At 46.9% G+C, this 57,671-nt stretch carries 37 protein-coding genes; 15 read left to right on the plus strand and 22 right to left on the minus strand.

Annotated elements, in window-relative coordinates:
* Positions 1–181 precede the first annotated feature (181 nt).
* Both recR and QZ938_RS20110 read left to right on the plus strand, forming a co-directional pair.
* The gene (recR, locus tag QZ938_RS20105; RefSeq protein ID WP_293152123.1) at positions 182–775 is read left to right on the plus strand and encodes a recombination mediator RecR; all 594 of its coding nucleotides are present in this window, start codon (positions 182–184) and stop codon (positions 773–775) included.
* 174 nt (positions 776–949) lie between these two features.
* A complete protein-coding gene (locus QZ938_RS20110) occupies positions 950–3,046 on the plus strand; it encodes a prolyl oligopeptidase family serine peptidase (protein WP_293354041.1) in 2,097 nt (698 codons plus the stop codon).
* A gap of 413 nt (positions 3,047–3,459) precedes the next feature.
* Here QZ938_RS20110 and QZ938_RS20115 read toward each other — a convergent pair whose 3' ends face one another.
* Positions 3,460–3,621, minus strand: a complete 162-nt coding sequence (locus tag QZ938_RS20115) for a hypothetical protein (protein WP_293365631.1) — start codon at positions 3,619–3,621, stop codon at positions 3,460–3,462.
* 211 nt (positions 3,622–3,832) lie between these two features.
* Between QZ938_RS20115 and QZ938_RS20120 the strand changes: the two genes are divergently transcribed.
* Positions 3,833–11,230 carry a DUF4347 domain-containing protein gene (locus QZ938_RS20120; protein ID WP_293354039.1) on the plus strand — a complete coding sequence of 2,466 codons (7,398 nt, stop codon included), beginning with the start codon at positions 3,833–3,835 and terminating at the stop codon, positions 11,228–11,230.
* A 536-nt stretch (positions 11,231–11,766) separates the two neighbouring features.
* On the opposite strand, the gene QZ938_RS20125 is transcribed toward QZ938_RS20120, so the two are convergent.
* Positions 11,767–12,690, minus strand: coding sequence for an SH3 domain-containing protein (locus QZ938_RS20125; protein WP_293354037.1), 924 nt, complete (start codon positions 12,688–12,690; stop codon positions 11,767–11,769).
* Positions 12,691–13,555: 865 nt separating this feature from the next.
* The gene (gene pheS / locus QZ938_RS20130; RefSeq protein ID WP_293354035.1) at positions 13,556–14,560 is read right to left on the minus strand and encodes a phenylalanine--tRNA ligase subunit alpha; all 1,005 of its coding nucleotides are present in this window, start codon (positions 14,558–14,560) and stop codon (positions 13,556–13,558) included.
* 212 nt (positions 14,561–14,772) lie between these two features.
* Here pheS and surE point away from each other — a divergent pair, with 212 nt between their 5' ends.
* Together surE and QZ938_RS20140 are read left to right on the plus strand one after the other, a co-directional pair.
* Entirely contained in the window at positions 14,773–15,579 is an 807-nt protein-coding gene (surE, locus tag QZ938_RS20135; RefSeq protein ID WP_293354033.1) for a 5'/3'-nucleotidase SurE, read from the plus strand.
* Between the two features lie 126 nt (positions 15,580–15,705).
* Positions 15,706–16,104, plus strand: a complete 399-nt coding sequence (locus tag QZ938_RS20140) for a hypothetical protein (RefSeq protein WP_293354031.1) — start codon at positions 15,706–15,708, stop codon at positions 16,102–16,104.
* A 564-nt stretch (positions 16,105–16,668) separates the two neighbouring features.
* Here the strand turns inward: QZ938_RS20140 and QZ938_RS20145 are convergent.
* Both QZ938_RS20145 and QZ938_RS20150 read right to left on the minus strand, forming a co-directional pair.
* Entirely contained in the window at positions 16,669–17,877 is a 1,209-nt protein-coding gene (locus QZ938_RS20145; protein WP_293152107.1) for an LL-diaminopimelate aminotransferase, read from the minus strand.
* A gap of 308 nt (positions 17,878–18,185) precedes the next feature.
* Positions 18,186–18,509, minus strand: a complete 324-nt coding sequence (locus QZ938_RS20150; protein ID WP_293152104.1) for a co-chaperone YbbN — start codon at positions 18,507–18,509, stop codon at positions 18,186–18,188.
* Between the two features lie 145 nt (positions 18,510–18,654).
* Between QZ938_RS20150 and QZ938_RS20155 the strand changes: the two genes are divergently transcribed.
* Positions 18,655–19,407, plus strand: coding sequence for a biotin/lipoate A/B protein ligase family protein (locus tag QZ938_RS20155; RefSeq protein ID WP_293354029.1), 753 nt, complete (start codon positions 18,655–18,657; stop codon positions 19,405–19,407).
* 253 nt (positions 19,408–19,660) lie between these two features.
* Here the strand turns inward: QZ938_RS20155 and QZ938_RS20160 are convergent, their stop codons facing one another.
* From QZ938_RS20160 to psaK, 4 genes are all read right to left on the minus strand, one after another.
* A complete protein-coding gene (locus QZ938_RS20160) occupies positions 19,661–20,446 on the minus strand; it encodes a DUF928 domain-containing protein (RefSeq protein WP_293152098.1) in 786 nt (261 codons plus the stop codon).
* Between the two features lie 47 nt (positions 20,447–20,493).
* On the minus strand, positions 20,494–22,452 hold the full coding sequence (locus QZ938_RS20165; protein WP_293152095.1) for an adenylate/guanylate cyclase domain-containing protein: 1,959 nt from the start codon (positions 22,450–22,452) through the stop codon (positions 20,494–20,496).
* A 190-nt stretch (positions 22,453–22,642) separates the two neighbouring features.
* Positions 22,643–23,839 (minus strand): site-2 protease family protein, encoded by a 1,197-nt coding sequence (locus QZ938_RS20170; RefSeq protein WP_293152092.1) that lies wholly within the window; start codon positions 23,837–23,839, stop codon positions 22,643–22,645.
* 80 nt (positions 23,840–23,919) lie between these two features.
* On the minus strand, positions 23,920–24,204 hold the full coding sequence (gene psaK / locus QZ938_RS20175) for a photosystem I reaction center subunit PsaK (protein WP_293152089.1): 285 nt from the start codon (positions 24,202–24,204) through the stop codon (positions 23,920–23,922).
* Positions 24,205–24,338: 134 nt separating this feature from the next.
* On the opposite strand from psaK, the gene QZ938_RS20180 reads away from it, so the two are divergent.
* Positions 24,339–24,989 carry a phosphoribosylanthranilate isomerase gene (locus tag QZ938_RS20180; RefSeq protein ID WP_293152086.1) on the plus strand — a complete coding sequence of 217 codons (651 nt, stop codon included), beginning with the start codon at positions 24,339–24,341 and terminating at the stop codon, positions 24,987–24,989.
* A 106-nt stretch (positions 24,990–25,095) separates the two neighbouring features.
* Here QZ938_RS20180 and QZ938_RS20185 read toward each other — a convergent pair whose 3' ends face one another.
* Complete coding sequence (locus QZ938_RS20185; RefSeq protein ID WP_293152083.1) at positions 25,096–25,386, minus strand: acylphosphatase; 291 nt, start codon at positions 25,384–25,386, stop codon at positions 25,096–25,098.
* 281 nt (positions 25,387–25,667) lie between these two features.
* Here QZ938_RS20185 and QZ938_RS20190 point away from each other — a divergent pair, with 281 nt between their 5' ends.
* Positions 25,668–26,219 (plus strand): CPBP family glutamic-type intramembrane protease, encoded by a 552-nt coding sequence (locus tag QZ938_RS20190; protein WP_293152080.1) that lies wholly within the window; start codon positions 25,668–25,670, stop codon positions 26,217–26,219.
* 12 nt (positions 26,220–26,231) lie between these two features.
* On the opposite strand, the gene QZ938_RS20195 is transcribed toward QZ938_RS20190, so the two are convergent.
* Entirely contained in the window at positions 26,232–27,431 is a 1,200-nt protein-coding gene (locus tag QZ938_RS20195; protein ID WP_293363533.1) for an RNA-guided endonuclease TnpB family protein, read from the minus strand.
* A gap of 249 nt (positions 27,432–27,680) precedes the next feature.
* On the opposite strand from QZ938_RS20195, the gene QZ938_RS20200 reads away from it, so the two are divergent.
* Positions 27,681–29,012, plus strand: coding sequence for a HEAT repeat domain-containing protein (locus tag QZ938_RS20200; RefSeq protein WP_293155358.1), 1,332 nt, complete (start codon positions 27,681–27,683; stop codon positions 29,010–29,012).
* 192 nt (positions 29,013–29,204) lie between these two features.
* Here QZ938_RS20200 and QZ938_RS20205 read toward each other — a convergent pair whose 3' ends face one another.
* Together QZ938_RS20205 and QZ938_RS20210 are read right to left on the minus strand one after the other, a co-directional pair.
* A complete protein-coding gene (locus tag QZ938_RS20205) occupies positions 29,205–30,875 on the minus strand; it encodes a BamA/TamA family outer membrane protein (RefSeq protein ID WP_293363535.1) in 1,671 nt (556 codons plus the stop codon).
* A gap of 290 nt (positions 30,876–31,165) precedes the next feature.
* Positions 31,166–31,366, minus strand: a complete 201-nt coding sequence (locus QZ938_RS20210) for a hypothetical protein (protein WP_293155365.1) — start codon at positions 31,364–31,366, stop codon at positions 31,166–31,168.
* A gap of 314 nt (positions 31,367–31,680) precedes the next feature.
* Between QZ938_RS20210 and QZ938_RS20215 the strand changes: the two genes are divergently transcribed.
* Together QZ938_RS20215 and QZ938_RS20220 are read left to right on the plus strand one after the other, a co-directional pair.
* Positions 31,681–32,511: an alpha/beta hydrolase gene (locus tag QZ938_RS20215; protein ID WP_293155368.1), complete on the plus strand. Its 831-nt coding sequence runs from the start codon at positions 31,681–31,683 to the stop codon at positions 32,509–32,511.
* Positions 32,512–32,742: 231 nt separating this feature from the next.
* On the plus strand, positions 32,743–34,224 hold the full coding sequence (locus QZ938_RS20220; protein WP_293155371.1) for an ATP-binding protein: 1,482 nt from the start codon (positions 32,743–32,745) through the stop codon (positions 34,222–34,224).
* Here QZ938_RS20220 and QZ938_RS20225 read toward each other — a convergent pair.
* From QZ938_RS20225 to QZ938_RS20245, 5 genes are all read right to left on the minus strand, one after another.
* Positions 34,221–34,421, minus strand: coding sequence for a hypothetical protein (locus QZ938_RS20225; protein WP_293354023.1), 201 nt, complete (start codon positions 34,419–34,421; stop codon positions 34,221–34,223). The two genes, QZ938_RS20220 and QZ938_RS20225, sit on opposite strands and share 4 nt — an antisense overlap.
* 139 nt (positions 34,422–34,560) lie before the next feature.
* Entirely contained in the window at positions 34,561–34,914 is a 354-nt protein-coding gene (locus tag QZ938_RS20230; protein ID WP_293155378.1) for an STAS domain-containing protein, read from the minus strand.
* 189 nt (positions 34,915–35,103) lie between these two features.
* On the minus strand, positions 35,104–35,691 hold the full coding sequence (locus tag QZ938_RS20235) for a DUF6272 family protein (RefSeq protein ID WP_293155381.1): 588 nt from the start codon (positions 35,689–35,691) through the stop codon (positions 35,104–35,106).
* 55 nt (positions 35,692–35,746) lie between these two features.
* Positions 35,747–36,514 carry an adenylate/guanylate cyclase domain-containing protein gene (locus QZ938_RS20240; protein ID WP_293354021.1) on the minus strand — a complete coding sequence of 256 codons (768 nt, stop codon included), beginning with the start codon at positions 36,512–36,514 and terminating at the stop codon, positions 35,747–35,749.
* Positions 36,515–36,703: 189 nt separating this feature from the next.
* On the minus strand, positions 36,704–42,190 hold the full coding sequence (locus tag QZ938_RS20245; protein WP_293354019.1) for an AAA family ATPase: 5,487 nt from the start codon (positions 42,188–42,190) through the stop codon (positions 36,704–36,706).
* A 570-nt stretch (positions 42,191–42,760) separates the two neighbouring features.
* Here QZ938_RS20245 and QZ938_RS20250 point away from each other — a divergent pair.
* Together QZ938_RS20250 and QZ938_RS20255 are read left to right on the plus strand one after the other, a co-directional pair.
* Entirely contained in the window at positions 42,761–43,120 is a 360-nt protein-coding gene (locus QZ938_RS20250; RefSeq protein ID WP_293155390.1) for a VOC family protein, read from the plus strand.
* Positions 43,121–43,271: 151 nt separating this feature from the next.
* Positions 43,272–44,552, plus strand: a complete 1,281-nt coding sequence (locus tag QZ938_RS20255; RefSeq protein WP_293354017.1) for a recombinase family protein — start codon at positions 43,272–43,274, stop codon at positions 44,550–44,552.
* A gap of 234 nt (positions 44,553–44,786) precedes the next feature.
* On the opposite strand, the gene QZ938_RS20260 is transcribed toward QZ938_RS20255, so the two are convergent.
* The gene (locus tag QZ938_RS20260) at positions 44,787–48,089 is read right to left on the minus strand and encodes a DUF4347 domain-containing protein (protein WP_293354015.1); all 3,303 of its coding nucleotides are present in this window, start codon (positions 48,087–48,089) and stop codon (positions 44,787–44,789) included.
* Positions 48,090–48,217: 128 nt separating this feature from the next.
* Between QZ938_RS20260 and QZ938_RS20265 the strand changes: the two genes are divergently transcribed.
* The gene (locus QZ938_RS20265) at positions 48,218–48,379 is read left to right on the plus strand and encodes a hypothetical protein (protein WP_293354013.1); all 162 of its coding nucleotides are present in this window, start codon (positions 48,218–48,220) and stop codon (positions 48,377–48,379) included.
* A 755-nt stretch (positions 48,380–49,134) separates the two neighbouring features.
* Here the strand turns inward: QZ938_RS20265 and QZ938_RS20270 are convergent.
* The 3 genes from QZ938_RS20270 to QZ938_RS20280 form a co-directional block, all read right to left on the minus strand.
* Entirely contained in the window at positions 49,135–52,599 is a 3,465-nt protein-coding gene (locus tag QZ938_RS20270) for a DUF4347 domain-containing protein (RefSeq protein WP_293365632.1), read from the minus strand.
* Positions 52,600–53,412: 813 nt separating this feature from the next.
* Positions 53,413–53,871 carry a hypothetical protein gene (locus QZ938_RS20275; RefSeq protein WP_293339357.1) on the minus strand — a complete coding sequence of 153 codons (459 nt, stop codon included), beginning with the start codon at positions 53,869–53,871 and terminating at the stop codon, positions 53,413–53,415.
* 527 nt (positions 53,872–54,398) lie between these two features.
* Positions 54,399–55,895, minus strand: coding sequence for a hypothetical protein (locus QZ938_RS20280; RefSeq protein ID WP_293355465.1), 1,497 nt, complete (start codon positions 55,893–55,895; stop codon positions 54,399–54,401).
* A 74-nt stretch (positions 55,896–55,969) separates the two neighbouring features.
* On the opposite strand from QZ938_RS20280, the gene QZ938_RS20285 reads away from it, so the two are divergent.
* On the plus strand, positions 55,970–57,631 hold the full coding sequence (locus QZ938_RS20285; RefSeq protein WP_293355462.1) for a glycosyltransferase family 39 protein: 1,662 nt from the start codon (positions 55,970–55,972) through the stop codon (positions 57,629–57,631).
* The last annotated feature ends 40 nt before the right edge of the window (positions 57,632–57,671 follow it).

A 57,671-nucleotide genomic window follows, 5' to 3' on the forward strand; every position in this document is an offset into this window, starting at 1 on the left:
GCAAGACTCTTTGTTATTCTAAATGTGAGGAAATGCTCAAGCATTCTATTAAATTATTAATACATTACTTGAAGTTTGACGATATTCCCATTCCTGGAGCATTCATACCTTGATTCAGCAACGCCACAACTTCTTCCTTCTTTAAACTGTCAACTGTCAACTGTCAACTGTCAACTAATTTATGTATACTAGACCCTTAGCCCGTTTGATCGAACAATTGCAGCGCTTACCCGGAGTCGGGCCAAAAACGGCACAGCGGCTGGCTTTGCACATTTTAAAACGACCGGAAGAAGACGTGCAAGCCCTAGCTCAATCATTGATTGATGCCAAAAAACAAGTCGGTTTCTGCAAAGTATGCTTTCACTTATCCGCTGAACCTGTTTGCGAAATTTGCCGCAACACTAACCGGGACAGTTCTACTATTTGTGTTGTGTCAGAATCCCGCGATGTAATCGCCTTAGAAAAAACGCGGGAATACATCGGCAAATATCATGTTGTCGGCGGCGTGATCTCGCCGATGGATGGAATTGGCCCGGAACAATTGAACATTCAGCCATTAGTCCGCCGCGTCAGCCAGCAAAAGATTAGTGAAGTTATTATTGCGATTAGTCCTAGCGTGGAAGGCGAAACTACTACTCTTTATATCGGTCATTTATTGAAACCTTTTACTAAGGTTACGCGAATAGCTTTTGGTTTACCGATGGGGGGAGATTTGGAATATGCGGATGAGGTAACTTTGGCTCGCGCTTTGGAAGGAAGGAGGGAATTGGATTAGGTGAATTGAAATAGAAGAGAAATGAACCGCGAAGACGCTAAGAACACGTTCGGCGAAGCCGTTCCCGAAGGGTAGGAAGATGGGAGAGAAGAAAGTGCGATTGCTTTATTGAGGTTCGCAATGACAATTTTGTAAAAAAGGTTAAACTGAATAAAGTTACTGAGAGTGAAAAATATGACTCAATTCGATCGCCCTTTAAGCTACCCCACAACCCGCAAAGCCGAGCAAACAGACGATTACCACGGCGTCCAAGTATCCGACCCCTACAGGTGGCTGGAAGACCCGGATTCAGAGGAAACTCAAGCCTGGGTGGAAGCTCAAAACGCAGTCACTTTCGGCTACCTCAGCCAAATTCCGGCGCGGGAAAAAATCAAACAGCGCCTGACTAAACTGTGGGATTACGAGAAATACGGCATACCTTTTAAACAGGGCGATCGCTATTTTTACTACAAGAATGACGGTCTGCAAAATCAATCCGTACTCTACACTTTAACATCTCTCGACGGCGAACCAAAAGTATTAATTGACCCGAACACTCTCTCAGAAGACGGAACCGTTGCTCTCGGCGGCATAGCTCTCAGCGAAGACGGCCAACTTATGGCCTACGGTTTGTCAATTTCTGGCTCGGATTGGCAGGAATGGAAAGTTCGCGATGTGGAAACTGGGGAAGATTTATCAGACCATTTAAAGTGGCTGAAATTCTCAGGTGCAGCCTGGACTCACGACGGTAAAGGTTTTTTTTACAGCCGCTACGATGAACCCAACGAAAAAACCAAACTCGAAGATGTCAACTATTACCAAAAGCTATTCTATCACAAGCTCGGCACTCCGCAATCTGAAGATGTATTAATTTGCGATCGCCCTGACCAAAAAGAATGGGGATTTAGCGGTGGTGTTACGGAAGACGGCAAGTATTTGATTATATCAGTCTGGCTCGGCACTGACCCGCAAAACCTGATTTTTTACAAGGATTTAACCGCGCCGGAATCAAGCATTGTCGAACTCATTAACAAATTCGAGGCTGAGTACAGTTTCATTGATAATGAAGGCTCATTGTTCTGGTTTCAAACCGACTTGAATGCACCGCTGGGCCGCGTAATTGCGATCGACACTAACAACCCTCCTCCCTCATCCCTCGCTGCCGATGACAGTCAAGGGAAATTCACCGAAATCATCCCCGAAGCAGCCGAAACCCTCGGAGGCATTGGCCTTCTCAACAATCAATTTGTCGCTTCTTACCTGAAAGACGCCTACACTCAGATTAAAATCTTCAACTTAGATGGCTCTTTTGCGCGAGAAGTAGCCTTGCCGGGAATTGGTTCTGCAGGAGGTTTTGGCGGCAAGCGGCACGACACCGAAACCTTTTATGCTTACACCAGCTTCACGACTCCGAACACAATCTACCGTTACAATATGCTGACGGATGAAAGTAGCGTTTATCGGCAGCCAAAGGTTGATTTTAATCCAGAGGATTACGAGACAAAACAAATATTTTATCCCAGCAAAGACGGTACGCAAGTACCGATGTTTGTCACGCACAAAAAAGGCTTGCAGCTAGATGGCAATAACCCCACTTATCTGTATGGTTATGGTGGTTTTTCTATCTCGCTGACTCCAAGTTTTTCTCTTAGCAGGCTGGTTTGGTTGGAGATGGGCGGAGTTTATGTGACAGCTTGTTTGCGGGGTGGTGGCGAGTACGGCGAATCGTGGCACCAAGCTGGGACAAAGTTGAACAAACAAAATGTGTTTGATGACTTTATCAGCGCTGCGGAATGGTTGATCGAGAATAAGTATACCAAACCTGCTAAATTGGCGATCGCAGGTGGCAGCAACGGCGGCTTATTGGTGGGGGCTTGCATGACTCAGCGACCAGAATTGTTCGGTGCAGCATTGCCCGCCGTCGGCGTCCTAGATATGTTGCGCTTCCACAAATTTACCATTGGTCATGCTTGGGTTCCTGAATATGGTTCGTCGGAAAATTCCGCAGAATTTCGGGCGATTCACGCCTATTCTCCGCTGCACAATCTGAAAGCGGGAACTGCTTATCCGGCGACAATGATTACAACTGCGGATCATGACGATAGAGTGGTTCCAGCCCACAGTTTCAAGTTTGCTTCGGCTTTGCAAGCAACGCACGCAGGCGAAAAACCGGTGTTAATTCGCATCGAAACAAAAGCGGGACATGGGGGTGGCAAACCTACCGCTAAAGTCATTGAAGAATTGGCAGATGAATGGGCTTTTTTGGTGCGCGAACTAGATATTAACGTTTAACCAGCGCGGGATTGGGTGCGCCTATTCCCTAGGCGCGCACCCGCACTCCTCTCTTCAACTGCTGGTGAACACCACTTACCTGATGGTATGATCTGACACATCTTTTGCTGCTAACCTGGTGTTCAATGTGGAAATCGTGCGATCGTTTCATGGCCTGTGGCTGCGGAGATCGATCGCTACAGCATAAATTAGTGTAACTTGTCAACTCCCACTTGTCTTAATTTGCCTGACATTCTGTAACTTTTTGTATGGTTTAGCCTTGGTTCTGAGCTTTTTAGAGATGAAACCCTATTAAGTAAAGTTCGTGGCAATGTCAACTCCCACAAGTAGTAAATCCAAGCTACAATCAAAAAATTTTCTAATTCTCGGAAACGTTTTTTTCAGTGGATTTACGGTCAAGATTTCAGAAAAAATTACACTCCCAACTGTACTGAGAAGCATCCCGTTACCGGAATCACTGCCTTTTTGTCAGCAATACGTAAGTAAGTGCCGATCGCAATCTCAAGGTTCTGGGATAACTTATTTTCAAAAAAAAATACTTGACTGGCGCAATCAAAACCAGATAATGCTTGCATATCTAAGGGTGTAGTGATTTATTACCTAGGCCAATGCGCGAAGGTGATACAGCATTCTCTATCCAATCCTTCCCTCACATCTTAACTTCAACAAAACACGTAAGTGTTTAATTTATTTCGTAAATATAATTTACGGTAAATTTATATTTCCGTGTATATCGAATGTTCTCAAAGGGGGTAGCTTAAAACTAAGTAACTAAATCAGCGAACTATGAAAACGAGCCCCAATACGTCGAATGTGTCAGCCGTAAAAATACGCAAATCTACTAATATTACCACTACCAACAACTTATTTTTTAAGCCAGCAAACTCTACAGCGTATCTAGAATCGAAAACATATCTAGTCGTTGTTGACTCCCGAGTAGAAAACTACGAGGAATTGATCCGTGGAGTCAAACCCGGAAGCGAAGTATTGGTGCTCGATCCAACCAGAGATGCGATCGCACAAATCACCGAATTTTTGGGGCATTACCACAGCATCAACAGCCTGCACGTAGTTTCTCACGGCCGAGAAGCAGCAGTAGAAATCGGTCGGACAGAACTGAATATTGATAACCTAGAAACCTACAGCAGTCAATTGCAGCAGTGGGGAAAAGCCCTTAACAAACCCGGTAGCATTTTACTTTATGGATGTAACGTAGCTGTCGGCGAATCGGGCATTAAATTCATACAAAAACTCAGCGAATTAACTGGAGCAAATATTGCTGCTTCTAACAACTTAACTGGGAGTGCGGCACTAGGCGGCGACTGGGAATTAGAAATTACCACAGGACAAATCGATGCCGAACTAGCCTTTAAACCAGAAGTCTTAAAAACCTACAATCATGTCCTCGGAACATTAGTTACCGAAAGCTTTCAAAATCCCACAGCATTAGGGCCTTGGATCTACGGAACTAGCGGCGGTGCAATTCAACCGGGATTAACCGCAGGTAGCGGCCCCGGCATCATTCCCAGTTTAGGGCTGGGCGATCCTCCGGGCAGTGGCGCTTTAAGATTAACATCGAATGCGAACAACCAAGCAGCTTTTGTCATCTACAACAACCCAATTTCTTCGACTGACGGCATCAGAGTTGCCTTTGATTTATTTGCCTATGACGGCACCGGTGCCGACGGCATTAGTTTCTTCTTAATTGACGGGGCTGCTACACCAACTCAAGCAGGTGGATTCGGCGGTTCTCTCGGTTATGCTCCCAACAACAGTTCTGGTATACCGGGGATTGTCGGAGGTTATTTAGGTGTTGGATTTGACGAATATGGCAATTTTTCAGATCCGAGTGAAGGGCGTTTAGGTGGCCCGGGATCGATACCTGATGCGGTAGGAATTAGAGGCAGCCAAACCGGAGGATATCAGTTTTTAACTAACAATGTAATTCCCGGCGGCATAGATAATCCTACCGTTACCGATCGCACTCTTGCCAGAAAAAGAGTTCAAATTACTTTACAACCGTCTACTCCCGCAATACCCAGCCGTTTTTTCGTTAACATCGACTTAAACGGCGACAACTTATTTAACGGCCCGGGCGAAAGTGCGATCGACATCCCCGATTTGGCTGCTGTGAATGGCACAATTCCGCCCACTTTCAAATTTGGTTTTGCTAGTTCTACAGGATCGGCGACCAACATTCACGAAATTCGCAATCTCAGCGTTGAAACTGTCACAGCACCTACAATCTCCGCCGACATTGCCACGGTTAAAACTGGCCCCGCATTTGCCCTACCCAACAGCAGTATTACTTACACCATTACTTCCACCAATAACGGGCCGAGCAGCGCTACCAACGTCCTGATTCAAGATCCCCTGCCTCCGGGCTTAACTTTCAGCAGCGCCGATAATGGTGGGATTTTTAACCCGACAACGCGGAGTGTCAGTTGGCCAGTGATTTCGACTCTGGCTAACGGTGCCAGCGTTACCCGCAGTATTACCGTGACTGCACCTGCCACAATCGGATCGGTAACTAACCTGGCATTTAGCAGCAGCAGCACTTTCGATCCCAACCTGATTAACAACAGCGGTGAAGGGGCAGTATCTAAAGCTACAACTGCGATCGTAGCGGCTACAGCCGACATCATCACCTCAAAAACAGGCCCGACAACAGCCGTGGCTGGATCGACAGTCACCTATACAATTACCTCACAAAACAGCGGGCCGAGCAGCGCTACCAACGTCACGGTAACAGATGCTTTGCCGGCAGGTTTAACCGGAGTGACAGCCTCCGACGGAGGCAGTTACAATCCTGCCACAGGTGTTGTCACTTTTCCGGCGATCGCAACTTTGGGCATCGGTGCCGCTAACGCCGTCAGCCGCACAGTCAGCTTCAGTACCCCAAATACCGGCACTGTCATCGACATTGCCAGGAGTACAGCCGAAACTCCCGATCCCAATAGTGCCAACAACAACGGCACGGCTGCGATCGCTCAAGTCAGCACCACGATAACAAGCAGCGCCGACGTAGTTACCACCAAAACTGGCCCGGCATCTGTCACGCCCGGAGCCACTGCCACTTATACCATCACCGCCCAAAATGCCGGCCCTTCGTCTGCCGCCAACGTTTCCATCACCGATACCCTGCCTGTGGGCTTAACCGGAGTGACAGCCTCCAACGGTGGCACTTACAACCCTGCCACAGGTATTGTCACCTGGACGGCGATCGCAAGTTTGGCAAGCGGGGCAGCCAACGCCGTCACCCGCACTGTCAGCTTTCCAGCGCCCGCGGGCGGCACAGTCGCCAACACCGCCAGAAGCACCTCCGACACCCCCGATCCCAATACTGCCAACAACAACGGCACGGCTGCAAACGCGCAAGTCACCACCACCATCACTGCCAGCGCCGACGTAGTTACCACCAAAGCAGGCCCGGCATCGATCGCACCGGGAGCCACTGCCACTTATACCATCACCGCCCAAAACGCCGGCCCTTCCAGCGCCACCAACGTCGTCATCACCGATACTCTGCCTCTGGGGTTAACGGGAGTGACAGCTTCCAACGGTGGCAGTTACAACCCTGCCACAGGTGTTGTCACTTTCCCGGCGATCGCAAGTTTGGCAAGCGGGGCAGCCAACGCCATTACCCGCACTGTCAGCGTTGTTGCTCCTGCCAGCGGTAGCGTTGTCAACACTGCCAGAAGCACTGCCGCCACCGCCGACCCCAACAGTGACAACAACAACGGTACGGCTGCGAACGCTCAAGTGACAACTGCGATCGTTCCCGCGAACCAACCTCCGGTAGCCAATAACGCCAACAGCGCGATCGCACCCAGCAGCACCGTTTTACTGACCGGATTGGGAGGCACAGATCCCGACGGGACGATCGCCTCCTTCACCATCAACACCCTACCGCCAGCAGCCCAAGGAACCCTGTTTCTGGGCAATCCCGCGTCTGGGGGAATTGCCGTCACAGCGGGTCAAACTCTCACACCCACTCAAATCAATCAATTATTTTTCCAAGCGACCAACTCCTTTGCCGGAGCGAACTTCACCTACAGCGCTACCGACAATCTCGGCCTCACCAGTCCCGGCACCGCTACCGTCTCTGCGGTACTGCCGACACCCAACAAACCTCCTGTAGCCAACAACGCCAACATCAGCCTACCTCCGAACAGCACAGCCAACATTGTCGGACTCGGAGCAACCGACCCCGACGGAACGATCGCCTCCTACACAATCAACACCCTGCCGACAGTCGCTCAAGGGGTGCTATTTTTAGGCAATCCCGCCTCTGGGGGAATTGCCGTCACCGCAGGTCAAATTCTCACGCCCGCTCAAATCAATCAATTATTTTTCCAATCTACAGGCACTTTTACCGCAGCCAACTTCAGCTACAGCGCCACCGACAATCAAGGCGCTACCACCCCCGCCAGCGCTAGCGTTGCCGCCGCCATTCCAGTACCATCGCCAACACCCGCACCGGTCAACAAACCTCCGGTTGCCAATCCTGTCAACAGCAGCCAGCAGCCCAGCAGCACCGCTTTATTGACCGGATTGGGAGGCACGGACTCCGACGGGACGATCGCCTCTTTTACGATTAACACCGTGCCACCTGTCTCTCAAGGGCAGCTATTTTTAGGCAATCCCGCCAGCGGAGGCGTAGCGGTGACACCAGGTCAAATTTTAACTCCGGCACAGATTCAGCAACTATTTTTCCAAGCCACAGGTAGTTTTACGGGAATCAACTTCAGCTATACCGCCACCGACAACGGCGGCGCCACCAATGCCGCTACACTTGCGGTAGCGGCTATCCCCCTGCCGGTGCCAACACCAACTCCTGCACCAGTGCCAACACCGACTCCTGCACCAGTGCCAACACCGACTCCTGCACCAGTGCCAACACCAACTCCTGCACCAGTGCCGACACCGACTCCTGCACCAGTGCCAACACCGACTCCTGCACCAGTGCCACCTCCCAACCAGCCGCCAGTTGCCACAAATGTCAACTTCACTGTTCCCCCCAACACCAGCCCGCGAGTTCCGGGATTGGGAGGAACAGATTCCGACGGGACGATCGTCTCTTTCACTATCAACAGCCTGCCACCAGCAGACCAAGGACAGGTATTTTTAGGAGATCCGGCCAACGGAGGCGTTCGACTCACACCCGGTCAAGTTCTGACTCCGGCACAGATTCAACAAATATTTTTCCAAACGACGGGCAGCTTTACGGGAGCCAATTTTACCTACAGCGCCACCGACAATCAAGGCGCCACCAGTCCCGCCAATGCTACAGTTACCGCTTTGGTTCCGGTGCCGAACCAACCGCCAGTTGCCACAAATGTCAACTTCAGCACTCCGCCCAACAGTAGCAGGTTAGTCACGGGATTGGGAGGAACCGACCCCGACGGGACGATCGCCTCTTACACGATCGACACTTTGCCACCGGCCAACCAAGCAGTTCTATTTTTAGGAGATCCGGCAAACGGTGGCATTCGCGTCACACCAGGCCAAGTTCTGACTCCCGCACAGCTTCAGCAAATATTTTTGCAAACGACTGCCAACTTTACAGGAGCGAATTTCAACTACAGCGCTACGGACGATCGCGGTGCTACCAGTCCCGCTAATGCTACAGTTGCTGCCATAGCTCCAGCTCCGGCACCGACTCCAACTCCAACTCCGACTCCGGCGCCAATTGTTCTCAACCAACCTCCAGTTGGCATAAATGTCAACTTCAACATTCCGCCCAACAACAGCGTGCGGGTTCCAGGATTGGGAGGAATTGACCCCGACGGGACGATCGCCTCTTTCACAATCAACACTTTGCCACCGGCCAACCAAGGAACACTGTTTTTAGGAGATCCTGCTAACGGTGGCATAGCGATCGCACCCGGTGAAATTCTCACTCCCGAACAGATTCAGCAACTATTTTTCCAAACGACGGGCGACTTTACGGGAGCCAATTTCACCTACAGCGCCACCGACAACCGCGGCCTGATTAGTCCCGGCACCGCTACTGTTGCTGCGATTCGCCCGACGACCAACTTACCGCCATTGGTGAACAATGCTAACTTCAGCATTGCTCCGGGCCGCAGCGCCCAGGTTCCGGGATTGGGAGGCAGCGACCCCGACGGGTCGATCGCCTCTTACACCATTAACACCCTGCCCCCAGCCAACCAAGGAGTTCTATTTTTAGGAGATCCAGCCAACGGCGGCGTTCGCGTCACACCCGGCCAAGTTCTAACTCCGGCACAAATTGAGCAATTATTTTTCCAAACCACAGGAAGTTTTACGGGAGCCACTTTCAGCTACAGCGCTACAGACGATCGCGGCGGTATCAGTCCCGCTACCGCTACTGTGGCCGCGATCTTGGGGCAAGTGGTGCCAACACCAACCCCAATATCAAATCCGATCGCCGAACCAGATACCGACTGTCTGTGCGAACCCATCGCAGACAAACCAGGAATTAACTTTGCACCGCCACCACCAGCGCCCGGAGTTCGATTTGTCCGACCAACTTCGCAACTGGGAGAGGGACAAACCACCAAAGGTACAGACGGCAATGACTCGATCGCAGACAACAAAGGCAACCAAAAAATCATCGGCTTGCGAGGCAACGATACGATTTTGGGCAAAGACGGCGCCGACGAAATTTACGGCAATGAAGGCAATGACAGGATTTTTGCAGACACTGACACGGATATTGCTTACGGCGGCGAGGGCAACGATATCATCCGTGCGGGCAAGCAGAACGACTGGATTGCAGGCGACTTAGGCTCTGACACCCTGTTTGGAGATGAAGGCGGCGATACGATTTTGGGAGATAACGGCCGCGATAACTCTAGCAGCGCTGCGGACAATGGCGATTCGATCTTCGGAGGTAACGGCGCAGACATCATTAACGGCAACGAAGGCGACGATACCATCTATGCCGGTAAAGGTAACGATCTTGCCCTTGGAGGCAAAGAAAATGACCTGATGGGGGGTCAAATCGGCAATGACACCTTGATTGGCGGCACCGGCAATGACACCTTGTTTGGCGGTTTCATCGGCAACACAGACTTCGATTCCCAGGGACGCGACTTGCTCTATGGAGGCGACGGCGACGACTTCCTCAGCGGCCAAGAAGCCAGCGATACCCTGGTTGCAGGCAAAGGTAACGATCGCGCTTACGGAGGTAAAGGCAATGACCTGATCTACGGTCAATTAGGCTCTGATACCCTCTACGGCGGTGCAGGCAACGATACTCTGCTAGGTGACAAAGGCGGTTCCAACTCAGTTAACGGTGATAGCGAAGGAGATTTAATCTTTGGCGACAGCGGCAACGACATCATCGGAGGCGGTAACGGCAATGACACCGTGCAAGCAGGCAAAGGCAATGATTGCGTTTGGGGCGGCAAAGAGAATGACTTGATTTGGGGCGAATTAGGCTCCGATACCCTTGTCGGCGACAGCGGCGATGACACGATATACGGTGGCGCTCGCAGTCGAGCTCGAGATGTCAACGGCCGGGACTTGCTTTTTGGCAACATCGGTGCTGACGTACTCTTCGGCGATGAAGCTGACGATACTATCAGTGGCGGTGAAGGCGATGACAGCATTTACGGCGGTAAAGATAACGATCTCATTCACGGAGATCTTGGCAACGACAAGATTTACGGCGGTGACGGGGGCGATGAGCTCTGCGGTGGCGAGGGCAACGATACCATTTATGGCGATCGCTCGGATAACCGGGCTGTCTCGGTGGGCGCAAACGACCAGCAAGACTGCATCAATGGCGGCGCTGGCGACGATTTGCTCTACGGCAATGAAGGGGAAGATACCCTGAATGGAGATGCTGGCAGCGATACCCTAATTGGCGGTAAGGATAACGATTTGCTCAATGGAGGTGATGGCGATGACTGGCTGTTTGGTGGCTTGGGCGACGATACTTTAATCGGAGGCATTGGGAGCGATCGATTTGTCTTGGGTGCTGACAGTGGTACTGATACTGCGATCGGTTTTGAGGCCGGTGTCGATAAGTTTATTTTGATTGGCCTGAGTTTTCAGGAGTTGCAATTGAGCACCACTCCCGAAGGTACGTTGCTGCGAGTCGCAGGAAGCGATCGGGTTTTAGCGAATCTGGTAGGGATTAATGGGGCGATCGGCTCCTCGGATTTCCTATCATCAATTATCTTGCCTTCTTAGGGTTATAATTCAATACGGTTTACTAAAAATCTGACTTGCCCAAAATGGCTATATTGCCAGAAAATCGTCAGATGAAATTCATCAAAAGCATTAAGTAAACCGTATTGAAATACAATCCACTCCATCAACAGAAGAGTTTTGAACCACAGAGGGCGCAGAGGGCGCAGAGGGCGCAGAGGCAAGAGTATTGCGAGGGTTTTGGAAAAAAACCTTTTATCCCTCCCCTCTCTGTGTTCTCTGTGTTCTCTGCGGTAAAATCTTCTTAATATCTACTTCACCTCTTTATAATCCAAAAATCGTCAGATGAAATTCATCAAAAGCGTTAAGTAAACCGTATTGGGTTATAATTGGTCGCGAAATTACCCTATTCTCATAAGAAAACGCCACAGCAACTTACAATTTCTGTGGCGTTTCGATAATTTTTAATAATCTAAAACTCGACTGTAGCAAGGTTTGTAGTAAGGACTTTAGTCCTTCTTGAATGTGGGCTAAAGTCCTCACTACAAACCAAATTCGATCTGATAGAACTCAGAAGTTTACTTGCACATGATCAAGTTTCCAGCCGAGATGAATCCGGGAACTGGGGCTGAAATCTCAACCCAATTGCGGTTTTCTCCATTCTTATCTTTGACTAACTGGAAATTCGGCACAAGCGTTACTTGACCGTTAGCAGGTACGCCGCCTTTAACTGTCGCAGTCTTTGAAGGCTCCGCACGAATAGCTAAACCTTTCGGTGCTACCCGAGGTTCTACTTGGCGGCAGAGGCTGACGGGGCCCGTTGCAGGTGCTGGTGTTGCTGCTGGCGCTGGTGTTGCTGCAGGTGCTGGTGTTGGCGCTGGTGCAGGTGTTGGCGCTGGTGCAGGTGCTGGCGCTGGTGCTGGTGCAGGTGCCGGTGCCGGTGCTGGCGCTGGCGCAGGTGCTGGTGCAGGTGCAGGTGCAGGTGCTGGTGCAGGTGCTGGTGCAGGTGCTGGTGCTGGTGCCGGTGCCGGTGCCGGTGCCGGTGCTGGTGCTGGTGCTGGTGCTGGACTTGGTGCCGGTGCTTGACTAACTGTGCACGAAGCTAAATTAGCCTCATTGTTCGGGTATCCGGTAGCTATATACCCTTTTACGGGAGCGGTAATTTGAATCCAGAGGCGGCCGTCGGAGGCTTTAACAGAAGTAGCACCTTGGAACAGCGTTACCTGAGTATTCATGGCTACACCGCCAACTCTCGCGGATTTGGGATCTGGGTTCTGGCGAACTGTCAAACCTTCTTTGGGAGTTACTTTGCGGCAAAGCGTGTCAGCTTGGGCGATTTGAAAGGTGGCGCTGTCTTCAAAGGAAATTTTTTCAGCATCCTGACTGGTAGTGGATGCTGGTGAGGTGGCAACACCGATCGCCTGAGCCTGCACACTTCCGGCTACAATGGCGATCGCGCCCAGCAATGCAGCGGGTTTGTTCCAGCAATTCAAGTTTTTCATCCGTTCAACTCCTCAATCTAATCAAAACCATTATCTTTATTGCTGGTCAATATAGCAAAAAAAGCGATTTGTCTTCCATGAAAATGCTGTACATAACAGAATACTGCCTGCAAGTCAATTTTTATTTGTATAAATTAATGCAGCCTAAGATTTAAGCGAGGAAAAATTAAGCTGCTTTCAACAGTTGACAGTAGACAAGTAACAGTAGACAGTTTGAGAGCGAACTCTACCCTTCCCATCCTCCCGATGAAGCAAAAAGCAAGTGTCTAGACTTGTCTAGTATTTGCATCGCAGAAGGTGAAGGAAGCGAAGGAAACAGCCAAGAGAAATACTGCTAAAGTCGATCGAGCAGGTTTGTAGTGAGGACTTTAGTCCTTCTTTTCCCAGGTTTGTAGTGAGGACTTTAGTCCTTCTTTTCCCAGGTTTGTAGTGAGAACTTTAGTCCTTCTTTTCCCAGGTTTGTAGTGAGGACTTTAGTCCTTCTTTTCCCAGGTTTGTAGTGAGGACTTTAGTCCTTCTTTTCCCAGGTTTGTAGTGAGGACTTTAGTCCTTCTTTTCCCAGGTTTGTAGTGAGGACTTTAGTCCTTCTTTTCCCGAGGACTTTAGTCATCATTACAAACCAAGCTTACGACGCTCGATCTATTCGGACAGGATATTAGGTTTTTTCGCCTTGTCTGCTCGATCGAAACTCAAAACATATCTACATTAACCAAAAGCCCTACAGTCAGAGTAAAATCTAGGGCGGTTTTATTGTTGTCAAACAAATTAGGTACGTAGTTGCGCTTGGGCGCTCTTTGCTAATCTTATAAAGAGCGCTGAAGCGCAACAACGTACCTTCAGAGTAAAACCGACCTCAAGCCACTACTTAAAACTGCCGCAAAAATCGTAAATCGCTAGCATAAACCCGGCGAATGTCGTCAATTTCATAAAGTACCATAGCAAACCGCTCTACCCCAAAACCGGCTGCAAACCCAGTATACTTTTCTGGATCTAAACCGACTCCTTTAAGAACATTAGGATCTACTGTACCGCAGCCCAAAACTTCCAGCCATTTGCCGTTCCACTGCAAATCAACTTCAGCAGAAGGTTCTGTAAACGGAAAGTAACTCGTGCGGAAACGAATCGGCAAATCTTGCCCGAACATTTGGCGCAAAAACTCTTTAATTGTGCCTTTCAAGTCAGTAAATGTCAGATTTTCACCAATAGCTAAAAGTTCAATTTGGTGGAAAACTGCCGCGTGAGTAGCATCAACAGTATCGCGGCGGTAAACGCGGCCGGGAGAGACAATCCGAATCGGCGGTTTGTGCTGTTCCATGTAGCGAATTTGCACCGATGATGTCTGAGTCCGCAGCAAGTCCCCACCCGGCAGGTAAAATGTATCTTGCATATCCCGCGCCGGGTGGTCGGGTGGAGTGTTGAGCGCCTCGAAGTTGTAATAATCTGTTTCCATTTCCGGGCCGTTGGCGACGGTGTAGCCGAGGCCGACAAAAATATCGAGAGCGCGGTCTATGACGGCGTTTAAGGGGTGAATTCGACCTTGAGGGCGAAAAATCCCCGGCATGGTAACATCAAGGGTTTCTGAGGCTAATTTGGCCTGGATTTGGGCGGCTTGGAGAGCGGCGCGCTTGTCTTCTAAGTCGGCTTGTAGGGCTTCTTTTACAGTATTGGCGATCGCGCCTACTTTTGGCCGCTGGTCTGCCGAAAGTTTGCCCATCATGCCTAAAATTTGAGAGAGTTGACCTTTTTTGCCTAGGTAGCCAAGGCGCAACTGTTCGAGTTGTTCGAGGGTATTCGCAGTTGCGATCGCACTTTTGGACTCTTGGCCCAGGGTTTCTAGTTGAGTTTCAATGTCGCTGAGCTGGACAGTCATTTTGATTTTAGATTTTAGATTTTAGATTTTAGATTGATGGCAGTTTTGGGCCAAGCTGAGTGTAGCGCAATTTTGGATCGACTGACTTGTAGATTTTAGATTTTAGATTGATGGCTGCTTAATATGTAATTAGGTAATAGATAATTGCAGGTGAAACCGATCGCCATACTTGAATCTAGTTTAAGATTATTATCAGGCCTCTAACAATTTCAATGAAACTTTTAATTAGCAACGACGACGGCATCTTTGCACAAGGCATCCGCAGCCTCGCCAACGCTCTCGCCGCCGCCGGCCACTCTGTGAGCGTTGTTTGTCCCGACAGAGAGCGCTCCGCTACCGGACACGGCCTCACATTGCACCAACCCATTCGCGCCGAAATTATCGAATCTGTTTTCGATCCCGCCGTCAAAGCTTGGGCTTGCTCGGGTACTCCCGCCGACTGCGTCAAACTAGCTTTGTGGGCTTTAGTTGACAAACCGCCCGATTTTGTCCTTTCCGGCGTCAACCACGGGCCGAATTTAGGCACGGACATTATCTGTTCGGGGACGGTTTCGGCTGCAATGGAAGGAATTATGGAAGGCATTCCCAGCATTGCTTTCAGTCTCGCCAGCTATACTTCGCAGGAATTTGGGCCGGCGGTGGATTTTGCTGTCACCTTGCTACGACAGTTGGAAAAACAGCCAATGCCCAAACCGACACTGTTGAATGTCAACATACCAGCAGTCTCACAAGCAGAAATTACCGGAGTTGCGATCGCCCGTCAAGGCATTCGCCGCTATTTCGACATATTTCAAAAGCGCACTGATCCGCGCGGCAAAACTTATTATTGGCTGGCTGGGGAATTGTTAGAAGATGTGGAAGAAACCTCCGAATCGGCAGTGTGGCATGATATTCCTACAGACGTACAAGCTATTCGCGACAATAAAATTACCGTTACTCCCCTGCAATACAATCTCACCTGTGTTCCCGATTTGCACTCGTTGCGAGATTGGCAATTTGAAAGTTTTCCCAAGCAGTGAGCTCCGATCGACCCGATCGCCGCTGTAAACTAGGAATTAAGGATAAAGTGCCTATGAAGGTATATGCCCTAGGCGTTAACGCAGGCTCTCAATTGGTTGTTGGTTTTTTACTCAAGAAAAGCAGTTATGAACGCTCCCACCTATAACACTCATTCTGTCACTTGCCCGATTTGCAACCGTTCCAGCGTCGTGGGCCCAGTCGGAATGGTCAGCGGACTATTCACCTGTCCCCACTGCCATTCTCATATGGTAATTAGCTGGAGCGGCCATTTTGTCCGCGATCCTTTTAGTCTCAAACAACTGACGGTGGGAAAGATGCTCAGGCGCGAGAGCAGGCCGTTAGCTCGCCTTCAGCGCGACTTTGGGCTGGGCAAGCATTTTCCGCTACTGGCAATTTTGGGAAGCGTGGTATTTTTGGGATGTGCGATCGCAGCTACAGAACAATCGCTACCCCGACAGAATTCATTTCAAGGATTTTTAGAGTGGGTGAGCGGAACTGGCAATTCCCAAGATGTCTCACCTTAACATTTCAACATAAATTGTGACAGATATTGCTTGTAAATATCTATTCCTTTAGGTAGAGATAGCGATAGAAGACTTACTGATTCCGACTTCTGGAAACTGGGTTTTTACTGTTTTCATGGGCTTTCATTCAGTTGACAGTTGACAGTTGACAGTTGACAGTTGACAGCAACCTCTACCTGGAAGGAAGAGGATTTGAGTAATGAACCGTCTGATTTTAATTTATCCCTAAAACCCAGAGGCTTTCAACCAATTATTTCTGGTAACGAAGTTTTTTTGTGAAAAACCCGGTTTCTGATTAGGTGTGCCTAAGTTATAGCAGTTTGAACTTATACCGATTCCCAGAAGTATGCCTACTTTTAAGAATTGGTAATTTTTCGTTTTTTTAATCTACTTATACTCAGGCTGCGGACTGAAGTCCGCACTACGAACGAATCTTACTGCGGTTAATTGAGTGAGCCGGCACGATATGATTCCATAAATCTTGGATTGATAAATCAACCGCAGATAAACGCAGATAATCTCAAGAGAGGAGAGTGCTTGAATGCAATCTTTTTAATTGAGCAATTAACTGAGAAATTCCGCAATTTTTCTAACTGCTGCTTCCAAAATTTCAGGTGACTCAACTAAGGCAAATCGCACGTAGCCTTCTCCTGATTTCCCGAAACCGGCGCCGGGGGAAGCTGCGACTCCTGTACTCTGTACTAGCTGAGTGCAAAATTTCACCGAATCCGAGGCCCAAGGTGCTGGTAGTTTCGCCCAAACGTACATCGTGGCGGGGGGTACGGGTACTTCCCAGCCGATCGCCCTTAGCGCACTTACAAAGACATCCCGGCGCTTTCTGAAGGTTTCGACGCTGGTGGTGACGGTATCTTGAGGCCCCGTTAATGCCGCGCTGGCTCCGTTCAAAATCCCTAGATATTGGTTGAAGTCTACTGCGGCTTTTACTTGTCGCAGGGCTGTAATTAGTTCGGGATTGCCGATCGCATATCCAACTCGAAAGCCTCCCATACTGTAGGATTTTGATAGGGTGAAAAACTCGATCGCCACACTCTTATCTCTATCCGCCTGAAAAATCGACGGCGCCATCAATTTACGAGAGGGCGGGCACGCACCATCCACCGCCCCTAGGGAATCGTCAAACACCAAATCCACATAGGGGAAATCGTGCACTAAAACGAGATCGTGTTGGCGACAAAAATTCACTGCTTTCTCAAAAAATGCCAGCGGGGCGATCGCAGTTGTAGGATTGTGAGGATAGCTCAAAACCATCATCTTCGACTGAGCCAAGACGGGCATCGGAATATCTTCAAAGACTGGCAAAAACTGATTTTCTGCTAATATAGGCATCGGGTAAATTTGACCGCCCGCCAAATAGACACCGCCTGCGTGGGAAGGATAGCCCGGATCGAGCAGCAAAGCAAAATCTCCGGGGTTGAGTACAGCTAAAGGCATATGCGCCGTGCCTTCTTGGGAACCAATTAACGGCAGCACTTCTGTTTCGGGATTGACTGAAATCCCAAATTTTTGTTCGTACCAAGAAGCTGCTGCTTCCCGGAAAGAGCGGGTGCCGTTAAACAGTAAATAGCCGTGGGTGCTAGGATCTGATAGGGAATTGGCGATCGCATCTGTAATGTGAGCAGCCGCAGGCAAATCGGAAGAACCCAGAGATAAGTCGATCGTATTCTGTCCGGCTGCTCTTGCTAGAGCTTTCGCCCGATCCATATCGGCAAATACATTAAATTTTAGGGGTGCTAAACGTTGGGCAAATTTCATATGGGCTACCAGTATTTTTGTGAATTGTAAATTATATTATTTTTGCGATCGGTAAAATAACGATTATCAGGTTCGTAGTGAGGACTTCAGTCCTCTGACGGATGCGGACTGAAGTCCTCACTACGAACCTATTTTTTGATTTTTGTTTTGTCTAGGATTAAATATTATCAATTATTACCAATTTAGCGGGGACAATTTGTAGAGTGAGATTGAAGGATTCAGAGTTATAATTTATTAGTTATAAATTAATAAATTAACTTATAACTAAAATTATATAACTCAAATTTATACATTCAAAACTCAAAACTTTATAAATGACCGTCTAGTAAGCCGATCAATGTTTGTTTGGTAATTGCTCCTTCGTGGGAAAGGACTACTTCGGCATTTTTAAACAGTCTGAGTGCTGGAACTCCTTCTACTTTATACTGTTTGACAGTAACAGGATTGGGGTCAATTTCCATTTTAACCACTTTTAGGTCGCTGTAGTTGGCAGCCAGCCAGTCGATCGAGGGCGCGATGAGTTTGCAAGGCCCGCACCAAGATGCCCAAAAATAGGCAAGCACTGGTTGCTCTGCTTTCAGCACTTCTGTTTCAAATTTTTCGTCGTTAATGACAATTACACTGTTGCTCATGGTTGTACGATGATTTTTCCTGATTATTTATAAAGCACGGGCGGGCGTTAAACTTGCACCAAATTAAAAGACAGGCACAAAAAACTGTTTCTAATTTTAAAACATCCTGCGAACTTATTGAGTATAAACTCAGGAATGGGGGCTAATGGCTAATTCTGTATGGCGTTTAATTCCGCTGCTGTCGGCGTCTGGTAGGGTGCAGATGGCGATCGACAAATGGCTGCTAGAAAAGCATCTAGCGGGGAAAAATCCGCCAACTCTGCGATTTTACACCTGGGCACCGGCGGCGATTTCCTTGGGCTACCACCAGCAGCGGTGGCCGGAATTTTGGCAGCAGCTATCTTGGGAGGGACAGCCTCTGGAGTTGGTGAGACGCCCCAGCGGTGGGCGCGCTGTACTCCACCAAGGAGATTTGACTTATGCAGTTGTGGCGTCGGGATTTGAGAGCAGCCGCCTGAAAGCTTATCACACTATATGCGAGTTTTTGATTGAAGGTTGGCGGGCGATCGGTGTGGATTTGCACTACGGGGAAGCTGGGCGCGGTTACATTCACAATCCCAATTGTTTTGGTACTGCGACGGGTGCAGATTTGGTGACTGTTGATGGCTGCAAGTTAATTGGTAGCGCACAATTGCGCCGTGGTGATGCTATTTTGCAGCATGGTTCGATGCGTTTGCAGCCGGATATTGGTTTGTTTACTCAGGTTTTTGGGGAGGAATTAATTCCTGTGAAATCACCTCTATCTGAAGGGGGAGATGATTTGATTGCAACTGTAATTGATGCTTTGAGTGCGGCGGCTTGTCGCTGTTTTGATATTGATTTGGAGGTGCGGCCGCTTTCGGAGGAGGAATGGGAGGATATTTGGGAATTGACTCAAGAAAAATCTATTTGTAGATAGCTGAAAGAATTCTCTAGAATTTAATCTGTAATCTCCTACAGGTCGATGCCGTGAAATTGTCGATTTTTTTGAGGGATTGTTGGTGGCGACGCACCCTACGAATACTGTTACTAAGAGGGCTGAAGCCCAACAACGTCCGCGAATCTTTTGGGAACAGCCAAGATGGCCGTTCCACAAAAGATTTTTGGTATCATGCTTGTGGGGTGGGAGATCTTGGCAACACCCAAAAAGTTAAATTTAAATGCTGTAGAGCTTATGGTTTTGGCTCAGTTTGCACTTGGACGATCGGCTGTTTGGCAATTTTGGTCAATTTCACTGCATCTAGCAAGCTTTCCCAATCAGCATCCAGCATTGTATCCGAAGGGCGATCGCGACGAGCAGCAGCTAAATTGCTCAGAGCATCTTGCCAAATCCCATTTTCAGCATAAATAGCTGTTTTCCGGCGCGGATCTGCCTTTTCTAATTCACTGCGGATATCTGCACTGAGTTCAACTCGCAGCAAACGACCGGTTTCGAGCAGATCGGCAGATCTGTCTTCAGCCTCGCAAATCACTGTAAAATTCCAAGTGTATTTTTTGCCTACTTCCAACGGAGGCACATTGTTGTTAGCAGGGATACTAACGCCGATTACTCCTGATAAATTAGCAACTTTGAGAGTCTGTTTATAAATCTGGTTGCCGCTTGGATCTAGTAGGATAAATTCTGCTGATTCTGCCTTTGTTGGAGGCAAGTAGAAAAAGAATGTTGGATATTCGGAAACAGTCCGTGCGATTTTATTTTCAGGGACTAAGCCTGTGAGATTTATGGGATTAAGCCCGCTGTTGCGACAGTTACCGCGCGTCTGTCTGCCCGCTCGGGGGGGCGATTGCTCCATATCTTCACGGGGCTGAGCGAAGCGCGGCCCTCCCGGTACAGTATTGCGCGGCTGGCCCACATTATCTGGCGTTGGCTGTCCCAGACTTGCAAATTGGCAAGCATTAAATGCTCCTATCAACAATATGGAACTAAAGGCGAGGGATTTTAGTGTAAATTTAGTCATTTTTTTTCTAGGATTTGCATGATGTTTGCAAGATATCTTGTCTATTTTTACTTGGACGATCTTTCTCCTCCCAAGACGCGATAGACATTAACTTTTTGCTCCCTGCCTTTTAAAGGTAAAGCTCCCCAAGATTCTACCTCAAATTTTCCTTGAATGTGCACTAAGGTTTCTTCGGCAATTAAAATGCGGCAGGTGTCCTCTTGCCGATGTTTTTCACAGCTTTCCAGGCGAGAAGCGATATTGACACTATCACCGATTACTCCATATTCTAAACGGGTTTTGCCTCCCAAACTGCCCACCATTATCGGCCCTGTAAAAATTCCGACTCGCATTTTTGCCGACGGCAAACCGCGATCGATCCAACTTTGATTCAGGGCTGGTAACCACGCACTTATAGCTAGGGCGCAAGATACCGCAAGGCGAGCATCTTCGGCAATTTCTTCGAGAGTTGTGCGGGGGATAGGAACACCAAATACAGCCAGCATTCCATCTCCGGTAAATTTATTAATCACCCCTTGATGTTTTTGCACTTCCTCGGCCATTGCTGATAAATATTCATTTAACCAAGGCATTACTACTTCTGGGGATAATTTTTCGGAAATAGTGCTAAAACCCTGCAAGTCAGTCACGATCATTGTAGCAGTTAGTCTTTGCCCCGGCAATAGGCCCGACTGGAGGAGATGGACGCGCTCTTTCCACAGGGCATTGGCGATCGCCGGTGAGGTTTGCTGTCCTAATAATTTCATCACAATTTCTTGCTGCTGCTTTGACTGCTGGTACTTGTAGGTGATGATAACTCCTGGGGCGATCGCAAATGCTAGTGTTGGTGAGGCCAGTGATATCCACCCCTGTTGAGTAAATAGAAAAAATGTGAATCCCCACAATATGCCGCCAAGGGCGATCGCGCTGAGTATGGAATTGAGCGTATTTTCTAGCCGCCAAGCTAAACAGCCGCCAACTGCTCCCCAAACAGCTATCCACAGCATTTCTTGCCATTCATCCCAAAACCAAAATAGATTTTTGCCATCTAAAACTGCGTTAACAATTTGGCTAGTTGCCGCTGCATGAATAAAGACTCCCGGCATCATGCGGTTGTCGCTAGCAGTGGCGCTGTAAGGGGTAGAAAAGACATCTTTTGTAGTTGGGGCTGTAACCCCGATTATCACTATTTTATCCTTCACCAATTCGGGGTCTAGTTTTCCCTCCAAAACTTGAGTGAGTGTCACGGTTTTTGCGGTATTTTCAGGAGAGCGGTAATTGAGCAAGATTTGATAGCCTCCAGTGTCAATTGTCTGATAACCTCCTGAGTCCGATCGCAGTCGCGAAAAAACTGTGTTTCCTGCTTTTATTTCTTGATCTTTTGTGAGTGTTGCAGGAATTTTTTTACTGTCAATATATTTGAAAGCCAGCCGGAGCGCAAATGAGCTGAGAGTCGATTGTCCGTTGGAACGATAGATCAAGCTCCGGCGAATTATGCCGTCTGGATCGATTACTAAATCGTTAAATCCTATCCGTGCTTTGGGTATGTTGGGAGGTGGTAGAGCGCGATCGTACTCTGATTTGCCGATGAAAGTAATCGGGATGACTTTGGGGTTTGTGAATTGAGCTGCCAATTCTGCGTTTCCTGGTTCGTAGGGGATATCGCGGATTATATCCAGACCAATAGCGACGGGTTCGAGACTCGCTATGGAGGCGATCGCACGAGCTAAAACTCCATCAGAGATTGGCCATTTCTTAAAATGATGAATGTCCTTTTCTGTGACTGTCACTACCAGCAACCTCGGATCGGGGCCTGCATCGGGGCGCAACTGTACCATCAAGTCAAAAGCCTTCAATTCCAAGGGCTGCAACCAACCTAAATGTCGCACTCCTAAGAGAGTTCCTGTCACGACAATGCAGGTGACGGCAAGAGGTTGTAAATCAGCGAAGGGTAAGGAAAAACTTAACTTTTTCCAACTCCAACGTTTCTCTCCCAATTGATGAAATATCTTAAAAAAATTGGGCATAAGAATTTTTGTTTTAACCATCTTGGACAAAAAAGTGTGCTATATTAGGTGGTCATAATTAACAGAACAATACCGTGGGTCATAAGTTCCTGACAGCAAGGAAATTAGCTTTTTAGGTTGAGTTTATTTATGCACGCCTATTTACACCTGAAATTGTGACTAATCTGGATTATTGATGCCCCATTTTAAATTAATTTTCTTGTACGGTTTTAGCGATCGCACTTAACTGCAATCCCTGGGGATAACTGTTTTCTTCTTTGCTGCGCTTGATATCAGCTTCGGAAATCTTGGGTTTGAGGTATTTTGCCATAACTTTCATCACGTCGCCCCGATCGATCGTCCCTACGACTGCACCAATGGACGAAAGGACGAGGATTCGCGGGAGTTGGCGGGCTTCCATGCTGTTAATTACTTCTGCAATGGATGCTTTTTCGGAGACTGTGGGGGTTTTTTCCAGGGGTTGCAAAATGTTGTGCAAAGTCTGAATTTGCCACTGACTGCGCTCTGTGCAGCGGATATCGTCGATCGACACTAAGCCCAAATCCCGCCCGTTGGTTGCAGCGATGTAAAATGGAAACGGATTGACTTCTAGCAAATAGCGATCGGCAAATTCTCGCAAAGTCAAATTTGCATCGACAACTCGAAACTCGCGGCTCATTGCATCGGCAGCCTTAGTTTTGAGCAGCGCTTCTTGCAACGAAGTAAAGCGACTGTAGTCACTGGCATTCCGAATCGCAAACCCGCCGATCAGCGCAATCCACAAACCGCCGTACTGGCGCGCTAACAAACATAAACTGACACCGAAAGCAACAGCCAACCAACCCAAAACTTGTCCTGTTTTTGCAGCCCAACGCACGCCGACAAATCGAGAACCAGTGATTTTCCAAATTGCTGCTTTTAAAACTTGTCCTCCGTCCAAAGGCAGCCCGGGAATTAAGTTAAATAATCCCAAAACTAGATTGATTACTGCTACCTTTTCTGTAATAATGAATAGCAAACTTGTCCGGGGAAAAACTTGAGAACCCAAACCGAGGATTAAAAACAGCGCAAAGCTGACGAGGGGGCCAGCAATAGCTACTTGAAAAGCTTGACCCGGAGTTTTTGATTCAGAGTCGATCGAAGCTACTCCGCCAAATAAGAATAGAGTAATAGAATTAACTTTAATGCCTTGGGACATCGACGCCAAGCTGTGCCCTAATTCGTGCAACAGCACGGAAGCAAATAGTAGCAAAGCTATTGCGAACCCGGCACTCCAGGAGAGCGCGGATCCCCACAATCGGTAACTGCTGGCGTATTCGCGGGTTGCTAGGGCTAAAATTATAAACCACGAATAATCTATGAGTAGCGGGATGCCAAATAAAGAGCCGATTCGCCAACCTGTCTGCATGAAAGTTTCCTGGGAAAGGAGAGCAAGAATAAATGTCTATTATATCTTTTATGACTCTTGCCTTTCCCGAACCGTGATTTTTAAAGCACTCCGGCGTTACCCAAGCCCAAGATTACTCCTGCCCCGAGCAAGTGGCCCAAGCTGGTTGTGGCCAGCAATTCTGGGATGCCGAAGCCTTTGAACATTCCAGGGACTGCAACGGGTAAAGCTGGGCCCTTGCCTCGGTTTTGTTTGTTGATGCCGTAGTAGCCGATCGCGATCGCCAGCAAGTTGCATATAATCATTGTCAGTCCTACCATTGGTGTCCATTCCGGCGTTGAGGGAGTGGTAGCTTGTACGGCTAACAGCAAAGATGAGTTAATCATGTTTATATGCTCCTGATTTCACAGATTATTTGATTTAGAAAATTATAAAAATTATTTTGCATTAAACTAAGATTTGTTTTAATAGTTAACAATTCGTTTATATTTTGATACAAATTCAGCACAGAGGAAAAAAAGTGCGGGTAAAAATTTGCGGAATCACTAAATTAGACCAGGGAATGGCGATCGCCCGTTTGGGAGCCCAAGCTTTGGGGTTTATCTGCGTGCCGGCTTCCCCGCGCTATGTCAGCCCCCAAACGATTCGCCTGATTGTCGAACAGTTGCCGGAAAATGTCGATCGCATCGGCGTGTTTGCAAATACCACAATCGAAAATATCTGTCAAGTAACCGCAGATTCAAATTTAAGCGGGGTGCAACTGCACGGAGATGAAACAGCGGAATATTGCGATCGGCTGCGCGAGTTTTTGCCGGGAATTGAAATTATCAAAGCTTTGAGAGTGAAGAGTCATGAAACGTTAGCCACTGCTGCAATTTACGCCCTGCGTGTCGATACTTTACTGTTGGATGCTTACCATCCAGCTCAACTTGGCGGTACTGGCAAAACTATAGATTGGATGATGTTAGCAGAGTTTAAACCAGCTTGTCCTTGGCTGCTGGCTGGCGGCTTAACACCGGATAATATTTTAAATGCGATCGATCGCGCGATCGGCAACAAATTCAGCGGTGTTGACCTTTCGAGCGGCGTAGAAATAGCGCCGGGAGATAAAGATTTAACCAAAGTTGCTCAGTTATTTGCTAATTTAAATCAACTTGCCGGTCGTGAATAATTGGCAATATAAAATCCGGGCTTATCAATTCATACTTTTGTCAGCGCCCGCCGAGGAAATGCCAGTGTAGTGGCGGTTAAAACCGCCGTTTGTGCTATTTATTTTTTTATCGGCGGAGTTCAAAAGTGCGATCGCCCTCCGGTTCTTCATCTGCCAAAACTAACTGACTAACCGCAGCACCAGTCGGGCCCCGGCGACACCAGTCAATAATCGCTTCAACAGCTTGTTTGTTACCTTCAAAGACAGCCTCGACACGGCCGTCGGGGAGATTTCTCACCCAGCCACCGAGGCGCAGATACTTGGCCTGATTCATCGTCGAATATCGGTAGCCGACTCCTTGAACTAACCCGGAAACAAAAACGCGGACTCTGACAGGCGGCGGTGATTGATTTTGCATAAAGGCGTCAACTTACTGCTAATATCATGTCCAGTCGATGACAATCAGAAAAAAGGTTCGTAGTGTGGACTTCAGTCCGCAACCAGAAAGCCGACTTTCCGGCACACAAAAAAGGTTCGTAGTGTGGACTTCAGTCCGCAGCCAAAAAGGTTCGTAGTGTGGACTTCAGTCCGCAACCAGAAAGCGGACTTTCCGGCGCACGCCCGATCCTTTACTTATTTCTGTCAATCGAACCGACATGATATAACATTTGTTTAAAAATTTTAATTATAAATTTGATTATGTTAAATTTTAGTGCGATCGCACTCTTCGATTTGCTAGCACGCCGCCTCACCCACGCTTTTTCAACTATTCCCGATTTCACCGATTGGCTGGTTGTAGCTCTGCTGGTGCTAGTCTACAGCGCGATCGCACTTCCCATCGGTTTTTCGTCCGGATTTCTGAAAGTAGACGTGCAAACCTCCCAGCCAATAATTGCCGGAGTGCTCGCAGGCTGTTTGTTAAGCCCGGGGCTGACTGAAGAAGTTTTTTTCCGCGTGTTAATGCTGCCGCACCCTTTCGAGAATGCTTCTGGGCTGATGCTGTGGTTTTGGGGATGCTCCAGTTTGCTGCTGTTTGTAGTTTACCACCCGCTCAACGCGCTGACTTTTTATCCGATCGGTCGATCGACCTTTATGAATCCCGTGTTTTTGCTACTGGCGGCTGTTTTGGGCGCAGCGTGCTCCATCGCATACCTGCAAAGCGGTTCCATCTGGACTGCGGTGGTGATTCACTGGCTGGGAGTGACAGTCTGGCTGCTGCTCTTGGGCGGTTACAGGAAGCTGTATGGGTGAATTACCCAACTCTCACCTTGCGGTAGAGAGTGGGCTTCCAGCTTCGACCGCAACAGCATCCGAGAGAACCGAGATTCTTCCGGGTTGACTTACATTGCGTCCACTGGCAGTAGCGCTGATTCCCAACGCCAAAAACCGCAAGCCTTCGTCTCTAATGTTTAGCGCTGCGTTGATATCTCTATCATTCACAGCATCACACTTAGGACATTTCCATTGGCGTATTTTCAAATTCATTTCAGAAACTTTGAACAAGCAATGGTTACAAGTTTTGGAGCTAGGAAAGAATCGGTCAATCTCTAAATAGACCTTGCCTTCTGCCTCGGCTTTATACTTAAGCATTGTTCCAAACATGGACCAGCCAGCATCATAGATAGCTTTGGCTAGGCAATGGTTTCTTACCATTCCTTTGATATTTAGATCTTCTACTACAATTACTTGGTTTTCGTTTACTATCTTGCGGGATAGCTTGTGCAGAAAATCCTCACGCACTCTTTTGATTTTAGAATTCACCTTGGCTACTAACTTCCGGGCTTTATTCCGTCGGTTACTGCCTTTGACTTTTCGGTTTAGCTTCTGTTGCTTGCGCTTCAGATTTTTACGATGTTTAGCAGTTGCTCTAGGATGCTTGTACTTAGAGCCGTCAGACGTGACCAAGAAATCAGTTAGCCCAACATCTAAGCCAATTGCTTTTCCTTCGATATTAGCATCTGGAGTGCCAATTTTATCATCAACAAGTACCGATGCAAAATACGCACCATCTCGGTTTTGGGATACCGTTACAGTTTTGATCGTGCCATCATACTGGCGATGAATCTTGGCTTTGACTTCACCAATAATCGGAAATTTTATAGTGTCCTCCAGAATTTTCACATTCTGGGGATAGGTGACAGATTGCCTGTTGTGCTTGGATTTGAAGCTAGGAAACCCACCACGTTTCTCAAAGAAGTTTTTGTAAGCAGTTGATAGATTCAGTGCTACTACTTGCAAGCTTTGTGAGTATGCCCCATCTTTCAACCAAGGGTATTCCTTCTTGAGCGCTGGTAGCATACCTTGGATAGCCAATCTGCTCAATCCCTTACCAGTTTCCTTGTAGGTTACTTGGCTCTTATTCAAACTATAGTTCCAAAACCATCGACAACAACCAAAAGCACCAGCAAAATACTGTTGCTGGTGGGCGCTTGGATAGATTCGGAACTTGTAAGCTTTCAGCATTTATCGGCTATCGGTGTTTCTGATAAAAGATTAACACAAGGATTTTGCGGTTGTCAATAAGTTGGCTTGTTTTCTCATCCAGCCTCAAACCTCAAACGCTGCGCGTTATGCGACTCGGCTGTAATCGTCAACTCGCTCGCCTTCGATCCCGACGCTCACGGATTGTACAGGTAGAGCGCGGGACTTCCCGGGTGTATGGTTAAATTGTAAAAAGTCCAGCATCACTATTTTGTCCGGAGGAGCTCAGTTGTGGAAATCATAGGAGCAATCGTAGGTTTTTTGGCGGGGATAGCAGTTGCTTACTGGTTAGTGGAAAAGCGGTTGCACAAGCAAAAGCAAGAACACTTGCTGCAAACTCGCAGAATAGCTCAGGATATAGAACTAGCTCAGATATCTCGAATGCAACAAACTACCGAATCTCCACACCAAGAAGGAGAAGATCGGTTGAGAAAGGCTACTGTTGAACACGAAAATTTACTCAGACAAGTTACAGCTCAATACGAAAATCAGATTCAACAAGTTGCGACTCAATACGAAAATCGACTCCAACAAGTTTTAGCAGAACGCGATCGGCTCCAACAAGTTGGAGGCTCCCACGAGCAGCAGATCCGACAAGTCACCCAGGAATTAGAAGCCGCTTACAATGCTAAGCTTCAGGAAAACATACAATCTTTGCAAGCCGAACACGAACGTCATATACTCACACTTTCTGACGAATTGCATGACAGTTATCAAGCTCAGATGGATGAACATTTTCAAAACCTGCAAAAACAACACGAAATTCAATTGAGACAAGCTGCCTCGCAATATGGGAACAGCGAATTTGACATACAATCAACGACGGGGGCTTTGCAACAGCAATACGAGAGTCAGTTGCAAGCCGCTCAGGAGCAGTTTCAAGCTCGCGAAGCTCAGATGCTAGCTACTATCAGGTCTTTGCAAGAGCAATACGAGAGTAATGTACAACAACAAGAAATCCCGGAGCAACAGTTCAGTCAGTTAAATCCAACAGAATTTACATCGGATTTACCACAACAGGAAGTTTGGCAAGAAGACCCATATAATCAATTCAATCAACCAGAGTTCAATCAACCAGAGTTCAATCAACCAGAAGTTGAACAAGAGTTAAATTACACAGGATTTTCCGAACCACAATCAATTGATTTAGAACAACTCGAAATCAGACAAACGCTTGAATCTCCCAGACAAACACCAAACTACTCATCGGTGGCGCAGTTGATGGGATGCGTTCAAAGTCAGGACACAGAAACTCGCAAATTTGCAGCGTCTGCTTTAGGTAAAATGGGTGCGGCTAATGCTTTGAGAACCGACGGTCAGCGAGCCATAGAAACCTTGGGTAAATTAGCTCAAGATTTCAACCCGGAAGTGCGCGAAGCTGCTGTAGAAGCACTAGCAATGATTAAGTCTGAAAAAGTGATTCCGCTCTTGCAAAGAGCTTTGCGAGATACAGATAGCGGTGTGGCAAAATCGGCAAGTGCGGCGCTCAATAAGTTTAAGTTTTACCCGCGCACTCCGGCGGTGAAACCGAAACTGATGGATATCAAGAAACCAAAGCGTTAAGCAGTTACGAGCCTAAATATAGCAATTTTCAATTGCCTAAAACAAATTAGGTACGTAGTTGCGCTTCAGCGCTCTTCATAAATATCAGGAAAGAGCGCTGAAGCGCAACTACGTACCTTTGTACCTTTATCGTCAACTGTCAACGAAGAGGGCGGGCCCGCACCATCCACCGCCCCTACAACTATCAACTATTTAAAATCGCTGTTTTGTACCGAGTACAAATTTGATGTCCCCGTCATCGCTGACACCCATATCCAAGCGAATTAATCCCAAGGACGATCGCACTCTGACACCCAAACCAACACCAGCCCCAGTCCCCGGTTTATCCCTGACTACCGCCGGTTTTCCCAACACGCTGTCACCCGTTCCCAAATCCGACGCAAAATCAACAAATATCACGCCACCCACATCCCTACCAACCGGAAACCGATACTCGCCGGAAGCCAAAAAATAACTCCGCCCGCTGCCAATTTCCCCGCCGTCGTAACCCCGCACAGAATTGCGTCCACCCAGGCGAAACGCTTCCGTCGGTGGCAAATCTCCAATTACCGTCCCCCCTTGCACGTTAAAAGCCAACATTTCTGGCAAAGCTTCCGACTCGCTGATGCCCAGCAAAGTTACTGGTACATATTGTATATAATTGGCTAGCAGTCGGTTGCTCGCAATGTTGCCGCGTCCCAGAGGTATCGACTGTTCTGTACTGAGGCTGAGAATTGAGCCGCTGGTTGGGTTGAATGGATTGTTTCGCCGATCGAGCGTAGCGCCAAAAGAAACAGTATACAATTCGTCAACACCCGCACCGCTGAATGTGAGAGGATTGCCGAGTACGTCCCGGCGAGCAAGATTTAAATTGCGATCGCGCGTGCTGATATTGGTATAATTCAGTCCCAAAGTTCCCCGCCAATCGCCCAAAGGTCGCGTAACAGCGAGATTTCCGCCCATCCGAATTTCTCGAACTCGATCGCCGTTGGGCAAATTAATATCTTTGTTGAAAATTTCCGAAATTCTGCGATTGCCAAAAGCTCTCACACTGTATCCCAAACGGTCATCGGCGGCAACGTAAGGACTGACAAACTGCACGTCGTACTCGATACCTCGGAGACTGGGCTGAATTTCCACCGACAACCGCTGCCCGTTTGTCCCGAAAGTGCGATCGACATAGGAAAGAGGAACAGCCACACCAACATCATCACTCAAAGTGACACTCGCCCCAACAGAACGAGCCGATCGCTCTTGGACATTGTAAATTACATTAATATCCGTCCCAACTTCTTCAGTAGAAACCGTCACCTTGTCAAACAATCCCAACTGCTGCAACTGCTGCAAATCCGATCGTACAACTTGCTGGCTGTAATTATCCCCCGCCTTGAGTTTGAGCTCGCCTCGGATAAAATCTTCCGAAGTTCTCCCCTTAATCGGATTTCCTTTTTTATCAACAGCTTCGCCTCGGGAATTAACAAAGCGAATTTTCACCTCTGCAACGTAAATGCCCTCAACATTTCTCCCTTGACTGATTGGTAGAGTACCGCCTAGCTGTTGCGCGTTGCCGTTGACTGCTTCCGGGATTTCGACTTTGGTGGCGATCGTCCCCGCAGTTGCTAACAGAGATGTAAAATCTTTATGGCGATCGGACTTGAGTGAGGGCGATCGAACTTCTGGAGCAACAGCAATCTCATCAGATGTTGGCAAATCCGGTACAGTTGCACTCACCTCATCCTCCTCCCTCTGCGCCCTCTGCGCCTCTGCGGTTCCTTCTCTCAACTCTACGTCAGTCGGTACGACAGTCAGATCGATCGCCCGCGCCGCCAATTCCCCACCAGCCACCGCCGCCAAACTCAAAAATGCAATAATCCGAATTCGCATAAACATAAAACTAAAGAATACTCAACGCATATTACTCAAATTCGGTCGTGATGCCTAATACCCCATCTGGAAATAATACCCCTCTATTCTTCAGTCGGCGGAGGCCGACTTCGCTTGTGCAGTCGCGGTTTCAACCGCCGACTCCTCTCGACGAGAAGTTTCAACCCAGATTTAGTACCATTAGCCAACAAGAAACCCGGTATTTTTGAAGATACCGGGTTTCTGAGATGATTAAACTTGGGGAAAGATCGATCGCGGGCGATCGTACAATTGGGAAACCAAAAAATTCTTTAAAGAGATTGCCGAGAAACACGCTTCTCAAAATGAGCCTGAGTCTGCTGCAACAGTTGTTCGCGACTGTCCTTAGCAGTGGTAATGGTAGGGAGCAAGTTTCGAGCTTGTAAAGTCATGTGAAGTTGTAAGTGTGCTACGTACTCACTGACATCTTCGCGCAGGGAGCAAGCCGGGTAACGTTTTAAAGTAGAGTTCAAAGTGTTCTCCTGCTTTGAGTTTGCAGTATTTTTCAAATAATAATAGAGACTATCACGCTCTATTTCTAATTGTGTACTCTGTAATGAAGTTTAACCTATGGACTGCTGTTTTGTTACAATTGTTTACGAGTATTGCTTTAAAGAAGTAAATCCACCTCATTAAAAGTAAAATGTCGATCGCCAAAAAGCTTACTGTGTATATATTCTTCCTTCTCCGTCAATAACAAAAGCCCTCTTCCCTCTTCCCTCTCCCCTCTTCCCTCTTCCCTCTTCCCTCTTCCCTCTTCCATCAAATTGTCAGGAGTCGATCGCCCATGCAGTCTCAAGCAGCAGTAGCACACAAGCACACATTAACTACATTTGTCAATAACCACAGCCAAACAGCCACCTACCTCGACATTGGCACTGGCCCATGCTTATTGCTGCTGCACGGTTTTTTCGGAGAAAAAACTTGCTGGCTACCCTTAATTGAATTATTGCAATCTCAATTTCGGTGCATCAGTTTAGATATGTTAGGTTTTGGAGAATCCAGCAAACCACAAATCCAATACGACGTAGCTGTAGAAGTTGCTTTTGTGCGGCAAGTTTTACAACAACTAAACATCGAACCATGCGGCATCATCGGGCATTCTTTTGGCGGCTGGGTAGCATCTGCATACGCCCTAAAATATCCCAAATCTGTCAGCAGTTTAGTGTTAGCAGCACCTGCGGGAATCCGGGACGACAGTTTTTGCGGTCAGTACGATGCTTTGCGACCCTTGCTGTGGCAAACGCCCGCCGTTGATTGGGCCTTGCAGCTAGCAAAACCTTTTGCTAGATTAGCGGGGAAAAGTGAGAAATTGCAAGAAATTTCCGGGTGGCGCAGGGAGCTAATGTATCAACCAGTAGCAAGGTCATTTTTAATGAGCCGGATGCGGCCAGAAGACGCCGTTGACACAGTAGAAAAAGAAATTCACAAATTGCAAATTCCTACCTTAGTCATAGCAGCAGATAGAGACGAAACAATTCCTCTATGGCACTGTCAAACCTACGCCAACGAGATACCGAGAGCTGAGTTAGCAATTATCCCTAATGCGACTCACGGGTTGCCGCAAACTCAAGCTCAAATCATGGCAAAGTTGATCGGTAAATTTTTGGATAATTAAGAAAACCTTTACAATAAGCAAAATGCTAAAAGATATGATAGGGCACCTTCGAGGGTTAGGACGCTCTGAATAGCTTTTTCCCAATGCAGTTGATTGCTTATTCTTGTTATTTTTCCTTATTTTTCCTTCTTTATTTTGCTACAAGCAACCAATAAAAAATAATTGTATTAAAGTATACTACTTTAATAGTAAAAAGAGCATATATTGCTTAGTGTATTGTACATTTTTTTTATGGTTATACAATCTTGTGTCAGCACGAACTACAAACATTTAGTTGATTCTGGAGTATTACGAATGGCGGCACTGAGAAACTACTTTAATCTGGAAGAAATTACGACAGCCAGAAAAGTTAGTGCAGCGGTAATTAACATCAGCGGCCGCCAGCGAATGCTTTCCCAGCGATCGGCATTTTTTTGCATGAGGTTAGTTAGCTCTGGGAATGCGGCAGAAAGAGCCAAACTGCGCGGGAATTTGTTAGAGGCGATCGAGCTTATGGAAAAATCTCACCACGATTTAATTCATACTGACAGCAGCATCAACTTGGCGAGTCCCCCTTCACCCACCGTCAAAGCGATGTATTTTGAGGCGCCGCTGTATCTAGACAAGCAACTGCGCGAATATATCGATCGCATAAAAGCATTAGTGCAAGTTCCCGACACCGAACTCAGGCAGGAGAATCCCCATCTACAGTACATTATCGAAGCTGCCGGTGGCGAATTGTTAACAGCTTTCGATGCCGTCGTGAGTCAGTACCAGCAAGAAAGCGAAATCGAACAATTTGAAATCGACCTCAAACAGGTTGAACTCTATCAAGAAAGCTGTGCAGCCACCTCCAAAGCCGAAGCTCAAGCAGCCCAAATCGATCGCGCACTTCGCGAACTCAAGCAAACTCAAGCTCAACTCCTCCACAGCGAAAAAATGTCTTCCCTGGGAGCCCTAATGGCAAGTATCGTCCACGAAATTAATAACCCAGTTAGTTTTATTTACGGCAACTTGAGCCATGCCGAAATTTATACCCAAGATTTACTGAACCTGCTGCGTCTATATCAAGAACACTATCCCAACCCCTGTTCCGAAATAAAAAATCAAATCCAAGACATCGATCTCGAATTTCTAGTTGAAGACTTACCTAAAGTTATGTCTTCCATGCACATGGGTTCCGATCGCATTCGCGAAATAGTCAAATCCATGGGCAGCTTTTCGCGAACAGATAACACTAACATGAACCTGTGCGATTTGCACGACAGTATTGACAGCACCATCCTAATTTTGCGTAACCGTCTCAATGCTAAAAAAGACCGTCGCGAGATTCAAATAGTTAAAAATTATGAAAAATTGCCTGGTGTAGAGTGTTATGCCGGACAACTAAATCAAGTATTTATGAATCTAATTAGTAACGCGATCGATGCTTTGGACGAGGCAGCAAAAAATCGGCCCGATCCAGCCCTAAAAATTTCGATACGCACAGAACTCGCTGGGCTAGATCGCGTCAGAGTCAGGATTTCTGACACGGGATCGGGAATGACAGCAGAGGTAAAAAAACGAATGTTCGAGCAGTTTTTTACCACCAAGGCGATCGGTAAAGGTACTGGTTTAGGATTATCTATTGTCTACAAAATCCTAGTAGAAAATCACCGAGGAACGCTCAGGTGCGAGTCCGAACCGGGGAAGGGAACCGAGTTTATCATTGAACTGCCAGTACAACAAACTTAAACAGTTGATAAGCATCCAAATTTATGATAAATTGTGGCACGGGCGTCCCGCTTGTATAAATAATTGTGCTTAAAAATTACCAGAAAGAATTGGTTGAAAGCCTGCACCCCGGGAGAAATTAAAATCAGACTATTCATTACCCGAAATAATTGGTTGAAAGCCCCAATCCCGGGAGAAATTAAAATCAGACTATTCATTACTCCAATCCTCTTCCTTCTTTTGTCAACTGTCAACTGTCAACCGTCAACTGTTAACTGTTAACTGTTAACTGTTAACTGTTAACTGTTAACTGTCAACTGTCAACTGTCAACTGTCAACTGTCAACTGAAACATCACCTACTCCAATTGTAACTTCAAAGTTGGCAATAGCTTTTCTAGATTCTTGAGAGATTTCTGTTGCCAAGGAACATCTTGTGAACCCACTACCAAAAGTTGAATCGTTTTCTTTTTCCGTACACTAATCACAAACTTAGACAGCATATTAATACCAGAACTATTAACAAAATCCAATTTTGTTAGGTTCAAGGTAATAGTAGGCGGTTCAGGATTAGCTACCTCATCTAATAGATCGACGATTGGCTTATAATCTGGCGCTCCATCTAAGCTGAGTTCGCCTTGGAAACAGACTGTCACCGATTTTGGATCGTATTGAATACAGTAGTCTTGACCTTTGATTTCGTGAATATCCATTGTTTTGTCGTTTCCTGAGTGAATTATTGTCGGACAAAAGAGCCAGTCGATTTCCATTTTTCGATTTGAGATTGACTCCACAGATCAATTGAGGAGGTTCAACTTCGGTCTAAAATTTGGGGTTAACCACTGAGCAGTGTCGGGGGCTTGTATCCATTTGTGAATTCGTCAATCTTGAAAAAAATGAAACTAAACGCTAATTTGAACGATTGTCGTAATAGCTAGCATATTGGAACCATCAGACATCCTCTCAAATTTCCAACCAATCTTAGCTGAATAGTCATTAATCATCGTCAGCAATCCCAGTCCCGATGTTTCACTTTCAGATTCAGCATTCTTTTCAAGCTGCTGTAAATATAGTTCATCAGAGTCGGAATTAAACAGTTCTGCAATGAATTCCTGCAATTTATTCGCCGCTGGTTGCTGCACGTAGTTAGTGGCAAAAATTACGGCAGTCACATCAGATTCTCCTATAAAGTGTATCCCAAACCTTACCTTATGATTGCAATTATCATCAGTAAACTTGATGGCATTTTCTAATAGTTCATTGGCAATGTAGCTCACAGCTCCCTTACTTTGTTTAATCCGTTTCTCGCTGCTAGCATCCTGCTCGTCCACCGGGAGAAAGCTGGACAAATAATCGGCAACAAAATGAGCCGATACCCTATTGTTGCGCCAGCGCTGCTTGATCGGGCGAGAACTTGGCGTAAATGTAAGTTCTAGGGAGTCGTGTTCCGGTGGAAACTGGTCGATGAATTCTCCAAAGACTTGAATCATAGTTTGTAAACTTCCAAATGTCATTATTTTTCTGCCTCCTGTTAATATGTCAATGTCACTTCTGGGTAAATTTCCAGACGCCATTCCAGTTAGCGGGAAGACTATTTTTTAACAATTCTTGGATGCGTCTTAGGTAAATTTGCCTGGGTTTGTCAGCAGGATTTAGCTCTACTATATGTTCAAAACAATCTTGGGCATTAGCAAAATTTACCTGACAATATTGTTCTAGACCTTCGTCAAAAATAGGCAAAGTTTGAATCTTGAGCGATCGCACAGGTTCTACTTCAACATCTAACACCTCACAAACAGTAATGGCTTCTTGTCTACCTTTGACAATTGCCCGATCCAAAAATCGAATATGATATTTTTCGGGTTGACTCAAACGTTTTACCACAGCTTCTGAAATTAATAAAGATACCCCATAATACTTAGTTAAACTTTCCAGGCGAGCCGTGAGATTGACACGATCGAACAGCGCATCAGCTTGCATCCGATTGGCATCTCCAATAATTGCAACCATCGTATCACCGACATGGATACCAATGCCAATATTCAGCGGTATCTCCCCATTTATTTTACGGCTTTGATTTAATTTTTTCAACTGTTCAACCTTCATAATTCCCGCCTGAATAGCATCATCAACGCCGTCGGGAAAAACTGCCATCAGTCCATCTCCCATATACTTGACAATAAAACCGTTGTGCTTGCGAATTTCGGGACTAATTTGCTGTAAGTATGTATTGATGAAATTGAAGTTTTCTTGAGGAGTCATTTGCTCCGCCATCCTTGTAAACGAACGCAAATCCGAAAACATGATTGCCATTTCTTTGCTGACGCGATCTCCAAGCTGGAAATCTACAATGCTTTTCTTTCCAAGAAAACGGATTTTTTTTCGCTCGATCGCTGTTTATGACTATAACTTACAGTGGAAAATCTCTAAATCCGGATTTTGCTTCGATGCTTCAATACTAAATGAAACAGCGATATGATAAACCTGGCCGATGACCGTCAATCATAAATTATGCACAATATTTCCCTGTTGCTTCAATACTAGCAAAGTAATGTCATCAAATACCTTTTGCGCTCCAATGAATTTTCGCAAATCATCGATCGCAGATTGCTTGATTTGTTCGGCGCTCAAATGCCAGTTTTGAGAAACCACAGCACAGAGTCTTTCCATGCCGTAGAATTGTTTGTGGATATTTCTAGCTTCGGGGATGCCATCAGTGTAAAGCACGACACCATCCCCCGGCTCTAAATCTACTAAAAGATGACCGATCCAATCTGAAATATCCTCATGTAAGCCTATCGGAAATCCTAAATCCATCATGTCAATGCGTTCAATCTTACCACCTTTTCGGACTACGAGAGTTTCCTCATGTTGACCGCTAATACTAATTCTGCTGTCTGCGTAATTGAGGAGGGCTAGCGTCAGGTTTTTGTCCGAGTTCATCCGCTGAATATTCTTATAAATAGTGCGGTTCAGGGTATCTAAAAAGCGCACGGGGTCAAGTTCTTTAACTTCCTTGAGAGTCCGAACAGCCGTTTGAGTCATCACCATCAAAATGCCACTTTCTAGTCCGTGTCCGGTGACATCACCAATGCAGAGCGTTACCACCCCGTCATTAAAAAGTACGTCGTAGTAATCGCCACCAACTTCATCGGCTGCTTCCATAAATCCTGCAATATCTAACTCTGCAATTGCTGCTAATTCCGCTGGCTTTGGTAGAATTAACTGCTGCATTTGTTTGAGGAGATCGAGTTCTGCACTCATCCGAACATTTTCGTTTTTGAGGCGCTGGTTGAGGGCAGAAATTGCTTGATTAGCTTGAGCAAGTTCGGCAGTACGTTCTTCTACTTTATCTTCTAGAGTTTGATAGAGCAGAGCATTTTCAATGGAGATAGCAGCTTGGGAAGATAGGATTTTTAATACTTCTAATCTGTCAGCAGTAAATGCACCTGTGGCGAGACTGTTTTCTAAGTACAGAATGCCGATCGCTTGACCTTTGTTAACAATGGGAGTACACAATACAGATTTAGGTTGGTGCTGAATAATGTAGGGATCTGCTGCAAAGATATTTTCTACAGCAATATCGTTAATTACCAAGGTTTCTCTGGTACGCCAGACGTAGTTAATGGCTGTGATGGGAAGATCTTGGCTTTGAGAAACTGGAATATTTGGCAAATAGCAGTGTTTGTCTACACATTTAGCAACAATCAATAATTTACTATCCCTTTCTAAGATCAGAGAGCCTTTGGATGCGCCTGCATTTTCGATCAGTATTCGGATTAAGGTTGATAGCAGTTCCTCGACGTTGATTTCTCCCGATATGGCTTGAGAAGCTTTAATTACTGTTTCTAGGTCGAGTAAATTGGAAACATTTTGGCTGCTGGAAGTAATCGCTACCACAATTGTTTCAGAAATTGTCTCTCCTGTATAAAAAGTGTTTTCTTGTTGGAGAATGGGGCCGAGTAATTGGGAATATTTTTGTTGTAAATCATGGACTTTGGCCTGGGAACCCCAGCGAGCATAAGCGTAGTAAGCGTCAGTTAGATAGACGCGGGCAATTTTATCTTTGCCTAATTCCAGGTAGAATTTAGCTGTAAGTTCGCTGAAGAGTGCTTCTTCTTGAAGGTATTGGTTTTGTTTGGCGGTAGCAATGGCGCGATCGTACAAATCGAGGGCTTCGAGCCTGTCTCCCAATACTCGTGCTATTTCTGCTGCTACTAAGTCGTACTTGTGTTGGTAATTCATGGGTGCGTGGAATGCCCAGGTTTGCATTTTTTCCTGATTGGCTCTCACTTGGCTCAAATATTGCGATCGCGCGATCGGCTCAGCATCGGCATACATCGCCAGCAGGGCTAGGGAATGGTAAAAGTTGTGCTGCGGTACCATCATCAGCGAACCGACACCAACGACATATTGCTCTGCTAGCTGGGCATTTTCCACGGCACTTTCGAGTTCGCCAAACAAATAATTGAGAACCAATTTAGCAAAATAAACGCCAAACAGGGAAGATACATTATTTGCTGCTAGCAAAACAGGCAGCAGTTCATCTTCATTAAAACTCTCGCCAACTAACCGACATTTGTCCTCAGCTAATCCTTGTAAATTTAATGTTAGCTGTCGCCATATTTTGGTATAATAAATCTGATATTCTTGCTTGGACTTGACCATTGATTCAAGATACTGGTCGTATTTTAGATCTACAGATGTTAAGTCTTCACCGCTAAAGAAGCTGTAGATGCAAAGATACATAGCAGAATAGCAAGCATACTCCATATCGCCGCTTTCTAAGCCGCTTTGGACGGCCCAGAGCAAAGACGGTATTGTCGCTCGACTAGGTTCTTTCCAATGTCTCACGCAAGCATTGTAGACCATTATAACTTTAGATTCAAATTCTGTGGAGGTAAATTTATCTAATACTTGCAAAGATAGTTGACCGTATTGATAGCCTAATTCAATGTCTCCGATTGTTTCACAGATTAAGCTGCAACAAGCATAGGCATAACTAGCCGGGGCAGAGTTTCCATATTTACTGCAAATATGTGCCATTGTAAAGACAACGGCTGGGTAAATTTCTGGACTAGCTAGATAAGCGGCAGAGGCGATCGCACATAAAACCCTCAAAGCAGCAATTTTATAAGGATCGTGGATTTCTGGGAGATTGGCTAAAGCGGGTATCTCCACCACCGCCGGGAGTTGTGTTTCTAAAGCAACACCCAGCATTCCCAAAACTTGCAATCCAGTATCCACTGCCGATTTCATCTGATTTTGGGCAATATAAGACTGAATTTGGGCTTCGTAAACTCGGAATTGATCGAGGAGATTGTGCGATCGCGATATAACTATTTGGGCCAGTTGGTGCGACAAATCGAAATTGGTATTCAAATATTCGGCTGCAACCGCTTCTACATAAAGATCGATCGTCAAGTCGTATAAATTTGTCCAGCTATCCTCTGGTAGCAGATTTCTGCCGATAGTTAAGTAATCAACAGCAGCAGCATAAGCTGTGGAAGTTTTAGCTTTGCGCCCAGCAATTAAATTCAAGGAAGCTAGTTGATATCTTTCGGTGCGATCGACAATTAATTCCACTCCCATGTTCAAGTGGTTGACAATATCAAATATCCGATCTTCCGTAGGGGCGGTGGATGGTGCGTGCCCGCCCTGATGCAGCAGCAATCTGCCAATTTTCAGGTGAGTTGACTGCTTTGCGTCGTCTGGAATCAAAGAATAGGCGGCTTGTTGAACGCGATCGTGCAAAAATTTATAACTTGGCAATTGACAATCGGCAACCGCTAATGGCGCAGAGTCTCCACCATCTCCAAAAAATTTATAAACTTCACTTTGCGGTAAAATTAGACCTTCTTGCAATGGTTTCCACAAGTAGGCTGCGGTGTCTCTTTGAGATTTTTCACAGACAAGGGCTAAGGTTTCTAGATCAAATTGGCTACCAATACAAGCAGCTAATTTTAAAACATCTTGAGTAGCAAGTGGCAATTTCTGCAATTTATTCGCCACAAACTCGACTACATCATCGCTGACTGCCAATTCTCTGATTTTAGTAAGATCGCACTGCCAACCACCCCTATCTCTCCCTGGCAATGGGGAGGCAAAATCGAAATAGATTAACTTATCTTCGTGGAGTTGCTTGAGGAATTGATTGCTAAAAAAAGGATTTCCATTAGTTTTGTTGAAAATGATTTCTGTCAAGGAAAAAGCTCGGTGGGTCGCACAACTTAAAGCATCAGCAACCAGACGATTCAAGTCCACTATTGAAAGTGGCGCGAGATTAATTTGATTAATTATAGTGGCCGAGCGATCGCTGCCCTGTTTTTGTAGAGAAGATGAACCCGCACCGAGCTTGCGAATCTCTGATAAAGTCAGCATTAAGGGATGAACCTTGGACACTTCATTATCTCGATAGGCGCCAATTAGCAACAAATGTTGACCTTCTGATTCGCCCACCAACAATTGCATTAATTTCAGAGATCCTGAATCTGCCCATTGCAAATCATCTAAGAAAATGACTAAGGGGTGATTTTTGGTAGCAAAGACACGAATGAACTTTTGAAATAATAGATTGAAGCGATTTTGTGCAGGATTTGGTTCTAGTTCAGAGACAACAGGTTGCTTGCCAATCAGCAGTTCTAATTCTGGGATAACATCAATAATTACCTGAGCATTATCCCCTAAAGCTGACAAAATTTTGGCTTGCCACTGCTGAACGCGAGCAGCACTTTCTGTGAGTAATTGCCGCATAAAACTTTGCAGAGCTTGTACCCATGCCGAAAAGGGAATATCGCGCTTGAATTGGTCAAATTTCCCTTTGATAAAGTATCCCCGCTGCTGAACTATGGGCTTGTGAACTTCGTTAATCACAGCGGTTTTGCCAATCCCAGAAAAGCCCGCTACCAGCACGATTTCGGTAGTAGCTGTACGGGGTATTTTCTGCGGTTCTCGGCTGTTGGAAGACGAAACATCCAAATCGGCTGCTGGGGGATTTTCCTGGGGACAGGCGACGCGCTCGAAGGCTGCTAGCAGGCTCGAAACTTCGCTTTCTCTGCCATAAAGTTTTTCGGGAATCACAAAGCGTTCGGAAATGTCTCTGCTGCCTAATTCAAACAGTTGAATAGTGCCACAATCCGAGTATTGTTTTAAGCATTTTTCTAAATCGTGTTTGATGCCAAAAGCTGTTTGATAGCGTACTTCCGCTGTTTTAGCCATCAGTTTTAGCACGATGTCATTCAATACTTGGGGGATGGCAGGATTTAGGGCGATCGGGGGAATTGGCTGGCGAGCAATGTGGCAGTGAACTAACTCAATCGGCTCCTTAGATTGGAACGGCAATTGTCCTGTCAGCAGTTCGTAAAAAGTTACTCCCAGCGAGTAAAAATCGGTGCGGTAGTCAATCCCGCGATTCATTCTGCCAGTTTGTTCGGGAGACATATAAGCTAATGTGCCTTCCAAGATATTGGGGTTTTTGATTTCTTGATTTTCTTTAGGCAAAAACGATGAGATGCTAAAATCTATAAGTTTGATTTCTTTGGTTGTAGGGTTGATTATAATGTTCTGTGGTTTGATATCCTTGTGAATAATGCCGCTGTGATATATTGTTTCTAATGCCGAGCAAATTTGAATGGCAATTTGCAAAAAAATGGCTAGGCGATTGGTGAATTTACCCTGGACTCCAAAAGCATCGCTGGTGATGTATTCAGCCAGAGAAATACCGCCAAAGTCCTCCATTACTAAAGCAAAACCGTTACGATATGTTTCCAGACTTAAATGTTTGACTGTACCGGAATTCTCAATATTTTTGGCAATTGTGTACTGATTGCGAAACTGCACCAGTTCGGTGAAAGTCGGATACTCAGACTTGAGAAATTTGATGACGACTGGTCGATTGTCTGATTCCGAAAAACCTCGATAAACCAAGGTTCGGGTGCCGGAGTAGAGTTGTTCGCTGATGCGGTAGCCGGGAATTGCGATCGGGGTCATAGTTGCTAAATCCTAGTCAGCTTTTAGTTTAAGAGGACTTACGCACTCCGACCTTGATAACCGGGTTTTTTAGCTGATCGGCTGGCTACAACCTCTGTATTGTAGTAAAAAAAACCGCTTTCTGGCTGCCTGCGCGTAAGTTATGTTTAAGGACTATCAAACTTGTTTGTGTTCATTATTTATTAGTTTACTACTGCTCCCAAGATTTCGGGAAGATTTGACAAAAAATAATGATATATCGATCGCTAACCATCGCACGTATCATGAATTTTGTTAAAAATCTTTGAAGCGCTTGCTTCCGGGAAGCGGGAGCCTGTTCAAGTCACATCTGGGATGTCCAGCTTCCTGTTGGTTGAATTCCCTACAAATTTCTAGGCTACAATAGATATACATCTTGAACGGACGGAATTACGTTTAAAAAGCTCTAGCTACAGTTAATTAATTTTTGTGACGGTATTAAGAGCGACTAATAATGTTATCATATCAAATAATCTACTAACCTAAACAAATCTGCGTTCATTAGCGCTCATCTGCCTGCATCGGCGGTAAAAAAATAAATACCAAATACAAATGCAAATTAATCAAGCCCTCCACAGCGCCCTGCTCGTTTCCAACCTCGAAAAATCCCAACACTTTTACAGCAATGTATTAGGACTGCAAAAAATCGATCGCGAATTAAAATTTCCCGGCATCTGGTATCAAGTCGGTAACTTCCAGCTACACCTAATTTTGGCGGCAACAATTATACCAGATGCCGTAGACTATGAAAAATTGGGGCGCAACCGACATCTAGCGTTTGCTGTGGCTAACTTAGAGGCAGCCAAAGAGCAATTAATCGCTCACAATTGCCCGGTACAAATGAGCGCGTCAGGTCGATCGGCATTATTTACCCAAGATCCAGACGGGAATATCATTGAACTGGGCGAGTAATACCATTTTTTTATGAGGCTGCTCCCGAATTCGGATCGCCCCTAACCCCCCTTAATAAGGGGGGGATAAGATTCTTTTCAAAGTCCCCCTTCTTAAGGGGGATTTAGGGGGATCGAGATATGTGCAACTTCACATTAAATTGGTATAACAGATGAAAATCATCGCCTACTCTTACACCGAACCGCTGTTAGAAGCCGCGCCAGCAGCCGAAATTTGGGGCCAAGAGGTCGATCGCACATACCAAGACTTAGGAGGGCGCCAGCAACTCCAGCAACTGCTAAAAGACTGCCAAACAGAACCAGTCAAATACTTGCTAATTCAGCGTTTTGAAGAACTCGGGGACACAGTACAGCAAGTGTGCGCCCACCTCGAACAACTAGAAAACCTCGGCATTCAACTAATTGTCACAGACGAAAAACAAACAGAAAATAGAGCCAACTTGCTCAAACTCCTCGCCGAGATCCAGCGCAGCCAACACAGCCGCAGCATTCGCAAAGGACACGCCCGCAACCGCATCAAATCCCTTCCCCCACCCGGAAAAGCCCCCTACGGCTATCGGCGCGGCAAAGACAAATATGCGATCGACAAAACCGCCTCCCCCGCCGTCAAAGACTTTTTTGAACACTTTCTCATCTACGGTTCCCTGCGCGGTTCCGTGTGTTATTTAGCAAAGAAATACAACAAAAAAATCTCCGTCAGCACAGGCCGCCGCTGGCTGACAAATCCCGCCTACCGAGGCGATTTAGAATATCAAAACGGCGAAGTAATTTCTAACACCCACGTCCCGATTATTTCCCGAGAAGAAGCCGCCCAAGTAGACAGATTGCTGCGGCGCAACAGTCGCCTTGCTCCCCGCAGCGCCAGCGCCCCGCGTTCCCTCGCAGGTTTAGCAATTTGCGCCGAGTGCAAGTCGTCCATGACAGTTGCCAAAGTCACAGCCTACCGCAAAGACAAAGAATACCTTTATTTGCGACCGATTAACTGTCCCCAACAGCCTAAATGCAGCGGCATTTCCTACGAAGAAGTGTTGCAGTTAACCATAGCAGGAATTTGTCGCGATTTGCCAGAGGCGATCGCCCAGTTGCAAATGCCGGACATCCAAGGCATTAAAGCCGGAATTGCCGGGGCGATCGCATCTAAACAAAAAATTATAGAACAACTGCCCGCCCTGATTGAAAGCGGCATTTTGGACGCAGAAACGGCAGATTTGCGATCGTATAAAATCCGCACAGAAGTTGCAGAAATGCAAAGCAGGTTAGCGAAAATGCCCCCCGTAAATTTGCGAGAAACTGCTCAAACTGTTTCTCTTCCCCAATTTTGGCTGGATTTGTCTGAATCGGAACGCAGGTTTTATTTTCGAGAGTTTATCGATCGCATTGAAATAATTCGGGAGAATTCAGAAGTGAAACTGCAAATTATTTTTATTTTTTAATATTGAAAAATTGACAATTAACAATTCATATCATTGTCGATAGAATGAGTTTGTAGTGAGGACTTTAGTCCTGGCAATCGAAGGAATAAAGTAGTAGTAGGGTGCGTCAGCGACTTCTGGCGGACTACCTAAAAATTAGGCTAATCGCTGACGCACCCTACAATATCTTAGACTATTAACTGTCAACTGTCAGGGGTTTTAACTGTCGATCGCACTGCTGCACAAAAGAGGTAACTACAGAGTGATAAAATCGGTAGCGGTGAGAGCATTGGCAGCAACACCGTTAAGCTTCGCTAACAATTGATTGGTACCCGTCACGCCAATCAAAGTTTGATTGTTGCTAGATGTAATGCTGAGTTGATTGAAACTCAAACCGGGAGCCAACCCAATTAAATCCTCGCCCTTGCGGAAATCAGTAATGATGTCGCTACCCAAACTTTGATTTAGGAAAAACACATCACTTCCCGAACCGCCAGTCAAAGTATCATCTCCTATATCCCCGGAAAGGAAATCGGAACCAGCACCGCCAGCAAAGAGATCGTTACCCTTACCGCCGAAAAGCGTATCGTTACCGGCGTCACCGCATAGAACATCGTTTGCATCGTTACCAAACAGTACGTCGTTGCCAATACCGCCATCGAGACTGTCGTTTTCTTTGCCGGAGTAAATCGTGTCATCTCCTGCCCCGCCAAACAGCAAGTCTGTACCTTCATTACCAAACACAAGATCGTTGCCGTTGCCAGCATTGATAGTGTCATTTCCTAAGTTGCCGAAAAGGAAGTCGTCGCCATCTTCACCGATCAAGATATCGTCATCTTTGCCGCCAAAAATGGTGTCGTTGCCGATACCGCCGGCAACAGTATCTTTGCCCAAATCTCCCATTAAGAAGTCATTGCCATCGGCGCCAAGAATAGTGTCATTATCTTTGCCACCACTGATGGTATCGTTGCCAGCGCCACCTTGGATGAAATCAGTGCCGTCATTGCCGAAGAGCAAGTCGTTATCTGCACCGCCGTCAATGTTGTCATTGTCGCCCATGCCGTAGATAGTGTCGTTGCCGCCCAGTCCGTTAATCGACTCGGGGATGCTGCTACCCATGATGAAATCGGCATTGTTACCCCCATTGACAGTTTTTTGGACTGGGTTGGGGGTGATGGTAGCAGAGTTTAATTCTGGGGCGCTGAATCGATCGAGCAAACAATTATCTGTGCCCGGTATCGGAGTCGGAGTTGGTGCCGGTGTCGGCGTGGGGGCGGGTGTGGGTGTCGGAGTTGGAGTTGGTGCCGGTGTCGGCGTGGGTGCGGGTGTGGGTGTCGGAGTCGGAGTTGGTGCCGGTGTCGGAGTTGGGGCGGGCGTGGGTGTCGGAGTCGGAGTTGGTGCCGGTGTCGGAGTTGGTGCGGGTGTCGGAGTTGGGGCGGGTGTTGGTGTCGGAGTTGGTGTCGGAGTCGGCGTGGCTGTCGTTGTGAATTCAAAAGCGCCGATATCGACGATCGCACTGCCGTTACCATCACCATCCTGGGGGCGAGTCACACCGCGCTGATCCTTAGCTGGCGCGCCCGCACCAGTACCTGTGTCAATGGCGGGACTTCCTGCTAGCAGGGGCAACACGAAAGCACCGTTGATATTTTGCAAAGGGCCGAGTTTCGGATCTGCGATCGTCACCTTTGCCGTAGCGTTATTGTCGTTAGGATCGCCTGTCGTGAGTTTAGCTGGAAACTGAAGATTATTCCCGCCATCAATTAGTTCTCTTCCAGTTTGGAATTTAACTTTAAAAGGATTGCCAGCCGTGTTGCTATCAAAAATCGAATTTTTGACAGTAATTGGCTGATTGCCAAAGGTTGCAATACCTCCCGAAAACTCTCCAGCGGTGTTCTTGGCAAAAGTCGAATTGACGATGTTAGTCGAAAAGGCATCTTTGTTACCGACAACCATTCCGCCGCCTTGTTTAGCAGCCGTGTTGCCGGAAAATGTACTATTGACAATGTTGATATTACCCTCTTCTCCCAGCCACAAGCCACCACCGTTATCATCGGCTGTGTTGTTAGCAAAGGTGGTATTTGTCACTGTCAAATCTACATTTCCGTGGCGAACTCCACCACCAGAACCTCCCTGACCCGCTGCATTTTTGATAGCCTTGTTGTTAATAAAAGTGCTATTTTCCAAAACTACTTTGTCTTGGTTGTAACCAAACAAAAAGGCTCCACCTCCTTCTCCTGTCCCGATATTGCCGTCAAAAGTGCTGCCTCGGATGATAATGTTGCCAGGAGTAGGGCCTGGTGTTGCATTGGGCCCAGAAGCATTAGCGCCATCGACGTAAACTGCCCCGCCAACGCCTTTATCTGTGCGGTTGCCAGTGAATTTCGAGTTTTCGATCGTCATGCTGCCCAACAGGTTATTCACAGCCCCGCCGTAGCTGCCTTTGTTGTTGGTAAATTCGCTATCTTTGATATTTAGAACACCGCCGCTTTTAGTGGCGATCGCCCCGCCGCCGCGTTCGGTATTGCTAGCCAAAGAACCGTCATTGCCGCTAAACTTGCTGTTAATTACTGTTGTGGTGCTGCGGAAACCGGTGTAAATGCCGCCGCCGAAACCGGCAACATTATTGTTGACTTGGCAATTTTCTAAAGTTAAAGTGCTGTTACCGCCAGTTTGAATGCCGCCGCCGCTGCTAGTTTCCTCGTTATTCGGATCGGTTCCCGACACTTTGCCGTCGGCAACAATCAGGTTTTTTAGAGTAACATTGGTGGAACCTTCGGTGAGGATTACCCGCGAAGTGTTGTTGCCACTGATGGTTAAATTGCTAGCAGCACTTGCATCAATTGTCAAGTTTTTGTTGATGACAAGTTGACCGGAAGTAAGGGTGATTTTTTGATTGGCAAGAGAGGAGGCAAATTGAATAATATCGCCGGCTGCTGCGGAGGCGATCGCGCTTCTCAATGAACCGGCCCCGCTATCATTAGCGTTGGTAACGGTAACAGTGGCTAAAGTCCCTTGGTAATCGGCCATTGCTTCTGGAGTCAAGGCAATGGGTGCTTCAATATCACCCTTGGTAAACTCCAAATTCCAGTTGCCACCGCGGCCAGTGCGATCGCTAGATGCCGCAATATCAGCCCCGGTTAACTCCGAAAGGCGATCGACAAAATTAGCACCATCACCCGCCGCCACATCGCAACCGTAAAGCATGATATCAGCGCGATCGCTCAATGCCGTGCGCCACCCTTGCAACTCGCTTGCATACTGCGGCAAATTATCCGAATTCAGCGTCGCCGAACCTAGCTGCAAACTGCCAGAATTCCCGTGAGAAAAAATGTGAACTTGGTCTACAGTTCCGCCCGCAGCAGCAATGGTTTGCAGTTTCGCAGTAATTTGCTCGACTCCGTTGCTATTTTTATCTAAAATGATTGTCTCAGAATTTGCGATCGCGCCGGCCGCCAGAGTTTGATAGTCATCTAAGTCCGAGTCAATGAAGACAAGAGATTTAGGACGAGAATTGCCGAGAACAGACTGTGAATCAATACTGGTAAAAGTTGAATTCATTTTTCATACCCATGATGATGTTTGCTATTTGCTGGTAAATGACCTTAAACAGTTGACAGTTGACAGTTGACAGTTGACAGTTGACCGTTCGAGAGCTACCTTTACCAACAAGGAAGAGGATTGGAGCAATGAATAGTCTGATTTTAATTTTTCCCTCAAATGGTTCGGGCTTTCAACCAATTATTTCTGGTAAAATATACATTCTGAAAACCCCGGGATTGCTAAAAAACTTCGTGAAAGCATCGGGGGACTACAATCAAGAGAATATTGGGTTTTTCTCCATGATTTAAATCAGAAAAATACATTCAGACAGAATTATTGCTATGTGGCGATTGCCTGGGTGCATCTGGTTTTAGCAAATATATCTGTAGGGGCGAAGCATGACCGCAGTCAATATGGGATTATAACTAATAACTTATATGCGGTCATGCTTCGCCCTCTTCAACAACCAGATGCACCCGATTGCCTCGATTTCAATTAACCGCAGAGGATGTAATTTCAATCCAGAGAAGAGCTGCTGCGGTTCCAAATTACTGATTGACCTAAAGCCCCAAAATCTGCTCTCAAAGTCTGTTGACAGTTGACAGTTGACAGTTGACAGTTGACAGTTGACAGCTGACGGTTTCAACAATTCCAATGCAACTGGAAACGATATCAATTTGAGGTATTTGTCGATCGCCAAAAGTTCCAAAAAAATCCGAAATTCCGGTAACTAACAGTAGGGTGCCCAGCGGAAGCATTAGTGTCAACTTAAGCCTGAAATGCTTGATAAATTTGGGTTTGACGCCAAGTCTAGATCCCCCTAAATCCGCCTGATAGTCGGGGGACTGTCGATCTGACTCTTGTTCCCCCCTTTTTAAGGGGGGCTAGGGGGGATCGGGATTTAATAGTCAAACCACAATCTCTGACTAGACTTGAGATTAAGTTGACACCTATGCAGCGGGAGGAAATTCTCAGTCTTTAGTCAAAACATTCAACCCGCCGGGCACCCTACCCGATGTTTTGCCGGTAGTAAGGTGCGCGTCGCGCACCCTACCAGAGGCAGTTAGATTGTTACCTGAGTGAAATCGCCAGCGCTGAGAGTACCGGGTACACCGTTAAGCTTCGCTAACAATTGATTGGTACCCGTCACGCTAATCAAAGTTTGATTGCTGCTAGACGCAATGCTGAGTTGATTGAAACTCAAACCGGGAGCCAACCCAATTAAATCCTCGCCCTTGCGGAAATCAGTAATGATGTCGCTACCCAAACTTTGATTTAGGAAAAACACATCACTTCCCGAACCGCCAGTCAAAGTATCATCTCCTATATCCCCGGAAAGGAAATCGGAACCAGCACCGCCAGCCAGGAGATCGTTACCCTTACCGCCGAAAAGCGTATCGTTACCGGCGTCACCGCAGAGGACATCGTTTTCATTGTTGCCGAGCAGGAAGTCGTTGCCAATACCGCCATCGAGACTGTCGTTGTCTTTGCCGGCGTAAATCGTGTCATTTCCTGCTCCACCAAACAGCAAGTCTGTACCTTCATTACCAAACACAAGATCGTTGCCGTTGCCAGCATTAATTGTGTCATTTCCTAAGTTGCCTAACAGGTTGTCGTCGCCATCTTCACCGAGCAAGATATCGTCATCTTTGCCACCAAAAATGGTGTCGTTACCGATACCGCCGGCAACAGTATCTTTGCCCAAATCTCCCATTAAGAAGTCATTGCCATCGGCGCCAAGAATAGTGTCATTATCTTTGCCACCACTGATGGTATCGTTGCCAGCACCACCTTGGATGAAATCTGTGCCGTCATTGCCGAAGATCGCGTCGTTATCTGCACCGCCGTCAATGTTGTCATTGCCGCCAAGTCCGTAGATAGTGTCGTTGCCACCAAGTCCGTTAATCGACTCGGGGATGCTGCTACCCATGATGAAATCGGCATTGTTACCCCCATTGACAGTTTTTTGGACGGGGTTGGGGGTGATGGTAGCAGGGTCGAGTTGCGGGGCATTGAGGCCATCGAGCAGGCAAGCATCGGAGGTGGGAGTGGGAGTTGGCGCGGGTGTTGGTGTCGGCGCCGGAGTTGGTGTGGGAGTGGGAGTTGGCGCGGGTGTTGGTGTCGGCGCCGGAGTTGGTGTGGGAGTGGGAGTCGGCGCGGGTGTCGGAGTTGGCGCCGGAGTTGGTGTGGGAGTGGGAGTCGGCGCGGGTGTCGGAGTTGGCGCCGGAGTTGGTGTGGGAGTTGGAGTCGGCGCGGGTGTTGGTGTCGGCGCCGGAGTTGGTGTGGGAGTTGGAGTTGGCGCGGGTGTTGGTGTCGGCGCCGGAGTTGGTGTGGGAGTGGGAGTCGGCGCGGGTGTTGGTGTCGGCGCCGGAGTTGGTGTGGGAGTGGGAGTTGGCACGACTCCATTGGTGTATTCAAAAGAGCCGCTGTCAACGATCGCCCCTGGAATAGTATCGCCATCTTGAGGGCGAGTCACGCCGCGTTGATCCAAAGCGGGTGCGCCACTTGCAACCCCTTTATCAATTGCTGGACTTCCGAGCAGCAGAGGCCTGACTAAAGCGCCGTTGATGTTTTGCAGGGGGCCGAGTTTGGGATCTGCGAGGGTCACACTTGCCGTAGCATTGACATCGCTGCCGTCATTGGGGTTTTTGGGCGGCCACTGAAAATTCCCTCCTTGATCGCTATATTGGGCGGTGACGTGTTGCTGAATTCCCCAAGGGTTTCCTCCGTTAGCCGCTGTATTGTTGGAAAGAACCGTGTTTTTGAGGGTGACATTATTGGCATCGGCGAAGATACCTCCACCAACCCACCCGGCGCTATTATCGGCGATCGTCGTGTTGACAATAGTTGTGCGTGCACCAAGAGTCATGGCACCGCCCAGTTTGTTGAAATCACCAGCAGCAAACGCGGTGGAGTTGCCAGAAAACGTGCTGTTAGTAATCGTAGCAGGGGCATTTCGCATCCACAGGCCACCACCTTGATTGTTGGCTTTGTTGCCAGCAAAGCTAGTGTTGGTAATAGTCAATCCCTGGTTGGTGCTGTCGCTCAAAACCGTTACCGCACCACCGTTTCCAGGATTTCCACCGCCGGGACTGCCTGTTAGCGCCATAACTTCGTTATTTTGGAAGGTGGTGTTTTCCAAAATTACATTGTCTTGGCTGCCCGTGAACAGATAAGCTGCACCTCCTTCACCTCGACCTTTATTGTTCTGAAATACGCTATTGGTAATCTTGATTGTGCCGGAAGCTTCATTTAGACCGCTGGCTCTGTCTGTGTAAATAGCGCCACCGTTACCCCTTAAACCAGGATTACCTTGACCTGTTGCGTAAGAGGCTGCGCTGGTGTCGTTGCCGATGAATCGCGAATTGTCAATTGTTAACTTGCCCTGAAGGCTGTTAATTGCCCCACCGTTAATTCCCTTGTTGTTGGTGAAGTCGCTGTTGGTGACAGTAAAAGCTTTGGAGCTCAAAAAGCCGATCGCACCTGCACCGCGTTCGTCATTAGCTGCGGTAGCGATGTTGCCGTTGAATTTACTGTTCGATACTGTCAGGGTATTGTTGAAATTACCGAAAATTGCCCCACCACCTTGATCGGCAACGTTGTTATTAAACTGAACGTTGTCTACTGTGAGCCTTACTTCGTCGGTTGTGCCGATCGCCCCACCTGTCCCAGTCGTTTTACCGTTGGCAAGAGTGAGATTTTTGACCGCAAAATTCGTCGCAGTCACAACGTTTGCATTGACAAAAAAGGCACGGGATGAGTTGTTACCGCTGATGGTTAAACCCGCTGCACCGGCGCCGTCAATGGTGAGGTTTTTGCCAACGGGAATATCGATTTGACCGCTGGTAAGGGCGATGGTTTGACCAGCTAGACCAGGAGCGAAGGTAATTGTGTCCCCGGCAACAGCGGAGGCGATCGCAGCTCTCAAGGAACCTGCTCCGCTATCGCTATTATTCGTGACGACGATAGTAGCTAAATCACCTTGGTAATTTGCCATCACATCGGAGTTCAAGGCTAAGGGAGATTCAATTTGACCCTTAGAAAATTCTAAATTCCAGTCGCCGTTTTTACCAGTGATGTTGGTGGATGCAGCAACGTCAGCCCCCGTTAATTCGCTTAACTTGTCAACGAAACTAGCGCCTGTCCCTGCTGCTACATCGCAACCGTAGAGACTGATGTCGGCTTCTGGAGCTAGTGAATTCTGCCACTTTTCCAACTGGCTTTTGTATTGATCGATGTTATCTGAACCCAGAGCGGTATTACCGAGTTGCAGGCTGCCAGAACTGCCGTGAGAAATAATGTGTACCGAGTCGATCGCCCCGTTGGTAGAGGCGTAGTTTTCAATTTCAGATGTAATTTGTTGGATGCCATTTTTGGTGCTATCGAGGATTACTACCTGCTGTCCAGGTAGCACTCCCGCTGCAATTGACTCGTAATCTTCCACCCCGGAATCAATGAATACTAAGGAACGTGGGTGCAATTTTTCCAAAGAAGATTGTGAGCTGGTTTGAGCGAATGTAGAACTCATTTGTGATACTCCATTAAGGGCGTTATTGGTAGATACAGCCCAGGAGTGTTCTTATCAGTCTTATTTGAATTCATATTAACACCTATTTTGAAAATAGTGCAATATTTACCAATCAATTATTTAAATGTTTTATTTTCCGGATTGTACATACTTGCGCTTGTAGTTACTCGATTTTTTGGCAAGAATTGTTGGAATATCTAATAAATGTGTGGCGCACATTCAAAAAAAATCCAGCTTTTTTAAAGCCGGATTTTTCAGGATTATTAGCTGTAAATGCCTATAATTATCGGCACAAAAAAATGGGCTAAGCGTAATTTACTACTCAGCAACCCCTTTAAATTAGATTGAGTGTTTTTGTGTTTAGTCTGATATTTCGGGTATGCGGACACGGCTCAGCCTAAGTCCCTACCTGTATTTCAGCGAATTTGAGAATGAATTATATAATACCTTTTGAATGATTGCGTCAATGAAAACCAAGAATGCAAGTATAGGCCAGAGCAAAACTAGGAGCGACCTCAGTCATCCCCACTTTGAAAATCTAAAATTGTACGAGATAGGCTGCGTGGCTGGCTAGATTTTTGAAACACCAGAATACTGATACCAAGTTGGTTTGGTGGCATTTACTAAGGATCGAAACAGTCTGACATTAAGTGCCGATTAATCGATCGCACTTAAGTTGTTTGCGCGCGGGCACAGGAACTTTGCGGAGTTGGGCTGTCACTACACTACAAAGGCTATGAGAATTATTTAACGGGAGTTGATACGATCGATCGCACATTCAGTCAGATCGCACCGTCGCGCCCCATCACGCGGTTAATGACAATTCCATTGTGGCCAATCACCCTCAGCACGTTCCACAACCTCAATTACATCACTCTCCTTAGCAAACAACCGATCGCACCCGCGGCCGTTGCTGAGTGTGTCGCTATCTCGATCGGCATAACACGAACCCAGTCCGTTTTTGTCACTTAGGGAACTGTGCCTTTTTAGCAATTGGCTGTCATCTGGTTCGAGGCAATCTGAAGTGCCGCCAAAAATTGTGCAAACTTTGTCAATCTCTCTAATCAGGATAGAGGCATATTTTTGAAGTGCCGAGATAACTTGCTGGATCCCGTCAGACATAGACTTGACTAAAATTACTGCAAGCGTCGCGAAAATCCCAGAGACAAAATATCCGCCGTCATTGATGCTGGAGTCATTAAATGCAAAACTTCTGGATCCGGGATTTTGGTATTCCGAGGCGGGATTGGTTTCCGTCAAAGAAGTGAACATATTCCTTCCTCCAAAAGGGTGTTGGCTGGTAGATGTACCCTTGGAGTCAGAGCGTTGGAAACAGGCAGGAACTAGGTTGGTTTGGCTCGCGGCCATTGCACTCATCTATCAGTTTCGCCTATTTCTCTGGTGCTGCCATCCGCGATCGCACGGAATTTATGTTTTCTGTATTTTCCCAAATTAGCGATCGGTCAGTAATTACCGATAGATCCATTATCCTGTAGGTGACCGCTTCAACAAAGTGTCCTCAAAACCCCCGATTGCGATCGATCCCATCTAAAATCTCAAACCTCAAATGCTTGATCGCAGACACAAGCACTCTGATGCAAATTAGGTACGTAGTTGCGCTTGGGCGCTCTTAAACCTCAAATACTCGATCGCAGACACAAGCACTCTGATGCAAATTAGGTACGTAGTTGCGCTTGGGCGCTCTTTCAATATATAAGAGCGCCCAAGCGCAACTACGTACCTTATGAAGTACCTTATATTTAATCTCAAAGTTCGTCCGGCCCGACAAATACCACCCTTCACGAATCTGTAGTAGAGGGCGGTTTCTTCCCCGCATTCCGGATATTAATAATCTTGTTGAGCGCCTCGAACCAAAAACCAGCTCCCATAGAAATCGCTACGCCGCTCAACATCCAACCAAACAATTTTCCCATCAAAGCCGGCAACAATACATTCCCCTGGGCATCTAGTTCTAACCTGTTCGGTTCGCTCCAGCCAAAAGGTAGAGCTACATTATCCAAAGCTCGATCGACCTGATTTTGAACTTTGGTGAGATTGGTTAAATTATCCAATTTTGTGTTAGCATTTTTTTCCACCAACTGCTTAGCGTACAAATTAACAGTCGATCGCAACATCGAATCCTTCGACAACCGATTAACAATAGTAATCGTATCAGCGTTAGCAGTCAGGGCGATCGCAGTTCCGAGCAAAATCGCCACCCCTCTAGAATTCCGCTTGTAAACCCCCGAAGCGCGCTCCATCGATCGATCGAACCAACCTTCAATTTCTTTCTGAAACCGCTGCAACTGCTCTTGAGTATCTCCACCGCCTGTTTCAGCGCGCTGTGCCAAAATATAAAGACTGCGTTTCAAAGATTCTGGCATACTGTCCAAGGTTTCTTGAATTTGTTTGTAAATTGGACTCTCCTGTTTCTCATCCATAATTTGCGCTACCGTATCCTGACTTTTCCTAACTTTCCTCACGGTATTTAACAAATTGCTCAAACTCGGTTGCAGTTGCGCCCGCAAAGCTGCCCGCTCAAACTCGCTATCAAAACTCGCCTTAATAAAAGCCATCTGTCTCTGAAATTCTCTTCCTCCCTGCTCGGTTTCCGGCAGATAAACCTGAGAATCATTAATATAAAATCCCAACTTTTCTGACATCCGATCCAAACAGTTGTTCAAACTTCCCAAATCATTTTTATAATCTTCAACAACTCGATTAAACTCCGCAGTCAGCCAGCCAAATTCTTGCTCAATAATTGGTTTCTTAGACTCCGGCAGATTCAGACCCTCTCCAATGACTTGAATTTGTGCCAACTGTAAATCTTTAAATCTCTCCAGTCTGCCTTTAGAGATAGATTCCACCAAAGTAGCAATTTTTAAAGTATCCAAAAGGCTCGCAGCAAAACTATCGGCTGGAATATAAGACGGCCCTGTTGATTTATTGCCAAAAACATTCTTAGTACCAGTCATTCGGCGGCATAAATCTCCCATGCGGTGGGTAAACGAACGAAATCCCTGTGATAGAAGACCTTTCGCTCCTTGATTCAAATCCTTGATAATCGGATTGGCATAAATTGAATTTGCCAACAGTCCGACTCGCTGCAATTGCAGCGGATCTTTGGTGGCTTCGCTGCCTCCAGAAATCAGCACCTCGATCGACTTCTTTAAATGTTCCGCCCGCCACTGCAAAACAGTAGCAATCAGTTCCTGAATTTCGGAAGCTAGCAAGCTTAAAGTCAGGTAGATAAACACTAAGCCAATTATAATATCTATGATTACAGGTAAGTTCATGGTATTGCCCCGATCGCAAATAACTGCTGTATAAGTTTACCTTCTGTTTGGGACGCTAAAAACTCTCTTAAGTTATGTCAGAAATCTTTCGATTCCTAAGCCGCAAACCGAAAACTCGCTTCAATGACAGCTTGACAGACAAACTGTGGATGCTGGCTTTTCTGTTGGCTGCGGTGCTGATTTTCGCGCTGAATCTGGGCGGCGTGGCGTTGCGGGATTGGGATGAAGGGATTGCAGCCCAGGTAAGCCGCGAAATTTGGCGCGGTAATTTAAATTGGCTGTATCCGACGATCGGCTCTATGCCTTATTTAAACAAGCCGCCGCTGGTACACTGGCTGATCGGGCTGTGTTTTAGGGCAGGTGGTGTCAGCGAATTGACGGCGAGGTTGGTACCCGCCATGCTGACGGCGGCTTCAGTACCCCTGCTTTACGCCATTGGCAGGGAGTTGTTTCCGCAGCGCTCGATCGCCATTTTTTCGGCTTTCGTCTATCTGACGCTGCTTCCGGTGGTGCGGCACGGACGTTTGGCGATGTTAGACGGAGCAGTTTTGTGTTTTTTGCTGTTTGCGATGTGGTGTTTGGTGCGATCGCGCCGCGACTTGCGCTACGCTTTGGGCGCCGGAATAGGCTTCGGACTCATTTGCTTGACTAAGGGCGTGATGTTGGGGTTGCTGCTGGGGGCGATCGGCTTTGTTTTCCTGGTTTGGGATACCCCGCGACTCCTGACTTCTGGGTATCTTTGGGGCGGATTGGCGATCGGAACTTTGCCAGTAGCAGGTTGGTATTTTGCCCAATGGCTGCACTACGGACAAGATTTCATCAACACCAATTTAGTCAGCCAATCTTTCCGGCGCATTTCCAACACTGTGGGGAATCACAAAGGCCCGCCCTGGTATTATCTGTTAGAAATTTTAGAATCAGCATGGCCGTGGCAGTTATTTTGGCTGCAAGGGCTGCGCTTGAGTTGGGAAAATCGCAATTTTCCCGGTGCCAAATTAGTATTAGTTTGGACGGGAGTATACCTGCTAGCTATTTCCGTGATGAATACCAAATTACCTTGGTATGTGTTGCCAGTTTATCCAGCTTTTGCTTTAGCAGTTGGTAGCTATCTCGCCGAAGTTTGGGAACAACTGTCAGCCCCAGAAGAATCCGCAAAAGACGAAACTGAAGAATATTTTAATGCTATATCTTTGTTACCTCATCCAGCAATTTTGATAGTAATCGGCGTAGTTGCTATCGTCGGCTGCGCCTACTTCAGTGGCTGGGTACGGCTGGGCGGACAAATTGTGTCGCCCCAGCGCGACTTGCAGTTAATGCTGATGTTTGTAACTTTGACAATGATACAAGCCGCCGTATTGCTGCACCGCAAAGACAGACAATTTTTATTAGTTTTAATTTGGGGAACTTACCTTACACTGTTAGTATTGTTCGCTTCCGATAACTGGGTTTGGGAACTAGGAGAGGATTATCCCGTAAAGCCGATCGCCGAAATCGTCCGCACCGGAACCCCAGCCGGCCAGCAAGTCTTTACATCTCATAAATTACCTCGTCCGTCGCTGAATTTTTACAGCGACAGACAAGTTATCGTCGCCGACGCGCCGACGCTGCAACAGAAATGGCAAACTCTGACTCAACCTTATTTTTTGTTAGAAAAACCTGTTCTTAAACATCTAGCCTTGAAGAATGCTGAGGTGGTAAAAACAGCCGACGATTGGGTTGTGGTAACTCGCAAATAAGCAATTTTTCCCAATTATCGTAGGGGCGGGTTCACCAACA

It is taken from the genome of Microcoleus sp. CAWBG27, from assembly GCF_020883145.1.
GTDB lineage: Bacteria > Cyanobacteriota > Cyanobacteriia > Cyanobacteriales > Microcoleaceae > Microcoleus.

What these genes read in the sequence shown, in the direction of transcription:
- recR (WP_293152123.1), top strand. Translation starts at nt 182, where the DNA reads ATGTATACTAGACCCTTAGCCCGTTTGATCGAACAATTGCAGCGCTTA.
- QZ938_RS20110 (WP_293354041.1), top strand. Translation starts at nt 950, where the DNA reads ATGACTCAATTCGATCGCCCTTTAAGCTACCCCACAACCCGCAAAGCC.
- QZ938_RS20115 (WP_293365631.1), bottom strand. Translation starts at nt 3,621, where the DNA reads ATGCAAGCATTATCTGGTTTTGATTGCGCCAGTCAAGTATTTTTTTTT.
- QZ938_RS20120 (WP_293354039.1), top strand. Translation starts at nt 3,833, where the DNA reads ATGAAAACGAGCCCCAATACGTCGAATGTGTCAGCCGTAAAAATACGC.
- QZ938_RS20125 (WP_293354037.1), bottom strand. Translation starts at nt 12,690, where the DNA reads ATGAAAAACTTGAATTGCTGGAACAAACCCGCTGCATTGCTGGGCGCG.
- pheS (WP_293354035.1), bottom strand. Translation starts at nt 14,560, where the DNA reads ATGACTGTCCAGCTCAGCGACATTGAAACTCAACTAGAAACCCTGGGC.
- surE (WP_293354033.1), top strand. Translation starts at nt 14,773, where the DNA reads ATGAAACTTTTAATTAGCAACGACGACGGCATCTTTGCACAAGGCATC.
- QZ938_RS20140 (WP_293354031.1), top strand. Translation starts at nt 15,706, where the DNA reads ATGAACGCTCCCACCTATAACACTCATTCTGTCACTTGCCCGATTTGC.
- QZ938_RS20145 (WP_293152107.1), bottom strand. Translation starts at nt 17,877, where the DNA reads ATGAAATTTGCCCAACGTTTAGCACCCCTAAAATTTAATGTATTTGCC.
- QZ938_RS20150 (WP_293152104.1), bottom strand. Translation starts at nt 18,509, where the DNA reads ATGAGCAACAGTGTAATTGTCATTAACGACGAAAAATTTGAAACAGAA.
- QZ938_RS20155 (WP_293354029.1), top strand. Translation starts at nt 18,655, where the DNA reads ATGGCTAATTCTGTATGGCGTTTAATTCCGCTGCTGTCGGCGTCTGGT.
- QZ938_RS20160 (WP_293152098.1), bottom strand. Translation starts at nt 20,446, where the DNA reads ATGACTAAATTTACACTAAAATCCCTCGCCTTTAGTTCCATATTGTTG.
- QZ938_RS20165 (WP_293152095.1), bottom strand. Translation starts at nt 22,452, where the DNA reads ATGCCCAATTTTTTTAAGATATTTCATCAATTGGGAGAGAAACGTTGG.
- QZ938_RS20170 (WP_293152092.1), bottom strand. Translation starts at nt 23,839, where the DNA reads ATGCAGACAGGTTGGCGAATCGGCTCTTTATTTGGCATCCCGCTACTC.
- psaK (WP_293152089.1), bottom strand. Translation starts at nt 24,204, where the DNA reads ATGATTAACTCATCTTTGCTGTTAGCCGTACAAGCTACCACTCCCTCA.
- QZ938_RS20185 (WP_293152083.1), bottom strand. Translation starts at nt 25,386, where the DNA reads ATGCAAAATCAATCACCGCCGCCTGTCAGAGTCCGCGTTTTTGTTTCC.
- QZ938_RS20190 (WP_293152080.1), top strand. Translation starts at nt 25,668, where the DNA reads ATGTTAAATTTTAGTGCGATCGCACTCTTCGATTTGCTAGCACGCCGC.
- QZ938_RS20195 (WP_293363533.1), bottom strand. Translation starts at nt 27,431, where the DNA reads ATGCTGAAAGCTTACAAGTTCCGAATCTATCCAAGCGCCCACCAGCAA.
- QZ938_RS20205 (WP_293363535.1), bottom strand. Translation starts at nt 30,875, where the DNA reads ATGCGAATTCGGATTATTGCATTTTTGAGTTTGGCGGCGGTGGCTGGT.
- QZ938_RS20215 (WP_293155368.1), top strand. Translation starts at nt 31,681, where the DNA reads ATGCAGTCTCAAGCAGCAGTAGCACACAAGCACACATTAACTACATTT.
- QZ938_RS20220 (WP_293155371.1), top strand. Translation starts at nt 32,743, where the DNA reads ATGGTTATACAATCTTGTGTCAGCACGAACTACAAACATTTAGTTGAT.
- QZ938_RS20225 (WP_293354023.1), bottom strand. Translation starts at nt 34,421, where the DNA reads ATGAATAGTCTGATTTTAATTTCTCCCGGGATTGGGGCTTTCAACCAA.
- QZ938_RS20230 (WP_293155378.1), bottom strand. Translation starts at nt 34,914, where the DNA reads ATGGATATTCACGAAATCAAAGGTCAAGACTACTGTATTCAATACGAT.
- QZ938_RS20235 (WP_293155381.1), bottom strand. Translation starts at nt 35,691, where the DNA reads ATGATTCAAGTCTTTGGAGAATTCATCGACCAGTTTCCACCGGAACAC.
- QZ938_RS20240 (WP_293354021.1), bottom strand. Translation starts at nt 36,514, where the DNA reads ATGGCAATCATGTTTTCGGATTTGCGTTCGTTTACAAGGATGGCGGAG.
- QZ938_RS20245 (WP_293354019.1), bottom strand. Translation starts at nt 42,190, where the DNA reads ATGACCCCGATCGCAATTCCCGGCTACCGCATCAGCGAACAACTCTAC.
- QZ938_RS20250 (WP_293155390.1), top strand. Translation starts at nt 42,761, where the DNA reads ATGCAAATTAATCAAGCCCTCCACAGCGCCCTGCTCGTTTCCAACCTC.
- QZ938_RS20255 (WP_293354017.1), top strand. Translation starts at nt 43,272, where the DNA reads ATGAAAATCATCGCCTACTCTTACACCGAACCGCTGTTAGAAGCCGCG.
- QZ938_RS20260 (WP_293354015.1), bottom strand. Translation starts at nt 48,089, where the DNA reads ATGAATTCAACTTTTACCAGTATTGATTCACAGTCTGTTCTCGGCAAT.
- QZ938_RS20265 (WP_293354013.1), top strand. Translation starts at nt 48,218, where the DNA reads ATGAATAGTCTGATTTTAATTTTTCCCTCAAATGGTTCGGGCTTTCAA.
- QZ938_RS20270 (WP_293365632.1), bottom strand. Translation starts at nt 52,599, where the DNA reads ATGAGTTCTACATTCGCTCAAACCAGCTCACAATCTTCTTTGGAAAAA.
- QZ938_RS20275 (WP_293339357.1), bottom strand. Translation starts at nt 53,871, where the DNA reads ATGTTCACTTCTTTGACGGAAACCAATCCCGCCTCGGAATACCAAAAT.
- QZ938_RS20280 (WP_293355465.1), bottom strand. Translation starts at nt 55,895, where the DNA reads ATGAACTTACCTGTAATCATAGATATTATAATTGGCTTAGTGTTTATC.
- QZ938_RS20285 (WP_293355462.1), top strand. Translation starts at nt 55,970, where the DNA reads ATGTCAGAAATCTTTCGATTCCTAAGCCGCAAACCGAAAACTCGCTTC.